Annotated in this window: 67 protein-coding genes; 24 read left to right on the forward strand and 43 right to left on the reverse strand. The window is 35.8% G+C overall.

The features are described from left to right. The 10 genes from B1K71_RS00510 to B1K71_RS00560 all read right to left on the reverse strand — a co-directional run. The coding region (locus tag B1K71_RS00510) for a hypothetical protein (protein ID WP_217697229.1) at window positions 1–968 on the reverse strand (968 nt) is incomplete at its 3' end. A 614-nt stretch (window positions 969–1,582) separates the two neighbouring features. Further along, window positions 1,583–1,825 (reverse strand): hypothetical protein, encoded by a 243-nt coding sequence (locus tag B1K71_RS00515; protein WP_077324078.1) that lies wholly within the window; start codon window positions 1,823–1,825, stop codon window positions 1,583–1,585. After that, complete coding sequence (locus B1K71_RS00520) at window positions 1,815–2,300, reverse strand: hypothetical protein (protein ID WP_077324079.1); 486 nt, start codon at window positions 2,298–2,300, stop codon at window positions 1,815–1,817. The genes B1K71_RS00515 and B1K71_RS00520 overlap by 11 nt, the downstream gene beginning before the upstream one ends. Before the next feature lie 3 nt (window positions 2,301–2,303). Beyond that, window positions 2,304–2,582, reverse strand: a complete 279-nt coding sequence (locus B1K71_RS00525) for a hypothetical protein (RefSeq protein ID WP_077324080.1) — start codon at window positions 2,580–2,582, stop codon at window positions 2,304–2,306. Between the two features lie 28 nt (window positions 2,583–2,610). Further along, window positions 2,611–2,925: a hypothetical protein gene (locus B1K71_RS00530; RefSeq protein ID WP_077324081.1), complete on the reverse strand. Its 315-nt coding sequence runs from the start codon at window positions 2,923–2,925 to the stop codon at window positions 2,611–2,613. A gap of 249 nt (window positions 2,926–3,174) precedes the next feature. Continuing rightward, window positions 3,175–3,366, reverse strand: a complete 192-nt coding sequence (locus B1K71_RS00535) for a hypothetical protein (RefSeq protein WP_077324082.1) — start codon at window positions 3,364–3,366, stop codon at window positions 3,175–3,177. 901 nt (window positions 3,367–4,267) lie between these two features. Beyond that, window positions 4,268–4,600 (reverse strand): single-stranded DNA-binding protein, encoded by a 333-nt coding sequence (locus B1K71_RS00545; RefSeq protein WP_077324084.1) that lies wholly within the window; start codon window positions 4,598–4,600, stop codon window positions 4,268–4,270. Window positions 4,601–4,790: 190 nt separating this feature from the next. Further along, window positions 4,791–5,012: a hypothetical protein gene (locus B1K71_RS00550; RefSeq protein ID WP_077324085.1), complete on the reverse strand. Its 222-nt coding sequence runs from the start codon at window positions 5,010–5,012 to the stop codon at window positions 4,791–4,793. Between the two features lie 114 nt (window positions 5,013–5,126). Further along, window positions 5,127–5,951: an ArdC family protein gene (locus tag B1K71_RS00555; RefSeq protein ID WP_077324086.1), complete on the reverse strand. Its 825-nt coding sequence runs from the start codon at window positions 5,949–5,951 to the stop codon at window positions 5,127–5,129. 542 nt (window positions 5,952–6,493) lie between these two features. Beyond that, the gene (locus B1K71_RS00560; protein ID WP_077324087.1) at window positions 6,494–7,003 is read right to left on the reverse strand and encodes a hypothetical protein; all 510 of its coding nucleotides are present in this window, start codon (window positions 7,001–7,003) and stop codon (window positions 6,494–6,496) included. 277 nt (window positions 7,004–7,280) lie between these two features. On the opposite strand from B1K71_RS00560, the gene B1K71_RS00565 reads away from it, so the two are divergent. Beyond that, window positions 7,281–7,598: a hypothetical protein gene (locus tag B1K71_RS00565; RefSeq protein WP_077324088.1), complete on the forward strand. Its 318-nt coding sequence runs from the start codon at window positions 7,281–7,283 to the stop codon at window positions 7,596–7,598. Between the two features lie 78 nt (window positions 7,599–7,676). On the opposite strand, the gene B1K71_RS00570 is transcribed toward B1K71_RS00565, so the two are convergent. From B1K71_RS00570 to B1K71_RS19725, 4 genes are all read right to left on the reverse strand, one after another. Further along, entirely contained in the window at window positions 7,677–8,123 is a 447-nt protein-coding gene (locus B1K71_RS00570) for a JAB domain-containing protein (protein WP_077324089.1), read from the reverse strand. A gap of 73 nt (window positions 8,124–8,196) precedes the next feature. Next, window positions 8,197–8,583 carry a DUF3846 domain-containing protein gene (locus B1K71_RS00575; RefSeq protein ID WP_077324090.1) on the reverse strand — a complete coding sequence of 129 codons (387 nt, stop codon included), beginning with the start codon at window positions 8,581–8,583 and terminating at the stop codon, window positions 8,197–8,199. Between the two features lie 69 nt (window positions 8,584–8,652). Continuing rightward, entirely contained in the window at window positions 8,653–8,835 is a 183-nt protein-coding gene (locus tag B1K71_RS00580; RefSeq protein ID WP_077324091.1) for a hypothetical protein, read from the reverse strand. A gap of 841 nt (window positions 8,836–9,676) precedes the next feature. After that, window positions 9,677–9,817, reverse strand: coding sequence for a hypothetical protein (locus B1K71_RS19725; protein ID WP_175631785.1), 141 nt, complete (start codon window positions 9,815–9,817; stop codon window positions 9,677–9,679). A 700-nt stretch (window positions 9,818–10,517) separates the two neighbouring features. On the opposite strand from B1K71_RS19725, the gene B1K71_RS00585 reads away from it, so the two are divergent. The 7 genes from B1K71_RS00585 (at window position 10,518) to B1K71_RS00610 (ending at window position 15,885) form a co-directional block, all read left to right on the forward strand. Then, entirely contained in the window at window positions 10,518–10,844 is a 327-nt protein-coding gene (locus B1K71_RS00585; RefSeq protein ID WP_077324092.1) for a YolD-like family protein, read from the forward strand. Window positions 10,845–11,143: 299 nt separating this feature from the next. Next, entirely contained in the window at window positions 11,144–11,770 is a 627-nt protein-coding gene (locus tag B1K71_RS00590) for a hypothetical protein (RefSeq protein ID WP_077324093.1), read from the forward strand. 434 nt (window positions 11,771–12,204) lie between these two features. Further along, window positions 12,205–12,561: a response regulator gene (locus B1K71_RS00595; RefSeq protein WP_077324094.1), complete on the forward strand. Its 357-nt coding sequence runs from the start codon at window positions 12,205–12,207 to the stop codon at window positions 12,559–12,561. Between the two features lie 1,211 nt (window positions 12,562–13,772). Next, complete coding sequence (locus B1K71_RS00600; protein WP_077324095.1) at window positions 13,773–13,973, forward strand: hypothetical protein; 201 nt, start codon at window positions 13,773–13,775, stop codon at window positions 13,971–13,973. 231 nt (window positions 13,974–14,204) lie between these two features. Next, window positions 14,205–14,363 (forward strand): hypothetical protein, encoded by a 159-nt coding sequence (locus tag B1K71_RS19730; protein WP_175631786.1) that lies wholly within the window; start codon window positions 14,205–14,207, stop codon window positions 14,361–14,363. A 416-nt stretch (window positions 14,364–14,779) separates the two neighbouring features. Continuing rightward, complete coding sequence (locus B1K71_RS00605; protein WP_077324096.1) at window positions 14,780–15,538, forward strand: SDR family oxidoreductase; 759 nt, start codon at window positions 14,780–14,782, stop codon at window positions 15,536–15,538. Window positions 15,539–15,555: 17 nt separating this feature from the next. Beyond that, complete coding sequence (locus B1K71_RS00610; protein ID WP_077324097.1) at window positions 15,556–15,885, forward strand: hypothetical protein; 330 nt, start codon at window positions 15,556–15,558, stop codon at window positions 15,883–15,885. A gap of 17 nt (window positions 15,886–15,902) precedes the next feature. Here the strand turns inward: B1K71_RS00610 and B1K71_RS00615 are convergent, their stop codons facing one another. From B1K71_RS00615 to mobQ, 18 genes are all read right to left on the reverse strand, one after another. Continuing rightward, entirely contained in the window at window positions 15,903–16,289 is a 387-nt protein-coding gene (locus tag B1K71_RS00615; RefSeq protein WP_245799109.1) for a MerR family transcriptional regulator, read from the reverse strand. 3 nt (window positions 16,290–16,292) lie between these two features. Continuing rightward, entirely contained in the window at window positions 16,293–16,901 is a 609-nt protein-coding gene (locus tag B1K71_RS00620; protein ID WP_175631787.1) for a TMEM175 family protein, read from the reverse strand. Between the two features lie 758 nt (window positions 16,902–17,659). Beyond that, window positions 17,660–17,938, reverse strand: a complete 279-nt coding sequence (locus B1K71_RS00625; RefSeq protein ID WP_077324099.1) for a hypothetical protein — start codon at window positions 17,936–17,938, stop codon at window positions 17,660–17,662. Continuing rightward, entirely contained in the window at window positions 17,938–18,783 is an 846-nt protein-coding gene (locus tag B1K71_RS00630) for a conjugal transfer protein TrbL family protein (RefSeq protein WP_077324100.1), read from the reverse strand. Before B1K71_RS00630 ends, B1K71_RS00625 begins: the two co-directional genes overlap by 1 nt. A 17-nt stretch (window positions 18,784–18,800) precedes the next feature. Continuing rightward, window positions 18,801–19,283: a hypothetical protein gene (locus B1K71_RS00635; protein WP_077324101.1), complete on the reverse strand. Its 483-nt coding sequence runs from the start codon at window positions 19,281–19,283 to the stop codon at window positions 18,801–18,803. 56 nt (window positions 19,284–19,339) lie between these two features. After that, window positions 19,340–20,410, reverse strand: a complete 1,071-nt coding sequence (locus B1K71_RS00640) for a hypothetical protein (protein ID WP_139343266.1) — start codon at window positions 20,408–20,410, stop codon at window positions 19,340–19,342. 23 nt (window positions 20,411–20,433) lie between these two features. Next, window positions 20,434–21,921 carry a VirD4-like conjugal transfer protein, CD1115 family gene (locus B1K71_RS00645; RefSeq protein ID WP_077324103.1) on the reverse strand — a complete coding sequence of 496 codons (1,488 nt, stop codon included), beginning with the start codon at window positions 21,919–21,921 and terminating at the stop codon, window positions 20,434–20,436. After that, a complete protein-coding gene (locus B1K71_RS00650; protein ID WP_077324104.1) occupies window positions 21,911–22,345 on the reverse strand; it encodes a hypothetical protein in 435 nt (144 codons plus the stop codon). The genes B1K71_RS00645 and B1K71_RS00650 overlap by 11 nt, the downstream gene beginning before the upstream one ends. A gap of 12 nt (window positions 22,346–22,357) precedes the next feature. Beyond that, a complete protein-coding gene (locus tag B1K71_RS00655) occupies window positions 22,358–22,972 on the reverse strand; it encodes a hypothetical protein (RefSeq protein WP_077324105.1) in 615 nt (204 codons plus the stop codon). A 15-nt stretch (window positions 22,973–22,987) separates the two neighbouring features. After that, window positions 22,988–24,043 carry a bifunctional lytic transglycosylase/C40 family peptidase gene (locus tag B1K71_RS00660; protein ID WP_077324106.1) on the reverse strand — a complete coding sequence of 352 codons (1,056 nt, stop codon included), beginning with the start codon at window positions 24,041–24,043 and terminating at the stop codon, window positions 22,988–22,990. Between the two features lie 20 nt (window positions 24,044–24,063). Continuing rightward, complete coding sequence (locus B1K71_RS00665; protein WP_139343268.1) at window positions 24,064–25,272, reverse strand: hypothetical protein; 1,209 nt, start codon at window positions 25,270–25,272, stop codon at window positions 24,064–24,066. A gap of 195 nt (window positions 25,273–25,467) precedes the next feature. Further along, window positions 25,468–27,432, reverse strand: a complete 1,965-nt coding sequence (locus tag B1K71_RS00670; RefSeq protein WP_077324108.1) for a VirB4 family type IV secretion system protein — start codon at window positions 27,430–27,432, stop codon at window positions 25,468–25,470. A gap of 16 nt (window positions 27,433–27,448) precedes the next feature. Beyond that, a complete protein-coding gene (gene trsD, locus B1K71_RS00675; RefSeq protein ID WP_077324109.1) occupies window positions 27,449–28,096 on the reverse strand; it encodes a TrsD/TraD family conjugative transfer protein in 648 nt (215 codons plus the stop codon). Between the two features lie 14 nt (window positions 28,097–28,110). Continuing rightward, window positions 28,111–28,455, reverse strand: coding sequence for a hypothetical protein (locus B1K71_RS00680; RefSeq protein ID WP_077324110.1), 345 nt, complete (start codon window positions 28,453–28,455; stop codon window positions 28,111–28,113). Between the two features lie 15 nt (window positions 28,456–28,470). Continuing rightward, entirely contained in the window at window positions 28,471–28,728 is a 258-nt protein-coding gene (locus tag B1K71_RS00685; RefSeq protein WP_077324111.1) for a CagC family type IV secretion system protein, read from the reverse strand. After that, complete coding sequence (locus tag B1K71_RS00690; protein WP_077324112.1) at window positions 28,725–29,306, reverse strand: hypothetical protein; 582 nt, start codon at window positions 29,304–29,306, stop codon at window positions 28,725–28,727. The genes B1K71_RS00685 and B1K71_RS00690 overlap by 4 nt, the downstream gene beginning before the upstream one ends. 101 nt (window positions 29,307–29,407) lie before the next feature. Further along, the gene (locus B1K71_RS00695; protein WP_077324113.1) at window positions 29,408–30,064 is read right to left on the reverse strand and encodes a hypothetical protein; all 657 of its coding nucleotides are present in this window, start codon (window positions 30,062–30,064) and stop codon (window positions 29,408–29,410) included. A 62-nt stretch (window positions 30,065–30,126) separates the two neighbouring features. Continuing rightward, window positions 30,127–32,079 carry a MobQ family relaxase gene (gene mobQ, locus B1K71_RS00700; protein WP_077324114.1) on the reverse strand — a complete coding sequence of 651 codons (1,953 nt, stop codon included), beginning with the start codon at window positions 32,077–32,079 and terminating at the stop codon, window positions 30,127–30,129. 254 nt (window positions 32,080–32,333) lie between these two features. Here mobQ and B1K71_RS00705 point away from each other — a divergent pair, with 254 nt between their 5' ends. Next, complete coding sequence (locus tag B1K71_RS00705; RefSeq protein ID WP_077324115.1) at window positions 32,334–32,558, forward strand: hypothetical protein; 225 nt, start codon at window positions 32,334–32,336, stop codon at window positions 32,556–32,558. Window positions 32,559–32,568: 10 nt separating this feature from the next. Continuing rightward, the gene (locus B1K71_RS00710; RefSeq protein ID WP_139343269.1) at window positions 32,569–32,802 is read left to right on the forward strand and encodes a hypothetical protein; all 234 of its coding nucleotides are present in this window, start codon (window positions 32,569–32,571) and stop codon (window positions 32,800–32,802) included. A gap of 71 nt (window positions 32,803–32,873) precedes the next feature. On the opposite strand, the gene B1K71_RS00715 is transcribed toward B1K71_RS00710, so the two are convergent. Then, complete coding sequence (locus B1K71_RS00715) at window positions 32,874–33,986, reverse strand: replication initiation protein (RefSeq protein WP_077324117.1); 1,113 nt, start codon at window positions 33,984–33,986, stop codon at window positions 32,874–32,876. 1,477 nt (window positions 33,987–35,463) lie between these two features. Between B1K71_RS00715 and B1K71_RS00720 the strand changes: the two genes are divergently transcribed. The 5 genes from B1K71_RS00720 to B1K71_RS00740 all read left to right on the forward strand — a co-directional run bounded on the left by B1K71_RS00720 (window position 35,464) and on the right by B1K71_RS00740 (window position 39,636). Then, on the forward strand, window positions 35,464–36,273 hold the full coding sequence (locus tag B1K71_RS00720) for a ParA family protein (protein WP_077324118.1): 810 nt from the start codon (window positions 35,464–35,466) through the stop codon (window positions 36,271–36,273). Then, a complete protein-coding gene (locus B1K71_RS00725; protein ID WP_077324119.1) occupies window positions 36,266–36,709 on the forward strand; it encodes a hypothetical protein in 444 nt (147 codons plus the stop codon). Before B1K71_RS00720 ends, B1K71_RS00725 begins: the two co-directional genes overlap by 8 nt. Window positions 36,710–37,055: 346 nt before the next feature. Further along, complete coding sequence (locus B1K71_RS00730; RefSeq protein WP_077324120.1) at window positions 37,056–37,202, forward strand: FbpB family small basic protein; 147 nt, start codon at window positions 37,056–37,058, stop codon at window positions 37,200–37,202. A 211-nt stretch (window positions 37,203–37,413) separates the two neighbouring features. Continuing rightward, window positions 37,414–38,955 (forward strand): SpaA isopeptide-forming pilin-related protein, encoded by a 1,542-nt coding sequence (locus tag B1K71_RS00735; RefSeq protein WP_175631788.1) that lies wholly within the window; start codon window positions 37,414–37,416, stop codon window positions 38,953–38,955. Between the two features lie 18 nt (window positions 38,956–38,973). Then, a complete protein-coding gene (locus tag B1K71_RS00740; protein ID WP_077324122.1) occupies window positions 38,974–39,636 on the forward strand; it encodes a class D sortase in 663 nt (220 codons plus the stop codon). 120 nt (window positions 39,637–39,756) lie between these two features. Here B1K71_RS00740 and B1K71_RS00745 read toward each other — a convergent pair whose 3' ends face one another. Then, on the reverse strand, window positions 39,757–40,032 hold the full coding sequence (locus B1K71_RS00745) for a hypothetical protein (protein WP_077324123.1): 276 nt from the start codon (window positions 40,030–40,032) through the stop codon (window positions 39,757–39,759). Between the two features lie 117 nt (window positions 40,033–40,149). On the opposite strand from B1K71_RS00745, the gene B1K71_RS00750 reads away from it, so the two are divergent. Next, window positions 40,150–40,332, forward strand: coding sequence for a hypothetical protein (locus B1K71_RS00750; RefSeq protein WP_077324124.1), 183 nt, complete (start codon window positions 40,150–40,152; stop codon window positions 40,330–40,332). A gap of 712 nt (window positions 40,333–41,044) precedes the next feature. Here B1K71_RS00750 and B1K71_RS20335 read toward each other — a convergent pair. Continuing rightward, window positions 41,045–41,131: a putative holin-like toxin gene (locus B1K71_RS20335; protein WP_428848845.1), complete on the reverse strand. Its 87-nt coding sequence runs from the start codon at window positions 41,129–41,131 to the stop codon at window positions 41,045–41,047. Between the two features lie 507 nt (window positions 41,132–41,638). On the opposite strand from B1K71_RS20335, the gene B1K71_RS00755 reads away from it, so the two are divergent. Further along, complete coding sequence (locus B1K71_RS00755) at window positions 41,639–41,827, forward strand: hypothetical protein (RefSeq protein WP_245799111.1); 189 nt, start codon at window positions 41,639–41,641, stop codon at window positions 41,825–41,827. 157 nt (window positions 41,828–41,984) lie between these two features. On the opposite strand, the gene istB is transcribed toward B1K71_RS00755, so the two are convergent. The 5 genes from istB to B1K71_RS20065 form a co-directional block, all read right to left on the reverse strand. Further along, entirely contained in the window at window positions 41,985–42,707 is a 723-nt protein-coding gene (gene istB / locus B1K71_RS00760) for an IS21-like element helper ATPase IstB (protein WP_077324126.1), read from the reverse strand. Beyond that, window positions 42,704–44,149, reverse strand: coding sequence for an IS21 family transposase (gene istA, locus B1K71_RS00765; RefSeq protein ID WP_342742098.1), 1,446 nt, complete (start codon window positions 44,147–44,149; stop codon window positions 42,704–42,706). Before istA ends, istB begins: the two co-directional genes overlap by 4 nt. Before the next feature lie 350 nt (window positions 44,150–44,499). After that, entirely contained in the window at window positions 44,500–45,339 is an 840-nt protein-coding gene (locus B1K71_RS00770; RefSeq protein ID WP_077324128.1) for a hypothetical protein, read from the reverse strand. Between the two features lie 524 nt (window positions 45,340–45,863). Then, window positions 45,864–46,157 carry a hypothetical protein gene (locus tag B1K71_RS00775; RefSeq protein ID WP_077324129.1) on the reverse strand — a complete coding sequence of 98 codons (294 nt, stop codon included), beginning with the start codon at window positions 46,155–46,157 and terminating at the stop codon, window positions 45,864–45,866. A gap of 130 nt (window positions 46,158–46,287) precedes the next feature. Continuing rightward, window positions 46,288–46,950 carry a hypothetical protein gene (locus B1K71_RS20065; RefSeq protein ID WP_245799112.1) on the reverse strand — a complete coding sequence of 221 codons (663 nt, stop codon included), beginning with the start codon at window positions 46,948–46,950 and terminating at the stop codon, window positions 46,288–46,290. Between the two features lie 785 nt (window positions 46,951–47,735). Between B1K71_RS20065 and B1K71_RS20340 the strand changes: the two genes are divergently transcribed. The 4 genes from B1K71_RS20340 to B1K71_RS00800 all read left to right on the forward strand — a co-directional run bounded on the left by B1K71_RS20340 (window position 47,736) and on the right by B1K71_RS00800 (window position 51,154). Continuing rightward, window positions 47,736–48,266, forward strand: a complete 531-nt coding sequence (locus B1K71_RS20340; RefSeq protein WP_428848846.1) for a TetR/AcrR family transcriptional regulator — start codon at window positions 47,736–47,738, stop codon at window positions 48,264–48,266. A gap of 136 nt (window positions 48,267–48,402) precedes the next feature. Beyond that, on the forward strand, window positions 48,403–49,590 hold the full coding sequence (locus tag B1K71_RS00790; RefSeq protein WP_077324131.1) for an MFS transporter: 1,188 nt from the start codon (window positions 48,403–48,405) through the stop codon (window positions 49,588–49,590). Between the two features lie 305 nt (window positions 49,591–49,895). Then, window positions 49,896–50,117 (forward strand): hypothetical protein, encoded by a 222-nt coding sequence (locus tag B1K71_RS00795; protein WP_077324132.1) that lies wholly within the window; start codon window positions 49,896–49,898, stop codon window positions 50,115–50,117. 872 nt (window positions 50,118–50,989) lie between these two features. After that, on the forward strand, window positions 50,990–51,154 hold the full coding sequence (locus B1K71_RS00800; RefSeq protein ID WP_139343270.1) for a Spo0E family sporulation regulatory protein-aspartic acid phosphatase: 165 nt from the start codon (window positions 50,990–50,992) through the stop codon (window positions 51,152–51,154). A 311-nt stretch (window positions 51,155–51,465) separates the two neighbouring features. Here B1K71_RS00800 and B1K71_RS00805 read toward each other — a convergent pair whose 3' ends face one another. After that, window positions 51,466–52,668: an IS110 family transposase gene (locus tag B1K71_RS00805; protein ID WP_077324133.1), complete on the reverse strand. Its 1,203-nt coding sequence runs from the start codon at window positions 52,666–52,668 to the stop codon at window positions 51,466–51,468. A 521-nt stretch (window positions 52,669–53,189) separates the two neighbouring features. Between B1K71_RS00805 and B1K71_RS00810 the strand changes: the two genes are divergently transcribed. From B1K71_RS00810 to B1K71_RS00820, 3 genes are all read left to right on the forward strand, one after another. Continuing rightward, entirely contained in the window at window positions 53,190–53,465 is a 276-nt protein-coding gene (locus B1K71_RS00810) for a hypothetical protein (protein ID WP_077324134.1), read from the forward strand. Between the two features lie 257 nt (window positions 53,466–53,722). After that, on the forward strand, window positions 53,723–54,010 hold the full coding sequence (locus B1K71_RS00815) for a hypothetical protein (RefSeq protein WP_077324135.1): 288 nt from the start codon (window positions 53,723–53,725) through the stop codon (window positions 54,008–54,010). A gap of 133 nt (window positions 54,011–54,143) precedes the next feature. After that, window positions 54,144–55,397, forward strand: a complete 1,254-nt coding sequence (locus tag B1K71_RS00820) for an aminopeptidase (protein WP_077324136.1) — start codon at window positions 54,144–54,146, stop codon at window positions 55,395–55,397. Window positions 55,398–55,671: 274 nt separating this feature from the next. Here the strand turns inward: B1K71_RS00820 and B1K71_RS00825 are convergent, their stop codons facing one another. Together B1K71_RS00825 and B1K71_RS00830 are read right to left on the reverse strand one after the other, a co-directional pair. Then, window positions 55,672–56,265, reverse strand: a complete 594-nt coding sequence (locus tag B1K71_RS00825) for a dihydrofolate reductase family protein (RefSeq protein ID WP_077324137.1) — start codon at window positions 56,263–56,265, stop codon at window positions 55,672–55,674. A 747-nt stretch (window positions 56,266–57,012) separates the two neighbouring features. Beyond that, entirely contained in the window at window positions 57,013–57,345 is a 333-nt protein-coding gene (locus B1K71_RS00830) for a pyridoxamine 5'-phosphate oxidase family protein (RefSeq protein WP_245799113.1), read from the reverse strand. Between the last annotated feature and the right edge of the window lie 326 nt (window positions 57,346–57,671).

A 57,671-nucleotide genomic window follows, 5' to 3' on the forward strand; every position in this document is an offset into this window, starting at 1 on the left:
GACTTTTTAGAGGTTTTTTTGGAAGTAGAGCTCTTCTTGGCTTTCTTAGGGGTTTCCTTTCCAAGAATAGTCTTTTCTACACCACTAACGGTTTCCACTACCACGTTAGTTGCTTGACCTACTACTTTTTCAAGTCCTTGTGACTTTTTAGAAGTCTTTTTGAGAGTAGAACTCTTCTTGGCTTTCTTAGGAGTGTTCTGCCCAAGAACAGTCTTTTCTACACCACTAACGGTTTCCGCTACCACGTCAGTTGCTTGACCTTCTACTTCTTCAAGTCCTTGTGACTTTTTAGAGGTTTTTTTGGAAGTAGAGCTCTTCTTGGCTTTCTTAGGGGTTTCCTGCTCAAGAACAGTCTTTTCTACGCCGCTAACAGTTTCCGTCACCTTGTTAGTTGCTTGACCAACCACTTTTTCAAGTCCTTGTGACTTTTTAGAAGTCTTTTTGGGAGTAGAACTCTTCTTAGCTTTCTTGGGAGTTTCCTCCCCAAGAACAGTTTTTTTTAAGGTGAAGTTCTCCTCTACTTTTCTATGATTCGCAGTTGTTTTGTCGGTTATTTCTTTTGAAGGGTTTTTGTGGGATTTCTTTGCTGATGATACCTGCGGGGACCCCGAATTATGAACAAGATTATTTTTAGGATTGAATTGAATATTATTTTTTACAATATGACTATTACTTTGATCTGTTTCTATGTTCTTGTTCCCATTATTCGTAGTATTAATAGAAGTATTCTTTGCAGAAGTACCTTTATTTGCATTATTTTGGTCTTGTTTCTCTTTAGAGATTTTTTTCACAGCTTTTTTCCCAACTTTAACAAGCCCATTTGTCTGGTGTAGCGATTGTTTCACTGTATTGTTTAGAGAATCCACCAAATTACTACTGGCTTCACCAGTTATTGGTGAAACAAAGAAAAAGGAAAAGATGAATACCGAAAGGAACATACAACTACTACGTGTCCTACTCCATTTCATACCATTTCACCTCCTCAGAAACACATTTATTCTACCTTATCCGTCCCATTGGAATAATTTTCTAAAGAGTATCATAATCGCTATAACTCGTCAAAAATCGCTGCAACTCGTCAGGATAGAAACGCCCGCCTCGACAGGACTTATGTCCTGAACCTTTAAAATTGAGTGTTAATTTTTTCGTTTAAAATTGACAAAATAATAAATAAATCAAGTCATTTATGGTAAAAAAGTAGTGTTTTTTAAAAAATTCAATACTGTCATAAATTAGACGCCCGTTAGTACCCCACAATAGGCACTAATCCATGGCCAGGCTGTATAAACGTATTTAGAAATTACAAATGATGAGCCCTAAGGAAAAGCAGTTATTTTAATTATTTTTAATCGGCCTACCTGGAGTATCGGAAGTAAAGATTGTCTAATTAGAGGGAAATAAAACTTGGGACCTTTTTTGGCACTGTTAGTAGGCAATATTTTATATCCAGCCGGGATGATCATCGTAAATAGGTATTAATCAGCTCTGCAACAAACGTAATAAACATCTTCTCCCGCCTCTCTTGAACATTCATTGCAAAATGCCAATGGTACGCATTTTTTCGCCAATTATTGAATAGATTTTATTCCTTAATATAATCATTTAAGGCCTGTTGGATTTCCTTATAAAGATTACTTTCAGGTGAAATATTTCTATGTTTTTCTTCAGGTTTTACCAACTGATCAGCAAAATAAGTTGTATCTAACTTTGGTTTGCCAGCTATCATTTCAAAACGATAATACGTATTAGAAAAGTTATTAATTTGAATAATCCCCCAGTCATAACGAGTTTCAGGCATTTCAAGACTCAATATTTTAACTGCCATTTTTGACAACCACCTTTTTCATAGTCATTTTTTTAAATTTTGATTTTTCAATTCGATTTAAATACATAGTTAAAAAATTTTCAGTGACCTTTTGAGGATAATAACCAATTCGATCTTTAATTATGTTTTCCAAAACCCATACTTTACGGGTAGCAGCCTCATAATCGCTGTATGATTGTATCTGAATTTCTTCCATATTACCGCCTTCAGCTTCTGCTTTATGCCCTAGAATTCTCAGTTTATAAACTACGGAACGGTAATTCCTTGCATGTCGTAGTAAACATAAAAGTTCAATCGTTTCTAGCTGAAGCAATTCAGGAGTATTTTTAAAAATACCTTGCTGTTCAGGATAAAAATCAATGCTGTTTGATAACCGTTCCCCATCTCGTAATATATAGCGTTCTGAAAGCTCCATTTCGCAAAAATCGCAATAGGATGATGTTAATTGTGTTCCGCAGTAAGCACAAGTTTTCATGATTTAACCTCCTTGAATTACCCTCAGATTAGATTTTCCCTGCTTTTTCTTTTCCAAATATTTATTATTCGGCTGAATAATACCGGTAATGTAATACCGAAAAGGTACTTTAACCGTCATTCTTTCGGTCCAATATGGCGTTCCTAATTCTTTAATATATACAAGTACATTACCGTAATCTTTATTATACAGTTCCATACTTCGTTTAGCTTTGGGAAATGGATCTCCATATTTAACATTAATTGCGCTTTTATGGGTTTTACCATCATTACTAACTGACATTCCTATAACCCCTCCTTTTATGCATCACCTAATTAATGGACTTATTGCTAATAAAATCATATATATAAGAAGTTTTAACAGTTGAAAAATCAATGGCGTATGGGGAATGAAGTAAGCCACCAATTTCCCCAAGCCCTTGATTTCGGAAACAAATTATTTCTACACCTTTTTCCAATTCCTCCGCACCAATGTGTATATGAACATTTTCTTTTCCATCAACACCGAGACATTCCAATGAATAATGTTTTGTTTGCAAATCACTAGGGTTGATATTCAATTTTTTTAATACCGTTAAATCATCATTACTAAGCTTATCTAAAACAGTATTTAAACTAATTTTCATGTTCATTCTCCTTTTGTTCTTTGCATTTGTGATTAATCTTCCAATTAATCTTTAAGTGATGGATTATCTAAGCATTCTGGACAAAGATATTCTCCATTCTTTCTTTTTCCATCATCAACATACTGTCCGCATACACTACATTTATGATAATTATCATTCATTCTATCCGCCCTTTCTTAACTAATTATAATAGTTATGGGACTGTCAGTATAGACAACCCATTCCCTCTTTGTATCTTTATGGCAATCATTATTCGCTTGCTTTGAATCTATCCCATACAACCTTTTCATCGCCAGCAGTTGTGATTCTGCGATCAAGATGTTTCCATTGCTGATTTACAAACTCTTGAAAAATATGTTCATCTAATGAATCAACTGTACAAACCGTTTTCCATCCTTTTGGTAATTTAATTTGAATGTCTACTTTTTGAACCTTTTTCATGTTTTTCGCTCCTTTGAATTTTTATTTTTCCTTTTGGGAATCCGAGAAGTGAAGTTCCCCAAAAGGGGGATTATTTTTCCCTTTTGCTGTGTAGAATGTTAAACACCTGCTAAAAAACGTCATATCAAACGTGGAATACCGGAGCGAAGCGAGGATATGCCGTCGAAAGTTGATTGACTTTTTTTAGCAGCACTCTTGACTCAAAACAGGAAAGGTTCGGGTGTCCTGCCTGTTTTGAATCTAGAGTGCTGGGTGTTTATTATTCGGAGCGCAAAAGAAAAAATAATGTTAAATAAAAAAGAAGGCAAACGCCTTCTTATCTACTTGGAATCTTTTATTCTTTTGAATTTCGTCGTCATCCGTCCGTTAAGAAAGCTATAAGGAACTTACAAAGTGTTAGATCACTGGCTAACAACCGTTCTTTGTTGTTGGCCGGTGATTTACAGTTTGTAGTTATCCATGCGTTAGGACGGAGTGAGACGCCTTTTGCTGTGCGAAGCGTTCTTTGCTGAACTACACCAAAAGAGCGGACCTTTAGGCAACCAAGGGCCTGTTAGTAAATTATTATTCGTGTTTCACAAAAAACAAAGCTGGACCAGCACGAAAAAACAGGATAAAACCATTCATAATACGAACAAAAATAACTTAACAAAGACAGGCAAACATCAAAACATCTTCCTTAAGGGAAAATAATGTCTTAAGACTTACCCTATAACAAAAAGGGGCAGTACTTCATTGAAAATGTCCCAAACAAAGTTGGGTTTACCCTACTTTGTACCGATTAAGAGGTTGCTTTAGCAACGGTCTTTAAGCAGGCTCGATGCCTGCTACAGTCAAGAAAAAACAAAGGTTTTTTTACCATGCGTGGCGCCTTTCAATACCAGGGTGAAGCAAAGGGGGGTTAACCCCTTGCATTCACCCTTTTTTCTAAATAAGTTATGGACTGTGCTACAACATTCAGCATAAATACATTTTCCCCGTTATCATCTGAAAAACAATAAGAATTAAGTTTCCCCTCAAGAGAAATTAGGTTTCCTTTTCGCTGGTATTCTGCAAGATTTTGGGCTACCTTGTTAAATGCTCTGCAGTTAACAAAGTCTGCCTGTTGCCCTGTTTCTTCTTTCGCATAAGGTCGATTAACAGCAACCGTAAACGATGAAATATACGTTCCGTTGTCTGTCACCTTGATTTCAGGGTCTTTTGTCAACCTGCCTACTAAATTTACTGAGTTCATAATGAATACCTCCTAAGAATATTAAATTTATTTTAAGTTACTAACCTTTTAACTAAGGTTAGAACTTACCTTCAAACCATAAAAATCATTGTTTTTTAAGAGCTTTTGTATTCATCATTTAATGCCTTGACTGTATCAGGTAAATGTTTAGAACTAATTATTTTCATTTTGTCACTCTCCTGTACTAAATTTATTCTGTGAATCCAATGCCAAGGTACTTCGCATAATATCTAGTAAACAATTCAACATAATTATTACGTAACCGTGTATCTATCAGTATTTCTGTAAACTCTTTTTCATCTTTAATGAATAATTTATGTCTTTCTTCTTCACAAAACTTATTTTCAAAAACTAATATATAAATGCCTTCACCATAAAATTTATTCGATTTCATATCCTTAACATCAATCATTTATAAACCTCCTGACAAACTTTAAAAAATCTGGTAAACTATCTTATATTGCTCTTTAACATGAATTTAACATCTCTATTTTCCCCCTGCATGGTAATCCATGCAGGGACTTTTTTATTGAAATTCAATACCTCGTATATGGTCGCTTGCCTTCTGGGCTTGTTGTGAAGCCTTAACAATTAATGTTTTATCGTTCTTTAACTTTTGTAACCAACCGCTTATATAACTTGCTGAGTTATCTATTGTTTCGTTTTCAATACCAGTCACCCCGCATAGCATGGAAGCCCCGATCTCTGCAACAAGTTCTTCCTTGCTGTAATCTTTAGTACCGAAACGGTGTTGACCTGTCACACCTTCTCGGCTTAACCGCTCTTTATGCCCTGTGCTATGAATTATTTCATGGAAAAAGGTACTGTAATATTCGTGAATGCTTTCAAAATCCTCTTTAGGTGGTACATTTACATGGTCTTGAAAAGGTTTGTACCAAGCACCGCCTGAATGAAAGCTGTATGACGGAGGGTTGAAATATCCGTTTATAATTTCTTCCGCTTCTTTTATTGGGTCATGTTCAAATTTTTCAGGTTCCTGTTTTGGCTCTATGCCTTCGGTTTGTTCACCAACTTTAAAAACTTTATGATACCTCAAAAATGGTATGGTTTTTTTCTCGCCTGTTTCTTCATCTTCTATATCAAGCATTTTAAAAAATATAGCAATTTGTCCTTTTTCACCTTTTTTAACAGAACCACCTGCTTCTGTTATTTGCTTAAATGAAGCATATTCTCCGCCATCAAGTAAGAATAAATTAATTCCTCTGTATGGCTTTTGACTTTTCCACTTAATAGGAATACCGTTTTTAAAAGGTTGTTTCCAGGGAACAGTACCTTCTTCCAGTTTTTCAATGATTTGGTTTGTAATCATTTCATAGATTTTTTTACTCATTTGCATTTCCTCCTTATTTTTCGTTTGGGAATCCGAAAGTGGACTTCCCAAAGGGAATTATTTTTTCCGTTTGCTAAGGAGAAGGTTAATGGCATGCAAAAAACCGTCCATAAAACGTGGAATACCGTAGCGCAGCGAGGATATGCCGACAGCGTGAACGAAAGTTTATTGACGGTTTCTTTGCGTGAATCTTACAAGCCAACCGGGGAAGGCAAACGGTTCCTGCCCGGTTGGATGGTTAGATGAACATGTCATTATTCTTCGGATTGCAAACGAAAAAATAAGACAAAATAAAAAGCAGGCTGTTCAGCAGCCCGCTATCCGCTTTGTTCTTTATGCTTTTGGGATTTCGTTGTCGCTTACGCGTGAAGAAAAAATCAGGAACGTACAAAGTGTTAATTCGTGCTAACCGTTGGAGTGTACGGTTGGCCGGAAATTACAGTTTGTCGTTATCGAGTTTTTTAGGGGAAGGCGAGATGCCTTTTTATGTTGTGAAGCGTTCTTTGCTGAACTACATAGAAAGAGTAGACCTCTGGCAACCCCTAATTGTTTGTCTTGTACTTCCTTTCCTTTAACTGTTCATTCAAGAACTTCTCACATGTAGAACGTTCCCAATATTTTATGCCACTCACGGTGATATCAGCTTTTGGTGCTTTACCACGATTGATATACACATTTAATTTGGAACGGTCATATTTTAATCCGTTATCGTTTAGAAACTCCGCAAATCGACTCTGATTCATATAATAATCACCTTCGGTAATGATGGAATGTGTGGGATCTTGAATTAAATATGTATCTTTACGGAAAAAGTCACAAATAACTTCCAGACTAAATTCAAGCCAATCATCTTGTAAGTTTTGATATATGCCTCCAAGGTTAAAATTTGCTTTATCCGGATTTTCAAAAAACCAGGCTAATCGCAAAAATACTTGCTGCACTTCGTTTAAATTTGATAAAGCCTCATCTGACAGCAATATACTTTCGTTTACGGAAAGATATTGCTGAAGCATCGGGAACTTATCCATTATTTTTGCAGTTGGTTGTTTCAACTAACATTCCTCCTTTGTTGACTTTGTTAACAATAAATATAACAAATGTTAACATTGTTAACAATCATTGAATGGTCTTCTTTTTTAATTTTCGGCAACGCAAGTAGTCGAAAATTAACTTCCAAGGGGCTATGAGATGCATGTGAAACAGAAAATATACTATAGGGGGGACGCTAACAAGACGTTGGAAATATTTGTTCAAAGCAAGCATTCCTTGCATTCATGAATTCTTTGGAATTATAATGAGTACAAATGTTCCCTTTAGGAGGATTTATGAATGAAAATTAAAGACGTCACAAGAAGCCGCCAAAATGAAGTTAAAATGATGAAAATGTATTCACCCAAGAAATCGTCGGAAATAAAAATTTACGAAAGTGGTCCAACTCGTTTCATTCATGAAATAGGTGACGGTGAGCAATTACTTAGTATTTCTTGTTCCGGTCGATCAGTAATTGAAAAAGAATGGATTCCAGGTATCAAAGAAATAATGCAACTGGAAATAGAAGATGTTGAAATTAACATTAGACCAAGTGGGGTCGTAATCATTAGTGAGAAGGATGAGTCAATTCCCAAAACAGCAAACAATTATCACTAGGGTGTTTTTGCCAAACATAAGATAAATAACACCTCTTATAGGAAAAGGAATAGTAAAAGGGGGAGGATCCCCCTTTGATTAATTAAAATATCCTGCTGTACGAAGGCTGTTATAATTTGGATTATTAAACCCCACAATCACATGATCAATTACTGGAATATCCAAAATGTCACCTGCGGAGATAAGAGTTTTGGTAGCATTAATGTCTTGCTGCGATTCCTGAATTGTGCCACTGGGATGATTATGGCTGATAGCAATTGTTGAAGCACTATTTAAGATAGCTGCTTTAAAAATTTCTTTGCAACTAATAGGGCAAGAATCAACATCACCAATATGTGCTTTATGAATAGCAATAACATCCTTATGTGTATTCAAACAAATAACAAGCACTACTTCCCGGTCCTCGTCCCCAATAGTTTGTTTTGCAATTTCTGCAACATCGTATGGAGAGGAAATTACCTTTGTATTTGTTGTTGCTTCCAGTGCAACTTGTTTAATGCGTTGTATTTCAAAAACTGTTTTCATGATTTGTTCCTCCTTAAAATAGTTATTAAAAAAAGAAAGAACCACTCAAAAGAGTGATTCTTTCCTATTTGATTTATCTTGTTACGCCAATTACGCTTAATTTCAGGTTATGCAAAAGGTTAAGGCATTTACCTGTTTCTAGTGATGTTATTTCATCCCCTTCATCTGCTTGACGATTTCCTGCAAAAATGAGTGTACCCGCGAGCTGCAATTCATGGCCAGATTCTGTTTCGATATTTAGGACAGGATTACCGGACTTAAGCAACCCTTCATCATCAATGATGATACAAACATCCTCGCCAAGATTAACAATGTCTATCATGCTGCAGTCAATGATTTTCCGGTAATCAGCTAAATTGTATGCAAGATCATTTTTAAGTTCGATAACATCTGTTTCAAAATTCATGATATCCATATTAAATTTAATCATTAACACTCGAATGGTTTTTGACTTTTCCATGAGAAATTCCTCCTAAAATGATATAATTAAAGATATAAATAAGGGGAAGCGTCACCTTCCCCTGTTGGTTTAAATCAATGATTCTATGAAAAATTGAACAAACCAATGTGTAAGTAAAAACACTGTAAATAGTCCGTATGCTGCAATGATCAGCGTGCGGGCTATTTCACTTTCAAATAAATCGTACGTTTGAATAAGGGTTACCCCACCGCCTATAATCAACGATACGGAAACAAGTAATGTTGTTATCATGATTTCACCTCACTTTCTTTTTGTTGGCTCCGCAACACATTTTGTGAGGACGAAGTCAAGGGTCGGCTGGGTTGTAGCCGACTTGCCAGAAAAGCATAGTGATGAGCCGGATTTTGCGAATCACGTAGGAAATCGAGTGAAACCCAATGACTTATCAGGAATTACAAAGTGTATTGTGCTTTGTTAGTCCTGGTTAGCCTACTTGGTTTTACCGCTTTCCTTTGTCTTTTTGCCAGCCCTTGTTACTGCGTTACGAACAAAAAGTATAATAAGGAGACACAAAGAAGAAAGATGCAAAATCACAGCACATATAAACGCATAAGAGACAGCTTGTTCTTTTGCAAAGGTTCAATGCCTGTAGCAAAAGACATAAAAGCAAAAATAAAAAGCTGTAGCCAATCGAACTGTATTGGCCACAGCTTTAACTATTTTTGTGAACTATTTCAGTGTTCTTCTGAAATAGTCGGTTTGTAAAGGTTCAATGCCTGAACAAAGCGAGTAGATAACTTGTGAAATGGCAAGGAGTGAAACGGAGTAAGCGACATGATTTCTGACAGAAGGAAGAAATTTACCTTGTTAATCTCGAAAAGTAAGTTTTAAAGGATTTTGTGGGGCTCAAGCAAAGCATTCCCCTTAAGGTGAAAAGAGAATGCCTTGTTAAATAAACGATTTCAATTACGAATGCTTACAATTAATGCAACTATACTTAGAATAAGCGCAAGAATGGAAATGCCTAGGACGGCTGTTAGCATGATTTTCATCCTCCTTGAATGCTTTGTATAGATACGATATAATAAACATAGAATAGTGAAAAGAGGGGAGGGCTTTCGCCCTCATTCCCTCAGGTGTTTTTTTCTGAAGCTTTTTCCGCTGATCCCGGAGAAAGCTTCTTTCTGTTGCGGGATTTTAAGATAACAACAGTCAGGTTAATACCAGCTGTGGCTAAATTGATCAGCGCAACAAGTAGTAGAATCTTTTCCACTATTCTCACCTCCTTTCATAGGAGGATATTGTTATTATAGCATGTTCACCACCTTTCTTGTTTGATGGATCCGCAACACGTTTTGTGAGGACAAAGTCAAGGGTCGGCTTGATTTGTAGCCGACTTGCCAGAAACGCATAGTGATGAGCCGGATTTTGCGAATCACGTAGGAAATCGAGTGAAACCCAATGACTTATCAGGAGTTACAAAGTGTATTATGCTTTGTTAGTCCTGGTTAGCCTACTTGGTTTTACCGCTTTCCTTTGTCTTTTCGCCAGCCCTTGTTACTGAGTTACGAACAAAAAGTACTATTGGGAGACACAAAGATGAAAGATGCAAAATCATAGCACGCATAAACGCATAAGAGATAGCTTGTTCTTTTTCGAGGGCTCGATGCCCGAAGCAAAAAGAATGGAAAGTGAATGGATATAAAAAGGGGTAGTATCAGACGACATTTTGTGTTGGCTGATACTACCCCTTTCCATGAACGCGCTATTTCAGCGAATTTCTGAAATAGTCGGTTTGTGAAGGTTCGATACCTGAACAAAGCGCATAAAGAATGAATGAAATAACAAGGAGCAAAACGGAGTAAGCGACATGATTTCTGACAAAAGGAAGAAATTTTCCCTTTTTATTAAGTGGATAAACTCAATTTATCATGCTATAATAGAACGAACGTTCTTATAAAGAGGTGGCAGAATTGCAAGATCGTGGCACAATTAAGTGGACTGCTTCAACTATGATGATGCCTGAACAAACCGCTATGTTAAAAAAATACTTTGCGGAAACGGAACACAAAGAAAAGCCAATTCTTGATGAACAGCAGCTTGCGGATATTAATATGAAATTACAATGCGCATTGCATAATGATCTAACCGTTAAAGTAAAACACTTCAAAAATCATGATTATTATCATGTTAAAGGGAAACTAAAAATGATAAATTCTAAACGCTGCACGTTGCAATTAAATGATGCAGATCATACGGAAATTGCTTTTGAAAATCTCCTGGATGTTACGGTTTTATAATACCTTGTTATGAAACTACAACTATATGGTCATACTGGTCATAAGGAGGAGAATCTTATGCCAGTTAGAATGACGAAAAGTGAAGCTCGTAAACTAGCTAAAAAAACCATTACACACAGCAAAAAACATGGAATACCCCTAAAGCGAAAAAAGTGACTTTTTAAACCCTGTTCAATCACCCGTAAAACACCGATATTTTTTGTGTCCTAAACATACATAAAAGGGCAGCCCCTACTCATATGTTTAAGTATAAATCTAGGACACCAAGACAGTGTCCTAAACATAAGTGAGGGGTTAAAGTGAAAAATAAGGCAGGGGAGAGAAAAATTCGTTCTGATAAAAAACGGGATGTAAAACCGACAATTCCAATTCAATTGTATGAATGTGTTAGTCGGATATCATATGTTACCAGTACCCCCATGAAGGATGTTGGGGAATTAATCTGTAAAAAAGGGTTATATTCGACAGCTGTAGTTGAATATCTTTCCCAATACTTTAAGCGTGACTATTGGGCGAATAGTAATGTTTTATATACCGGTGATATGGAGCATGCTGGTTACGCAGCACCCCGGGGAATGTCCAAACGCAGAATGACAATGCGTTTTTTACAAAAGGATCATGATAAACTGGTTCGTTTAGCTTATTCCTTAGATATCACAACTTCAGCTGCAACTGGCTTGCTGCTGGAAGCATCCGTAAAAAACACTAATATCGTGAACGCTTTTATTTTAAATTATGTAAAAAAAGAACTGGATCCTAAACGGATGAAGCAATTACGGGAAGTGTTGAAATTTATCAATAAAAACAATCCTTACCAGGAAGAAATCACACTTGGGGCTTTTATAAGCATGTTGATGGATGAGGTTAAAGAAACAACCTTCACCCTGACGGAATCGCTTAAAAAATGGTTGGATGATAAAAGCTAAGGTAACTAATCGCTAATGTAAATACCGGCCGCATTTTAGATGCAACCGGTATTATTTGTATAGCGAATACGAGATACGTGTGAAATATACAGTCTATGATGGGTAAAAACTCCATAATCTTTATATCCGGGTAGTCATCGCCGCTAGTTCTAAAAACGAGGGGAATCCGGAATCGATAAGGAATGTTTTGGATTCCCCTTTCTTTATGATTGTAATGACTTAATATCCCCTTCATATAAACAGCTCTTTTAATATTTTGGTGAGGTGTTCTCACAGGTTTCCCTTTTATTGTATGCACCCATTTTTTTAACGCTTGTAGTAATTAATCAAAACAATGGCCCTTATCGTATTATATGGTTAACCAGTCATTTCTGGTTGACCTATTTTTAATAGGTTTTATGCTTAAGGTAGCCGGGATAGGGGTGGTGTCTGTTATGGGAAATGAAATATTGGTTGTTGATGATAAACCTGAAATCTGTTTATTGCTAACAGAACTGCTTGAGAATAAGGGATATGGAATAACTACTGCGGAGAACGGTAAAGTAGCGCTGGATAAAATATACAAAAAGTCATTTAATTTAATCATATTAGATTATTATTTACCAATTCTTAATGGTTATGAAGTAATTGAACGGTTGAAGTATGATAAATTTACAATTCCAATTATCCTAATGACTGGATTACCCGAAGGTATAAATGAAAGCAAAAAAAATAGCCTAATTATTGATACCGTTGCCAAGCCATTTAATATTCAATATATAAGTGATCTCGTTAAGTCTATTATAGCTTAGAATTCTTAAGTTATTGGAATGGAACTATACATACAAAAAAGGATTTGGTGATGGCAAGTAAATTAAAAGAATCCATAAGGTTCCCTAGTACTCCGAGAAATACTCATTTTTAAAACTTAAGGAGGAGAAACTGAACTTTATCTATTCAATAAAATGACCCTTATATGATATATTGGCGCGATTCTTATTAGATAAGTCGAGTAGAAGAGAACCTCTCTACCTTTTACGGTAGATTGATTTCTCCCCCTTCTCAGAACCGTGCGTGCGCTATTAACGCACACGGCTCCTCCTAGTTACCATTCACAAAAATTCTGCTATCCTTAGTAGTTTTGTTTCCATTTAGTGTAAGCTACCTCTGTGTGTAAGTAAATGTGTCCCTAATAAGGTTGATAACTGGTAGCTAGCCTTTCCTCCACCGGCATTACCCGATTTCATTGGTACTACGCTGCTATCCGACTCCCTGCACGGCATTTGGTTTCCTTGCTTTTTATCGCTTGTACACCATACTCTCCTGATAAAGAAAAGACCGGCAGGGTCTCCTGAGTTGCCGCATCATATCAATGTATGACGTGCCAAGGTCTATGACTCCAGAGAGGTTTTATCCTTCTTGCCTTTAACGAAAGATAAAATGTAGCTTTCTGCAGCGCTAAAAGCATCAGCCCTCTCGATTTGCAAACATTATGGAGCTCAATCCCTTCAACCAGTTGGCTTTCGGCCCGCCATCTAACTGTCTACGCTTAAAGACTAAAGTTACCTTTAGCCCTCCAAGACTCGCTACGAGTGAATGGCTAATTCTTACTCTACGGGAATCCCACCCGTTATATGATACGACCTATGCTCAGCCGCACTAGCACCCGTTTGCTTAGGATTAATGGTAACAATTTCATTGATTAATTTCTATTATCCTTGTTACTGCTCCATTTATTCGGAGCATTGGACAACATCTAAAATCAATTTCTAAAAATTATCACACGGGCTACAGCAACAATTATATATTTTATATATAAGCGTGCACCACTTTATCCACATAAAAAACCAGTCGCTTTATTAAACGAAATTTGTTGCAAACCTCAATTACTCCAAGAACTTTTCATATAAATTTATCACGTTTGAAAAGATGTTCAGATATACACTAAGATTGTCGAAAAAGGATTACATGTATTTGTATAGGGAAAAAGAAAGTAAACACAGAGATTGGAGGTATAGATAGGTTGTCCTATGATGCAGTATTTAGTTGTATGAACGAATTTGTTGAGATGGAAGATATAGTGATTTATCCCTACCCTGATCGTCCATACGGTATACAAATTATCGATCAGGAGGGTGATTTCATCATATTCTTTTTCGACGTCAAAATAAATCAAGTGGTTTGTATATTTAAAGATGCGGAGGAATTTTGGTTCCGAACATAATGAAAAATAAATCATAATATCCGTCAAACAAACTTTCAACATTAAAAAGGGTTTGCTACTACTATTCAAATAATGCAAAGAGTACTTTTCCCTCCCTCTCTTCATAAGTACAAATTACTTCTTAAACAGTTTCAATTTATCCCTAAAATGCTGGAGTGCCAAAACATGTGATTAAGTCTTTAGTCAAAAAAATTCTTAAAAATAAATCATTAATAAAGGGGGAGGAGGTAAATGGTTCGCAGCAGTGACCAAAAGATGGTACAAGAATTTGAAGAAAAATTAAAAAGACCATTAACGGAGAGGGAATTAGAATTTATATCGTGGTTGATTCAAAAACAAATGAAATCAAGTGCACACGGAATTTCAAAATCCAATAATAATCATGAATAATAATTCTAAAGGTGCATCCAAAAAATTCCTTAAAGGTAATGTGGAAGATACCTTTCTATCCCCCTACCAATAAACCTATTTCAAGATGTTTACTTCAAAACTAAATAATGACGCACAATCGCCAACCAGTCATTTCTGGTTGGCTTTATAATATGATTGATGAACCCAGCGTGCAATATTGGCGCTAATCTTTATTAGGGAAAAGCGCCCGATTATGGAATAGTCTTTTTTTCTCAGTACTCCATGTTTAAATTATACATACGCATACGACTTGATATCAAGAATGTGGAAATGGTAACTTCCTTTCTTCTTACCGCAATTCTTAGTTCAAATAATATTCTTATCTTTTACTATTGACTTAAAGCACACTTTAAGGTTTATTCTATAAATGAATTATTATCAAGGAGGTAGTGACCATGGCAAAATTTGATACACTGAAAGATAAAGTAGTGGTTGTTGCAGGTGGCGGTAAGAACCTTGGTGCTTTAGTCAGCAAAAAGTATGCTGAAGAGGGCGCAAAAATAATTGTGCATTATCACAGTAACTCTTCCAAAGAGGAAGCAGAACAAACCGTTAGTTCGATTAAGTCCAAGAATGGTGAGGCTGCATTGTTCAATGGAGACTTAACCAATACAACGAAAATGAAAGAATTATTTGATTACGCTGTTGATACCTACGGTAATGTTGATATTGCCATTAATACAGTAGGAAAAGTTCTTCGAAAACCAATTGAAGAAACGTCTGAAGAGGAATTTGACGGTATGCAGGATATTAATGCAAAGGCTGCTTACTTCTTCATCAAAGAAGCAGCTAAACACATGAACAATAATGGAAAAATCATTACGTTAGCTACATCATTGTTGGCAGCTTATACGGATGGTTATTCCACTTATGCAGGTGAAAAAGCTCCCGTTGAGCATTATACACGTGCGGCTTCAAAAGAACTGATGGATCGTGGTATTTCTGTAAATGCAGTTGCTCCTGGACCAATGGACACACCTTTCTTTTATCCTCAAGAAACAGATGAAAGGGTTGAATTCCATAAATCACAGGCTATGCATAACCAGTTGACAAAAATTGAAGATATTGCTCCTATTATTCATTTTCTAACTACTGATGGATGGTGGATTAATGGACAAACAATCTTTGCAAATGGAGGGTACGCAACCCGCTAATCAAGGGAGGTGATTACATGCATTATTTTTATGCTGAATATGGGCCAATAACAACGATATCCATTCTGACTCCCAATGGGGATAAAAAAGCAAGTAGACAAGTTTCCGTATCCAAGGAGTCTTTTGTTAATGATTTAACAGAAAAAATGATTGAACTATCGCATGAACAAAATCTTTACCACAATGATATATGTGCAATTGGAGTAGTAGTGGATGCTACAGAAATGCTTAATTGGGAATCAAAGAAACAACTCCAACAAGAATTAGAGGCTTCATTTAGTTTTACAGCTGTTGTTGACCCGGATAAAAAGGTTGTTCTGAAAAAGTTGCTTGAAAATGCAAAATGAATGGTATATTAAATCCCTCAGAACCCTGGTTCTGAGGGGTTTTTTTCCGCTGCTCCTTCTTTGTCCAGTATTTTCATTTTTTTTGTTAGTTTTTCCAACGCCACATCAATTTCCTGTTTTTGTTTTTGCAATTTCTTCTGATGATCCCGAAATATTCGTGTTCTTTCTCCTAATGTGCTGTCTCCCTTCATATGAAGTTGTGCCACACGTCGTAGTGTTTCAATAGGCATTCCTGTTGCACGCATACAACCTATTAATTCCAGCCAAAATAAATCTTCCTCTTTAAACATTCTGTAACCATTAACGTTGCGCTTTATAAATGGCAAAAGCCCTTCATTGTCGTAATATCGAATGGTTGATGCCGGAATTTCCACTTTTTCGGAAGCCTTTTTAATCGTCAACATTTTTTACACTCCCTGTTCTTCATTTTCTTCTGTGCGTAATTTCGGCGGTACGATAAAAAGTAACGGTGTGAGCAGGAATATGATAAAACCTGCGTAAATATTAATCCAGGCAACCCCGGCACCAAGTAAATAGGAAAACACTCCGATAAAAGACTTTTTGATTATATGAGGATCTTGAGCATTTTTAAATTCTGATTTTATTAAGTTACGGTTAATATACTCGTGCAATAAGATATACATCACTGTATTCCACGCCATCACAACACCAAACAAGCTCACCGCCAACGGATTTTGGTAGTATTCCCCCATTAAAGCTGTTGGAAACGGGATAAAAGACTGCGACATAAGAAAAAAACAATTGATCCAAACCAAAGCGAAATTGGCTTTACGAGCAAGTTTAAAGATATAATAGTGGTTAATCCAAAATTTGCAAATAATCACAATACTAATAAACCAACTTGCCAATTTGGGTAGTAATGAAATTAAGGCATTGGCCAATTCACTTATACTTTGGGGATGATGAAGCACTGGAACTGCGAATTGTAGCACCAAAATTGTAATAACAATACCGAAGATGGCATCACTAAAAGCTGCAATTCGATCAAGCTCCACATTCCCCCGTGAAAAACGTTTAAAAAAACGTATCAAATAAACACTTCCATTCTTCTTTAGGTACACTATTATTATATACATTCAAGTAAACTTGAAGGCAAGCTATAAATTATTCAATTAAATAAGTGTTATCTACAGTAGTTACGGCGGAAACATTAATAGAATGCATCCTCTATCATTGTAAACATGTATTCCTTGATAGGTCCGGAATAATCTACCGAAACCTTGGTGGTCCTTGTAGCATGGTCTTAATCTATGCCAAATCCACCACCCTTAACCTTGTTTGTGTCCATGGTAGTTATCCATTGCGGATGGGGAAAATAGCCCTTTATAGCACCCATCCGCGCAGAAAGCGTACCATGGACACTCACTTTCTAAGTTCCGCTGGTGGGGCCCCGACCCCTTCCAGCGATCACTAAGAAGTGGCACAGCGGTCAAGGGCAAGCAGCTACGCTGTGGTTATGCAGTCTTATGTTTGAATACGTTGAATACGATAAAAAATTACTGTAGATAATGTTTCCACAAAGTTAATATTTAGGCATTTTCAGTATCTTAAAATACTATGAAAACGGTGAAAAAACATACTGTAGATAATGGCCCGATTGCTTAATTGCATTGTATCATCGGAATTCATTTAGCTAAATTACTTCTTCATAATTAATTGGTTGATTATTTTCATTAAGTAAATAATAAGCTGAAGAACTAAAATCTATCATTACCAACAGGTTTATAAAATCCCCTCCCACGTAGTGGGGGAGTCATTTTTTATTATTGAAATAATCTTTAACCTTTTTTAAGTAATGTTTTTTTGCCATTCTTAAATTTTCCTTGGTAAACAGTTCTTGGTTCTTTTGTTTAAACTCCTTTAATACCTTATAATCATCCGTATTTTCTTTCACCTCCCTTATACGTTTTTTAACGGTACCAACAAGAAATATACACACAATTGCAATAAATAAATACGTACCAATATAAAAGTCACCAATTTGTATAGTTAAGAACTCTGCCAAACTATCAAGAAAAGTTTTGGAGCCCATTACCTTGTACGTCCTTTAAGCATAGCCATCCGCGTAGCCATTTTTCCTCCGTTTATTAATGCACCACTTGAGCCGGTTGCATACCACATATGCCTGGTAACGGATGGTCCACGAATAAGTAAAACACTAAATCCAATCAATAACATGAAATTCCACCAGGTCAAATCAGATGTTATTATTTGTACAATACTTACCATTAAAGCCATTTGAAGTAGAATTGTTGTTATTTGTGATAACACTTCACGCCACCATACCGACATGTAATTATTGTCATCCGCGCACAATGTTACAGCTGCTATTACAGATAACAATTCGAGTAGCACGATATCAGCATGATAAATGCACATTTTGATTGTAAAAGCGATAAATGCAACCAATAAGAAGCCAAGTAAAATAAGAAAAACAAATCCGTCACCAATCATGTCACCAATGCTACCCCTGTGGAGATAATCAATAATCACTCCTGTTGAATAATCACCAATCTTACCGAACATCCATGAACCTAAAGGAGCGACAATACCCAAAATAATAAAAGTTAGTGCTGCTGGCAATATGGCAACCATTGCGGAAGCTAAAACTGCACGTATAATAATCTCAGATAAGCCAACTTCTACACTTCCACCCCTTGCAGAAGTTTGAATCATATACTGAATTACTTTAAATAAACAAATACAAAGCATTAATGATCCGCCAATAGCTATAAATATAGGGAATAACTTTTCCATGAACCCAGTTAGACCTTCATGATTAAATACAATATTGCTTAGAGCATCGAAAATAAATCCCATTACTTCTTTTATCACTTCATAAAAGAAATCATAAATATTATCTGTTAAATCAAACACGGGACTCCCTCCTTAATTTAACCAACCCGATTTATTTTCCACTTTCCTTCTTCCAAAGCCATCTCTATTTTTAACATGCTCTCACCAACATTCATTTCATTTGCATCTAATCTCAATAAGACTGTTTCCTTTTCTTCATTTACTTGATAATCAGTAATTGAAAAATTACTGTTAAAAACCGCCTTATTATTAGTTGAACTATTTATAAGGAAAAAAAGATACTCTGAATCAATATCCTCTGTTTTTCGATTTTCCAATGCATATTCTATTTTTTGCATATAATTATCTGAAAAATATTCTTTCATATTTTCATTTATTAACTTTTTGATATCCTCACTTTTTAACGAAGAAACAGGTTCCTCATACTTATAAAGTGATAAAAACTCATTCATTCGTTCTTTACTATCTTTTGCTGCTGTATCAGCATTGAATCCTCCACTCTCACTACATGCTGCAAGTAATAAGCTCCCCAGCATTAACAAAAATAGATACTTTTTCATGTTCAACAACTCCTTTGGATGATATTAGAGAAAGACATAAAAGGGAAAATCCCCTTTTATGCCAATCCCATACCTTGAGATTGCTCTTCCTGTTGCTCTTGTTTCGGTGCATTATCTTTTGATAAGAAATTATTTAAACTCTTTCTTGCTTGTACATCTTCTTTAAAAAAATCCTGTACCTTATCAACTTTTTCTTGAAGCCCTTGATTATGTCGTGATAATTCTTTATTTTGATTAGAAAGGGATTGATTTTCAGTTTTTAACTTCTTAATTTCTTGTTTTAAGTCATTGACTTCAACATCTTTTGATTTTTCTTGTTTACTATTAGCATCCAATTTGTGTTCTTTTTCCGGTTGTATGGTTTTTTGCTGCTGTATTTGCTGTCCAATTTTTCCATTCTGATAATCCTTAAATGCGGTTAAGTGCCCAGGGGTGCTCATACCATGATTTTCACTTGCAATATAGGCTATATACCGATCATGGCGTTCATCATCTTGAAAGGCCCCAATTGTTATTTCATCTGTATTATTATGATTATACAAATCTTGTACTGTCACACTGTATTCTTCGCCATTTATTAATTCATTGGCTGTTATCCCTAAGTCATTAAGAACTTTTTTATCACCATCCTCAGTTTCCAAAAAACCCCTTAATGTAGGCTGGTATTTTTTACTGAATACCATTTGTTCTTGTCCTTTATCTTGTTGTGTAAAACGATCTTCCAATTGCTGTGCCATTTCTTTAGTTTGTTGCGTTAAATCCGTAACAGCATTTCTTATTTCATTACGAGCGCTATCTTTCACGTGTTCAACCTTATCCGTAATACCAGTAGTTAAATTGTTTTTTGACTCTTGGACTTTCTGAATAAGAGCGTCTTTAAAGTTCTCTAACATCTCTTTGAGTCGATGTCGCAAATCATCAAGGAAGTCTGGAAACGTTTGTCTATTTTCTTGATTGCTTTCCAATAGTTTTTCGACCTTTTGAAAGTGCTCCTGTAGCATGTTTTCCACTTGTTGCTGGGTCAATAATGACTGACCATTCTTATTGCCTTCTAAGCCTTGATTAATCACATTAATTAATTCTTCTCCATGCACTTCAATAGCTTCATCTAACACTTTCCTATTCACCATTTATTCCTCCTTTAAAATGATTATCCAAAAAAGTTAGCTGCAGCATCATCTTGTGATTCAAATTCCTGTTTTTCTCGCTTTTCTTGTTGTCTATCTTCAAACCGCCTAACCTTTTCTTGAAATGCATCCAACACGTCTTCATTTGGATTACTGGTATACGCAGTTTGGCTGACTTTGAATTTCCCTACCTGATTTGGACCGGATGTAATCCCCGGAAATACTTTAAATTGATAGGCTTTTTTAGCGACAATTGGATTTTTGCCTGCCATAATAATAATGCTTTCATCCGTATTCATAGTTAATATCTCATCTAGATTTTTTAATTTTCGTGTTGTATAAGAAAAGTTCTCGGAGGCTGAGTTACTCTCTGTCTTACCTTTACTTTTGGAGGTCGAACCCGTTTCAACCTTTACGGTTGCTTCCCCCAATTCTTTCATGAAATAACCGGCAGTTGTTGTATTCACATTTCCTAAGCAAATACGTACAGCACAATTCCCCATAATTGATTCAGCCTTTTCTCGCTTATATTTGGAGGTTAACTGTGTAATGTTTTGAATGATTGTCGCAACACCGATACCATACCCTCTGCATGTTGCGAGAAATATTTCGTAGTTATTGAATTTACCCAGATTCGGAAATTCATCTAATATGAAATAAACAGGTTGAGGTAATTTCGCATAATTTTCATCACCTATCCGGTATAATTCATTAAACATTTGCTGGAAAAACAAATTAATTAACCCTTCCCAAGTATCATCCATTACGGGAATCAACACATAAATAACCATCTTTTTTCTGCCAACATCCCCGACAAAAAAGTCAGAAAATGAAGTGAAGGACGCAACTTCATCATCAATGAAATCTGCAATGGTTGTTAGCAAAGACATGATGATGGAACCTTGCATATCCCCTCTTGATTTTTTATAACCAAGTTCATATGCTCGCCTAGCCGGATGCGATCGATCTAGTGACATGAATTGTTCATCCAATTCATTCTCACCATCTTTATTTTCCTCTGGATCAAATTCCTGTAAGAATTTTAATATACCCGGCATATTCTGGTCTTTGGGCTGCATCTCATAAACAGAATACAGTATTAAAGCCCTTAAAAATGCAGCTTGTGAGAGATACCAAATATCTTTTGCATCTGAATTATTTTTCGCACTGACAATGCTGTTTGCAACGGTTGCAGCATCTTTATTTTTTCGTACATAATCAAATGGATTGTATCGGTCACTATTTTCCATGTTTTTAAAATTTACAACCCGAACTTCATAGCCTTGTTTTTTCTTAATTTCAGCTGTTTCCTCATAGATCTCCCCCTTTGGATCAGTTACCACAACGGAGCATTCTCTTTCGTTCAATACGTTTGTCATAACATAGCTCTGTGTCTTATAAGAACCTGGTCCACCTACAACTAAGTGATTTCTGTTCGGAGCTTTGCTATCAGTAGGCTGCGTGATTAACTTATTATGAAACAACCCGGTAATAATGCCATTAGTTTTCATGTTTACCGCCCCCATCATCTAAAGATTGTAGAAACTCTTTAAAAGTTTCTTTAGTACTGCATCCATTAAACTCACCATTATTGAAAAGTTCTTTGGATGTAGCAAACCGGGCTGAACCATGACTTTGCTCTTTTGCATCTACTTCCCAGCCTTCCTTTGACTTCCCTAACCGGTATGAAACGAAGATAGCGTATAGGAAAGCCGCTGCTATGAGTGCCCAAAATAAAGGGTTATTGGCATTAACTAATATCTGCATTGTTTCAATTGGATGAAGTAATATCGTTAAACTTTGGTCTTTAATTAGTTCAACAGATAACGAATCTGTGTGATTCGCAATAAACGGAATCAAAGTTGAAATTTGTAAAACAATCAAAAATAAAAAAGTGAACACCAGGATAAACAGCCCTATATGTTTAAATTTCATATCTTTGACCTCCTAACTTTGACTGATTGGATTAATAAACCCGTAAGATTCAAGGTTTGTAATGAGGTAACTTCCTTCCTTCTGTTCAACATCAATTCGGAATAATTGATTCCGTTTGCTTCCATCGCTACCTTCCATTTTGTATGTACTTGTTAAGTACACTAAAGCGTCTGTTACCTTTTCAGTCGAGGTTGGTGTAATATAAACCTTTATACCTTTCACATCATTTTCGAATTTTATTTTCGGTACATCCGCACCCATCATCCCTTGAATATTTTGTAAGATATTTTCTTTCACCATGCCTTCTGCAACCTTAAATCTCGATTTATAATCTTCGTTGTTATAATCAAATAAAGTTGTAAAAGCTTCTTTAATGAATTTTATTTTCCCCTGTGCTGCATTTGTTGCTTTTGCATATTCCGTTGTTTCTTCCGCATTAGATGATTCCTGCTGTTTAACTTCTGATTTATTAACTTGAAAGTCTTGATCACTTGTTACTTCCTTAGCATCTGCGTTTGATGTGGTTTCCTCCTGATTATTATCCTGCATTGTTAATTCTCCAGCGTATAAGAAGATGAAAATAATGTTGGTTAAAATCAACGCGCCAATTAAGAAGTAATGCTTCATTGTTGGTCACTTCCTTTATTCAAAACTAGCAAGTCTGCCAAATCCTACAAAATGGGAAGCCCAATATTCATTATTAATATTGGAGAACCCAATACCGGAACCATTTGCATTAAACATGCGGTTCCCCCCGACATAAATTCCAACATGTGTGATTCGTTTATTTGTTTCATATGTTCCTTCAAAAAAGACTAAGTCCCCTGGCTCTGCTTCTGCCATAGATATCCTTTTACTAGCTTCATATTGTGCCTGAGCTGTACGGGGAATATTAATGCCTGCCTGACCAAACGCCCACATCATTAATCCGGAACAATCGAACCCAACACTGGGATGGGCCCCCGACCAAACATAAGGATCCCCCGTGAATTGTTTCATGCTATTTATAATAGATTGCAAAGTTTGATTATCTACCATGACAATTTCCATATTGCCTTGCTTACTTCCACCGCTTAAATTTGTCATGACGTTTTTCACATAATGAACATCACCGTAGCTATTCCAACCCAATTTATTTGCCTGCATGTTTGCGAATTGTTTTGCCAGTTCAACTGTATGCTTACCGCCATGTTCAGCAACATAATCAATGTAACCCATCCCAAAATTATAAGATTGAACGATAGTATGAAAATCAACGCCTGCTTTCTCCCCTTTTACCAACAGGGATTTAAAATATTGAACACCAATTTCTACACTTCGCACAGGGTCTTGAATTGCATTTGGCGGTAACCCTAATGATTCAGATGCCTGCATAATATCTAATGTGTCAGAATGGCCTAATTCTTGATACATTAATGCTAAGAGAAACTCTGTGTATTTTTCTATTCCTGCTGCTTCCGTATACCGGGAAATAAGTTCCCGATATTGTGCAATATGCTTTGGTACTTGTGCTTTTCCATCAATTGTTCCCATCGCACCTGGAAATGTACCGTATTCCTCTTGTTGAGAACTTTCCAATCCCAAAACTGCTGCAGCAAGCAATAGAATTAGGATTAAAAGCGCATATACGATTTTTTTCCAATGATTCTTTGCAACCATAACCCCTTTGGCAGTAGCAACAGTAGCCGTGGCTGACATGGTTTCACCTTCTTTTAAAGCTATTCTTTTAGGTTAGCCATTTTTTCTTTTGCCTTCCCTAATGACTTTTCCAGCTTCTCCTTTTTGTTCTTATCATCAGCGTCTTTAATATCCTTTTTTAAGGATTGAATTTCTTTTTCGAGTCTAGCAATTTCTTCCTTTTCCTGCTGCTCTTTTTCCACTTTTTCAATCATCTCTTTAAGTTCTTTATCCTCAAATTTTAAAGCAAGGTATTCAGCCGAATGTAAATCCCCATGCTCTACAAACGCTTTCCCCATGCGATTTGCGAGTTTAGGATCTGTAATAAAACTTTTTCTGCTGGCCAACTGTGATTTGTCATAAGAAACAATTGCTTTTTCATCAGAAAGTCGCAAATTATCTTCTAATGTTAAATCAAGTAATTTTTCTTTCTGGCCTTTTTCATATAAAATAGAAACAACCTTTTTCACACTTTTGATAGTAGGATTGTAAGACAATCCCAGTTGATATTGTTCATGCGAGTAAAGGAAATCGGTGATGGCTTCTTTGCTTTGCTCCATTTGTTCCATGATTGTTATTACATTTTTGAAATTACCATTTTCAACCGCATGAACTTTATCAATCTTTAACTCTTTCATTTCCATTTTTTCTTCGTATTTCTTCGCTAGGGCTTCTTGCTTCATATCGGTAAATAGATAACCGCTAATTGCACCAATCCCCAAAATAACAACAGTTGTCATAACTAGCCTTCGGTAACGTTTTTTAGCACGTTGTTTAATGGATACAATATCTTGGAAATATTGATACTGCGTATAATCATAACTGTCCTGAAGGTCTTCCTGTAAACCCTTAAGGGTTTCTGTTTCCTTAATGGTTGCCATCAATTTATTAATCTGCGCTTGTTCTTGCCTTGAAGTGAATAGCTTCTTCTTTTTATATGCATCTATCCCATGCCGTAAAAATGCCTCATAGGATTGACACGAAATTAAACTATAAGCCAATGCCTTATATTGTTCCAACGCTGTATATTCCTGCTGGTCCATTAGATGAAAGACATCCATATAAGCAAATTTGGTGGTGGTCATTGGACGAAAAAACACGGTACTCGGATGTAGTGAAATCCATTTATTTTTCGACAATGGTTCCATTTCTAATACACTTTTTACTGCTGCCATTCGAACGGGTAACGTTTCTTTTTTTAATGCTTCCAGATTAATGTGTTCTTCAGGAATTTCATAAACAACATTCACCCGGCCGTTCTCTCGTTCAATGCTTTGTAATGGAAGCAAGTCTTTATATTGATTATGTGCTGCCTTCAATTGCTGCAATTCTTTTTCTTCAATTGGTTGGGAATTCTTTTCGGTAAATTGCAACGATAGTGTTTCATTGATCTGCTTGATACTGCCAAATCCTAAATTATGAATTTTCATGGTAAACCTCCTTTTTTACGACATGGAGAACGCTTTGGCTTCTTCTCGTTCTGTCTTGGTTAAAATGATTTCATCTTCATAGTTTGGTTTTTCTTCGGCACTGACTTTATATTCTTTTTCATACCGCTGTTGATTCCATAAACGTAATTCTTCTTTTGTGAGTTCTACTTTCATAAATGCTCGGTTGGAACCATGAACATATAAAGCTTCGCCCTGACGTCTTGCTCGCAATAATTGTTTTTCTTCCTCCGAAAAGTTTTCTTTCAACCGTTCCATTAACTCATCTACACCACTGTTGTCTAATCCAAAGAAAACCTTTGTAAAGCTGTTACCAATAATGGATGGTCCTAAATTATCCGCAGCATCTAACACATCTTGGATTTGCTGTGTTCCAGCAATAGCACCCGCATTATATTTTCTAAATCGCTTATAGGCGTCATAAAAGAATCGCATGGAATCCGGATTTTTGGATAAAAAGTGGAACTCATCTATAAAGCAATAGACAGTTTCATCTTTGTTTTTGGTAATGGCATCCCATAGATATGAAAATGTATTCAGGTAAGCTGCTGCCTGTACATCAACTTCATTTTGTAATTGGAATAAGTTAAAACTAACGATTTGGCTTTCCAGGCTTACATTCGTATAACCATTAAAAATGGTGTTAGATCCTGTACAGTAACTTTCTAAAATGTAATAGAAGTCTTTCACTCGTTCGAATCGCTCTATATCATCCTGTTTTAATTTTCCCAATTCATGATATAAGTCGGATAAGATGGGAAAATCCTCAGCTGTCATATCATCAATAGACTGGAATGTATAAACGCCTTTATTAACGTAGGTATTATGAATAACCCGATCTAAAATAGCCTTTTCAACTTGGCTTAAATCCGGTTTGATAACTTGAAAAAACGTTTTTAAACGTTGAATTTTATTTTTTATAAGGTACTCCATTGACTCATGTTGCTGATTATTACCTGTGTCCGAACTAAATATTTCAAAGGGATTAATTTTGGTTAATGCATTAGAAGATAAATGAATAACCTGACCGCCTAACGCTTTAACAATTTCGGAGTATTCATTCTCAGGATCGATTATGAACGACCGGAATCCCATTGCAAACGTACGCATGATTTTCTGAACAATATACGTTGTTTTCCCTACGCCGGATGTGCCAATGATAACCATGTTTTGATTTAATACCTTTTCTTCATCCAAATAGTTAACGCCAATTAACGAACCTGTTTCACGGTTTACACCTTCAATTTGGCTTGTTGGTGATAAATCCAAAATTTCAGCATCATCAAATGGCATAAAAGAGGAAGCTGCTTCTGTGTTGCTTAATCGTGAGGTGTAATCTTTTAATAAATTCTGTTGAATTGGAAGTGCAGACCAAAAAGCATGATGCATGGCTTTGTTTGGTGTTAACTCTTTTAACCCTAGTTTTTGTAAGGTTTTTCGGATATTTTCATTTAAATTATCTAATTCGTCCATACTTTTAGCTTGCAGGAAGATGTACGTTGATTGTTCCAGGTATGTTGTTTGTGATTCTAGGTATTTATCCAGTTCATTATTAGCTGAATTTATGGCTTTCTTAAGTTGTTTCTTATGGTATGGATCAACGCTTTTTTCCATTTCAACTGTTTTATTTTTAATTAACTCGTTATAATGATGTACCATTTTAGAATCGTCCGCTGATTGTAGATGTTGCGAAATCGTGATATTTCCTTTTTTACGTTTTAATTCAGATAACCAATTTCCAAACTGTTCACTTGGATAACCAGTAATCGTTAAAATCCGAATATAGTTGCTTCCGGCTTCAATATGATCAGCCTTTTCTTCCCATGAAAATGGGTAAATATCGTCAAGTGATGCAGTGTCAATGACTTCCTGAATAGTTTCCTCTTGTTGCTGTTCATTTTTAACGGATCCTTCTGATTTGCTTTTAGAAAATGGTAACAAAAAAGAACGTAAAACAGACATTTACTCACCCCTTTCTTTATCTGCGATTAAAGTTCATAAACCAGTACAAAATATCCTTATACTCATTGGCATTTAACTTCCGCACGGCTACGTCGTAATCAAGAAAAGTGCTTTCTAATGATCGTTTTAGTTCTTCTACTTTTTCATCTAGGTTTTTAGCTGCCATGTCTAGTGCTTCGATTGTTCCCTCTCTCACCTTTTCGCTGATTACAATAAGATGTTTCTTCGTAGTCATTTTCGATTTATCTCGAATATCTTCGTAATGCTGTATATATGAACTGATTAAACTTTGTTTAATTGGATCGTTTTCTTTTTCAGCCTGCATCAATCGATTTCTCCATGATAGAAGATAAGGCTTCCAATCTACCGGAACTGTCATATCTAATGTTTGAATAGATGTATTTGTTGAGTTGCCGGAAAAATAACTGGTCAGAAATGAAGCATAATCTTCAAACACATTGGTTTGTTCAAATTCATTGAAGAGTTCCATATTAATACCTGTTGCATCCAAAGCAGCAACTAACGTATTATTATCCAACAATACATATTCAAGATACTGAGCCTTTAATAGTGACATGTCCTGTATAGAATGACTGTGTTCACGCTGTTGTTCATGTTCAGCCAATGACATTTCATATGGTTTTTCTTTTTTCGTTTTAAACACATTATCACCTTGCTTTAAAAATGATCTTTTCGCTGCTTCTTGATATAAAATAACTTCTTACGATTACGAAAATCCTGTTGTTGCCTTAACCAATTCAAAAGTGTTATATTTCGCCTTTCTGGGATTGGCTTTGCTATCACAATCGCAAGTCCTGTTAATGCAACCATAGCTCCAATAAATATCCGAATAATCAACAGTAAAGTTGTATACGGAGGTATTAGGATAATTCCAATACCAACCAGGGTAAACGGCAATATAATAAATACAAAGCTTTTCAGAGACACTCCGGCTACAATGTTGTAATCTGCCTGAACATCTTCGGGAAATGAAAAGTGTTTGCCTTTTTTATTTTCATCCATATTTAGCCTTCTTTCTTATTGGAAAAGCTGGAATACCCATGGAGTAATCCAAACAATTGCAGCACCTAAAGCTACAGCCCCCATCACACGTCCGATAGAACGAAAAACCTCATCTTTTTCATGTGGATTTTTTAATTTATGCATGCTCGTAATAAGGATAAAGAGCGAAATACAAATACCCACAATGACAACTAAACCTGTCAATATACCTTGGATTTGTGATAATGCAGAATTAATTCTTCCTCCAATACCTGCTAAAAGATATAAATTCATTGGTCATCCTCCCTCTTGATTGTTCGATTTAATTCGAAATGTTGCTTTTGACCTTGTTTCAGATCTTCCATTTCTTTTAATCTCTTTTCTGCATTTTGTTTGGTTAAATAGGTTGTAAGTTTGTTCATACTTCCATCGTGCTGAACTTTTCCTAAATAATACCCCTGCTCAGTTTTAAGACAATGAACCTGATTTTCATATCGTTGCAATGCTTTATGTGTTGTGAGTCCAAATAATTCAAAGAAACCTTCTAAGATAGCCGAGCCTGCAAATTGCACTTCTATTGCACCACGATTCATTTTGAGTGACTTTTCATGTAAAGCATCCATGGAAATATGTTCAAGTTGATCCATCTCTTGTAAAGAAGTTCCTTTTCGCAATAAATAATTTTCCAATTTCCCCTTACTGATGGAAGTTCCCCTCTCGGCTTTTTCCTGCATAATTTGTTTTCGTAATGTGGAAATTGGTTTAGTATGCGTAGTTTGCCAATGAAGTTTATCTTGTTCTGATAATGCTCGAAACGAATCGTATAACATGCCTTTGTCCTTTCCTGCGGTCAGGATAATGTTCTCATTCATAAAAACTTCATATGAGATAGAAACTTTCCGGGGCGCAGAAATAATACCACCTCCTTATATGTATAAAATTATAACAATTAATGTTATGTATTTATATAATATCATTGATTAGTATTGATTTCCAGTAACTTCTGGAAATTTTTAAGGTTATTTTCCAAAAATAAACTTGCGCTGATATCAAGTAGTTTGGCTTGTTGCTGTAAATATTCTTTTAAGAAGGGCGTAAGACGAACTCCTAATTGTAGATTTTTCATTTCTTGTGTTTGCATCGGCATTAAATCATGATCATCATGTGCTTTATGAACTAATAATGAAAAATTAATAAGAGCTGTTTTTGTAATATTTGTTTGTTTAAATAAATCTTCCAGTAATGTTTTAGTTGGTTGTGACACCCTAAAATTCGTTAAGGTCAATTTATTTTCTAAGTTCTGAACTGGTTGCCATAGCTTGTCCGTTTCCGAAATAGATTGTTCCAATACATATCCGAGTAAATTGGAGAAGTTATATTCATACTGCATATGTTGGATATATTTTTTATACAAATCTTTGGGCACTTGAATAGTGATTGATTCAGCTTTTTCTTGCTGCATAAAATACTGTACGTCTTTAATTTCATAAGAGTTTTCTTTATTCCCATGAATATGTAAATGGTAATACAGGTGTACGATGGCGATTCCCGGCAGTGTAGATCCAATAGCATTACTTCGTTTTTGCAATACTTGTTTCACTTCATCTCTTACAGGTATATTAGTTCTCATAAATTCCCCTCCTTTTTGTATAATATAAGTTTTAAGACGTTCATGCCAACACCTGTAAGAGATTACCTTCCCAAACCTTTGTTCCTTTGACGGTTTTGCAATCGTTTCATTTCCTGTACTTTCTCACGCTCTGCATAATCAGCTTGCTTCAATGATTTTTCCAATGTATTTTCTGCAGCTTGCACCATTGATGATAATGGTCGAATGGAACGGGTATCATTAAAGGAAATAAACGCTTGATTTTCTGGTTCATAAGATGATAAGACTTCATCCAGTTTTGCTTCACTTTCAACAGATAAATCCTTTGTATCTTTACATTCGGCTACGAAATATTGTTGAACAGCCGCATTACCTGATAATACCTCCGCAAAACGTGTTTCTACATCAGGTTTGGTTGGCTTATTATGCAAATAGTTATGAAGTACATCGATAATTTGTTCTTTTTCAACTGTAGTAAACCGGAAAAGATCAACCTCCGCATTATCCTTTTGCAAAGATACTGGTTTTTCGAAGTACTCACTAAATCCAACAATTAATTCCTTTTCATTAATGGTCATATCGCTTCCAATATCGTCACCGTAAAACCTTTTCAGCTGATTATTATAGTGCTCATTTAAAAATGTTAGTGCTTTATCAGTTGATTGTTTGCGTTTAAATGTACTTTCAACCTTTTGCTGAATACTGGAATCCAACCGATTAAATGTCTTCGGTTTATTGAAGTCAATTCGATATACCTTCACCAGATTATTGAACGTATCCGATAGTTGTTCATTCTCATTCTTTATTTTCGTGTAAGAGTAATGACGATTTTGAATCAGTGTCGATAATTCATGATTAACATGCTCTTGTTCCCCTTCTTGAAGGAGCTTTTTAGCTTCTTCATTTCCAAAAATATGGTTATCAGTTACAGCTGCATCCACCATATATTTTTTAGCAAAGTCACTATACACATCTTTATTGATGTCAGGATAATGTTTGTCTAAAAACCGATTCGCTTCCTTTGATAAGATAGCATCAACATTTTGCAATCGTGCTTTCACATCATGGATCGTATGCAGCGTTTTTGATCTATCTTCTGCTCTGGTGCTGTTCTTAAGCGTAGAATACTCCCACCGTTCCAGCATTTTTTCTTTCTCTTTAATATTACGAAATGACACAAACATCTTTAGTTGTTTGGCTTCTTGTGCAATGGTTTTCTTTTCCTCCGGAGAAAAGTTGCGAGCAATTTTTTGGGCTTCTTTTAATTTTTCCCTCTCCTGCTTTAACTCATGTAACTGAACAACTTTTTGATTATGTTTGCGGATCTCATTATTAAAGGAAACGCGCTCTGAATCATCACCCATTTTTTGGGCAAAATAACCTTCATGAATAGTTGGTTCTTCTTGTTTATTTAATTCCTTGTGTGATTTGTGAGAAACCCTTTGTTCGTACCCGTTTCTTTCTAATGAATCATTTGCATAGTCGGCCCACATTCCACGCCATTTTTGAAAAGTTTCTCGATCTCCCCAGTTGGTTTTATTGATACGTTTTTCTTTTCCATTTTCTTGCTTAATTTTTGATGCTTTAGCATCCCATTCACCATTTTCTTTAAAACCCCTTGTAGTCAACATGACATGAAAATGAGGATTTTTTATATCATCCCTATGAATGGAAATATCAGCTACCATGCCTTCATTCACAAAAGCATCTTGGCAAAAATCCTTTGCTAACTTGCGCTGCTGATCATTTGATAATTCAACAGGTAAAGCTACATTAAATTCTCTTGCCAGTTGTGCATTTTTTTGTTTTTCAATTTTTTCAACTTCATTCCAAAGTTGCTCACGATTATTAGTCCATTTAGGCGCATTATCTGGCGACAGAATAAAAGAATCGGGTTTCACTAAACGACTATAATCATTTATTTTGTCATAGCGTTCACTATATAATTTTTCACTGCTTCTATAGGCCGCTGCTGCAATAGACGATTGCCCCTTTCCTCTGGAAATCATCTGACCTGAGAAATGATAAATTGCCATGATTGAACTTCCTTTCTTTTAACATGAGCGAAAGCGAATTTTTCCGCAAATAATTTTGAAGGCGATAGCCTTCTTTGCTCAACAGAGCAAAAAGCACGGCATCTTGTTTTCGAAAGAAAACAAAGGTGCATAAGTGCGCCCTTCGTCCTTTTGAACTTGGGAAACATTATATCATAAAATGGAAAACTTTACAAAGGGAGGATGAATATGCCATAATGAGATAAATAATTTTCTCCCGAAAGGATGATTGAAATATGGTAAATAAAATTCAAACCAAACAAGAGCAAATCGAAGAACTAAAAAGACAAATAAAAGAAGAAAAAACTAAAGTTGAATCGCGAATTGGTAAACAATTCTTAAAAACATTTCAACTAGATTATGAGGATGAAAAACAAGCACTTGAATTAATAAATTTACTTGCTGATCAATATAATGAAAAAACAGTCCAAAACCAAAATGAACCATCTTATAGCAATTAGGATTGATACCATGAATAAAATTGAACGTATTCAAGCAAGAATTAATGATCTAGAGTTGGATATTAATAGGGATAAATATAAGGAGAGAAAAATACGTACTAGAAGGTTAATTCAAAAAGGTGCATTACTTGAAAAGTATTTTGAATGTGAACACTTGTCAGTTAAAGATACTGAGGATTTGCTTCAAATGTTTGCGGATTATGTAAATAGTAAAAAGCTAGATAAATTTAATAAGGCACCGTAACCTTATCGATTACAGTGCCTTTTATTTTTAATTTTTTGGTGTGCATAAACAATATTTGCCATTGTTTATCGTTATGTAAATTCAGCAAGTAGTTCATCAAATTCAATCTGTCGTTTTCTTTCCACTTCCTTTGTTTCTGCTATATTATCTTCTTTAGAGGATTTCTGTTGCTTACGATTTTTAAACCAATCAGGTAAGACCTCCCCAGATGGTTTTTCAAAACTTGGATCATAACCGTTTGCAGCAAGTTCCATCTTTTCTTTTATCAAGTGTATCATTAAACCAACCGGACTCGTTATTTCACCCTGGCGAAAACCTATATTAATTATTTTAACCATGTTTTCCAACTGGGTTTGTACATCATCCTGATATAATCCTATTGCAGCATTTTTTATTTTTTTAAAGGCAGACAAAGAAATACTATATCCCTCTGCCAAATGGTTCAAATCATCAAACAGTTCCTTGTCGTATCCATTAATAACAGAATTATTTAATGATGTAAGTTCTTTTTTATTCTTACGTTTTATAAAAAATGCTAGTTTCGCTACTTTCCTTCCTTGTTTAATTTCCTCAAAGGTAACATCAATATCTGTTTTATTGTTAACTTCATTAATTGATGTCTTTAACACCCTTTGCTTAAGATGATTATATTTGGCATAAGTGCCTGCCTTTATTCCCATTTTTTCTTTAAAATCTACAATGGAAATTTCAAATTTATCCAGCTTCTCCCACTTCTTTGTTAACTCGTACAGTCGTATAGCATACATGCTATTCAATGATAAAATATTGCTTAACTTATACGATGTAAAAGCCCTTTTTAATTCAAGCAGGTATGGTTTCAGGATTGGATCGAATTTTAATTTTATCATTCCTTCGCCACTTATGTATCGCCCTACAGAAACCCAATGCGTTAATGTCCATCCGCCATCTTCCTCTGGTATCTCAATCAGTTTTGTCATAAGGTTTTCTACAATCTTTTTAATCTCTGTATACTTTTCACGACCTTCAAGACCTAACATATCGTGAAATTCTTTAACAGATATACTATATGTATAAAAATCGTCATCTCCAGGTTGAATCATACTAACCATCGTTAAAATTATCTTTTGCTCTCTAGCAGTTAAAGGCTGTTTGTATCTTGCTTCTATTAGTCTATTAGATTGTGTAACGAGGTTATTTTTCATCAACTTTATCACCCACTTTGATAGATCTAATTTAGTAAATTATACCACAAAAAATTATTTATGTGGCTTTAACTTATCTAAAATAATCTTTTTATATGATTTATTCAAAAATGAACCGAAATTGTGGTTTTAAATATATGAATATACCCGAATCGAAATTGTGGCATTTAATAATGATATAACCATGAAGTCTAGATGTGTAATAAGCAGATCTAAGTATGGAAACCATATGAGCTAACTATTGAACCGATAATGTGGCCCTTCGAACCGAATGTGTGGCTATTGAATCGAAATTGTGGCTTTTTGAACCGAATTTGTGATCTTTTCCGAACCGATAATGTGGCCTTTCGAATCGAAATTGTGGCATTATAAACCGAAATTGTGGTCTTTCGAACCGATTAAGTGGCATTTAGACAATATAAATTCACTTATATCAATACCTTAACCTTCTCTAAAACATATAAATCATTATAACAATTACAATATATAATATATAAAACAACAACAATAACCGTTGTTGTTATAAGAAACTTATTAATAAGATCCAATAACATAATAAAGGAACCGAAAAAGTGGCTTTTTATATTTTAATATAAATTTCTTTTTTTAGACTGCAAATTTGCCGATTGTTATAAAATTCTAATGGCCTTTTTAAAATTCAACCAGCCGATTAATAGTCATTTTTCGACGTCAGCATTCATATTTGGTGTTTTTTCATATAACAAGCCTCACAAGCCCTAAAAATGAATTGTGGGGCATTATCCGTTTGATTTAAAGGTTTTACCTGGAGTTCAAATTGTTTTGCCCTATCTAGGTGTTTATAGTACTTCTAAATCAATAACAATGAATCTGTCAAAGATATCTATAAGGCACTGGCTAAAAAAAATTGAATAAATCTTTCTGAATCCACCTGTTTTTACTGCATTTTTTGGCTTATTCCTGCAAAAGGTAATGTCAAAAAGCCTGTCTCTCCTTCAGCTATTTTATGAAGTATATTGTTTACTCGTTTTTATTAAATAAAATATTTGAATCCTCTTTTGCAAAAAAGTAATATTCCTTTTCTTAAGAAATAATCTTCGATAAAAAAATTGACTATGCTTTTAATTAAATGGAGCAATCTTAATATTAATTGTATACATAAACTTAAACTTTTACAAAAACTGAATTGTTTTCGTAAAAGTTTAATGATTTCTGATCTCTTTATACTGAAGTTCCGTTCCTTCTATTGATTTTGTTACCTTTGCTCTTATTTTTGTTTCAACAAATTATATAAGATGCTTAATATTCAAGCATACTTAAAAATAAACAGATGTTTAATATTAAATGTACACATAAACGTAAATGTTTTTGCATGTATAAACATTTCATGAAAGGTAAATAAAAACATTTTTGTTTTCGTATGTTGTTATGATTGAATAATTGTTTATGTTTTTTTTATGATATAATTAATATAATACCCTTAAAGGAGAGATCATTTGTGGCGACTATTATTTCATTAGGACTTCAAAAGGGTGGTGTAGGCAAAAGCACTACAGCTGGTGTGTTGGCGCATTTACTAGTTAGAGATGGAAGTAAAGTATTGGCAATAGACATGGATTCGCAGGGGAACCTCAGTGAACTATTAACGGATCTACCTTCAAATGATTTTGTTGGAAAATCTGTATTTGAAGCGATTATAACAAAACAACCTAAAGATTACATATACGAAGTGAATGAAAATCTTCATCTTTTACCAGCTAATAATTATCTTGCTTTATTTGCGCGTTGGTTATACACAAAACGGATTGGAACTAATGACGAACGATTACCTTATGACGGGACTCCATATGAGCAGGTTCATATAATGTTAGAAGAAATAAAAGATGATTATGATTATGTAGTTATTGATACACCGCCGGCCTTATCTGAGCAAACAACAAATGCACTTGTAGCTAGTGATTACGTAATAACATTATTTGAGTGTTCAAAATTTTGTTATTCTGCTATTCCTAACTTTTTAGATTCCATTTATGCAGCCCAAGAAAGAAAACTAAACAAGGTGGAACCTATTGGAATTCTACGGACACTTACGGATAAAAGAAGGACTGACGCCAAGATGTTTAACGAAATAATTGCTGGTGATTATCCAGACCTAGTATTTGACACGATTATATCAAGAAAAGCTAGTACAGGCAGGTTATCGTTTTATGGATTTGAAGATAATCATGAGATAAACGATGCATTGTCACAATATGAGGATTTTTATAAGGAAGTTTTAAACCGAATGGGAGTGTCCAAGAATGAGTAAATCTAATGCTGAAAAAATGCGACAAAGATTTGAGAATATGAGAAAAAACAATCCAAGTCAATTAATGACTGAAGATGTAGAGAAAGAAAATGAGGAAATTGTATCAACTAAGGAGGGAGCAATATTAGAGGAAACTGAAGATATGGGGCAAAAAGAAGATTCTAAAGAGGGTAAGCTGGATAATAGTAAAGGTGGATCTAAAGAAAATGAATCAGAAGAAAAAAATGAAGATAGAAGTGAGAAGAAAAATCGCTTAAAATCAAAATTTAATGAAAAGAAAGTAGAGGACTCGCATAGTAGAAGAACATTTCTTGTAGAGAATGAATTATTAAAACGGTTGGATAAGTTGGCCAAAAATAAACATGGATTCAAAACGGAATTTATTAACTACGCAATTGAAAGTGCCTTAGATGATATTGAAAACGAGTTTAAATAAATTTTTAAGTATATGGTTATGTAATAAAATATGTAATATAAAATGTAAACATAAACGTAATATTATTTGAACGTAAAAAGTCATGCTCCTATTCAGAGGTATGGCTTTTTAGTGTAGAAAATAAGTTGTACCAAATAAGAAAAAATAAGCTTTTTTAATTAATTTGAGAGTAATACTAATGTGAATACTTATGGTGGAATAAGGCTAATTGACTTTAGGGAAGCGATAGATTTTACCAATTTGTATATAAGAGATCTGTTTTTAACAAAATGTTCAAAAGAGTTGAGTATTTTCTGATAAGTTTAGGTTATACTAAAAAGAAGTATACTGAAAAGGGGTGTGTAACATGCGACGTAAGAATTTGAATTTTGAACAACTTGTTAACCAAAATAGAAAAGAACTCTTAGAAGATAAAGAAAAAATTACCCGACTTGAAATTCGTTTAGAAAAGAAGCAAACAGACGTTACGTTTTCGAATAGTCAAGGTGATTAGTAAAAAAGGCAGTATATTGAAAGCATGCTGGGATTCCATAAATAGAAATGAATTTTTTACGAGGACAAGGGACTATTCCTTGTCCTTTCTCATTTGGCAATTATCTGTAATGTTTTAGTTACAAAATATTAATACTGTGGTAATAAATGGAATGGTCATGTATTATGAATATGGTGAGTTTTTACATTTTTTCGGGAAAAGGAGAGGTTACATGGGGAAGAAGGTATTTTCAGTATTGGGGTTAATTTTGCTATTGTTTAGTTTGTTTGCACAAACCAGTTTTGCAAAAGTTATTAACCCTGTATCCGAACCGCTTGGTGAAGGTTGGGTTTCACGCAGCGATAATGGTGGCTGGCTCTATACATATGTAAAGGAAGATGCGAACGGAAATCTGGTTTACTGTTTGTCGCCAAATTATGATACGCCTAGAGGAGAGAACCTTAAACCAATCGGACCAGTGAGTGAGCTTGAAGCAAATGTGTTGCGTGTTGGTTATCCCCAAAATAATTTGGGGTTGAATAACGACAAAGCGCTATATGCCACTCAGGTTGCTTTGTATATTGCAAGCGGGGCTTTTGCTTGGTCAGATCTGAAATTTCATAATGCCAGTATTGAAGAGGCAGCTAGAAATATTTTGAATGAGGCTAAGCAACTTAATTATTCAGATAAGGCTGTCTTGAAAGTGTCGAATGAGAAAGTTAAAGCAACACCAGCTGATGGAAAATATGTGACTCCAGTTATTCAGGTCGTTGGAGATCAGGGAACATATAGTGTTTCCTTACAAGGAGCTCCAAAGGAAGCAAAAGTCGTTAACGGAAATGGTGTGGCGAAAGAAAAGTTCAATGTTGGAGAAGGTTTCAGAGTAATTTTTAATGCTGCACAAAGTGGTAATTTTTCTATTACAATTGACGGCGCACTAGAAAAAACAAGGACGATGGCATATGAAGGCACACCTCACGATGTTCAAGATGTTGTTGAATTAATCCCAATTACTAAAAATAAATCAACGGAAGTTGCTGTATCATGGGAAGCAGCAGGAGACCTTGTTGTAAAGAAGGTGGATAAACAAGGTAATCCGCTTCAAGGTGTAACATTTGAGGTCAAAAACAGTCAAGGCGAGGTTATTGCGGAAGGTACATCAAATGAAGAAGGCTTGGTAGTTTTTGAAAATCTAAAACCTGGTGATTTCATGGTATATGAAACAAAAGTGCCAGAAGGTTATACATTAAACGAAACAGAATACGATGTTCACGTGAAAAACGGTAAAAAGACGGTTCTAACGGTAAAAAACGAACGCATTCAAGGTCTCTTGGAAATTATTAAAGTAGATGCTGAAACAAAGAAAGCATTACAAGGTGCTGAATTTACCATTTACAATGAAGCAGATGAAGAGGTATCCACAATTGTCACGAATGAAGATGGTATTGCTTCTATGAAATTACCTTATGGCAAATATACATTCAAAGAAATAAAAGCACCTGAAGGCTACAGTTTGAATGAAAACGAATTCCAATTTGAAATTAAATCAGACGGACAAGTGATTAAAAAGAAAGTTGCGGATCAGGCAATTGAAAAGGATGTGGAAACCCCGGTAGAAAATAATGACCAGAACAATGATAAAGGGGATAAGGAACAAATCGGTGGAAAGCTGCCGAAAACATCAAGTGACAGTCTGACAAATGCAGCAACCGGTCTTACTATCGCACTTGTTGGCACAATATTATTCTTTTTCCGGAAGAAACGATTTAACTAATTTTCCAAAGGAGGAATAATGGTGGGGTCAAAAATAAAACTTTTAGCGATTACACTTATAGCCTTTGGATTATTATTTAGTGCTTGGAACACCTATGAATGGTGGAAAAGCACCCAGTCCGTTAAAGCAATCGATGCAGGTACACTTACAAACAAAAAGAGTCAGTCGGAGCGTGAAAAAAAGGTGACTCCAAAACATCGAGCAAAGGATAAAGATAGTGGTACCAAAAAAAGTCCGCAAGCATCAAAAAGCTTTTCAACGCTTAACGGTGATTTTTCGGAAGGAAAGCATATGGCAGAATTGATTATTCCCGAAATTAATTCTGTGTTTGAGGTGTATTGGGGTACCGGTTCAGTAGCACTTCAAAAAGGTGTAGGCATGTATGTTAGTAAATGGACAACAGTTCCAAACTTAGAAGGTGGACATACCGTGTTAAGCGGGCATCGGGATACTGTTTTCACAGAGTTGGGAGAACTTGAAGTGGGTGACCAATTATCATTGGAATACAAGGGGAAAACTTATTCCTACCAAATTACAAAAATATGGATAACAGAACCAGACGATCGAACAGTAATCACAAAAAAGAAAAAACCAACTTTGACCCTAACAACGTGCTATCCATTCGATTATGTGGGCAGTGCACCCGAGCGGTATATCATCCAATCCAAACTAATTAAATAAGCTCATAGGCAGGGAGGGCAGGAGTACTGTCCTCTATTGTTGTTTTTTCGCTGACTTGCAAGGTCCTGCCATAGGGTTAGATAAAAACCTATATTTATTTACACAGTTGAGGTCTCCTTTTTATTTTGGTTCCTGGTCAAATATCTCAATCCTCACAGAATCATTATTGATTCCATAAATAACAACCCAGTGAAGAACATTATAATTTTCATCGTACAAATAAGCCTTCAATTTAGGTATTAACCCCATGCCATCTACGTGATAGACTTCATATTCACACCAATCATCTAATTTGTAGTGAATTACTTCCCAAATTTTTTTCTGGCGTTCATTATCTTTGTAAAATATTAAACCTCCTATTGTGCATTTCCGTTCACTATTATGTTGTACTATCATATTGTATCACCCCTTGTTGGTTTCCTGGAGTTAATATAACATACAGAAATAAAAAATTCAGATTGGGGGATAAAAGAAACCCCAATAGCGAAGGATTTAAAAAAGGGGCCGTTACTCATGCAAAATATGCCTGGTTATAAGGCAATGCAATCCAGAATGGTTCTGCCTCCTGAAGCGCTTCTCATGGAGTTGATGAACCCAATCACCAACTTGGTGCTTGTTATAGTGACGACATTCATGTTCACCAATATGACGGGTCAAACGAAATCGATTTATATCACGGTCATCAATGCTGAATGAATTTTTGATGTTACCAGAAATCGAATATAGGTAATATCAACGTCATCGTTCGCCATTCCCTCCTTTTATTGGTTATATGTATTCTTCTGGGACTTTAATAATTATTTTTATTAGTTTATAATTATTGGCGAAGATATTAGAGCATAACCAGTTAATCATGGGTGTAGTAAGATGTAAGGACTGGTTAGTTTTGATAGGCTTCTTTTTGACTTAAATCCTGTTACATTTTCGGGGCGGTTCTTTTGTAGAATCGTTCCGAAAAATGAGCAGATTTTTTTACTTCTGTCGGGCGAGAGACAGGGCGTTGATAACTAGATATTTCTCCATCCTTCTCTTTTGAAGAAGGCGTGGTTTTGGCTATCTTTATTGGTTTTCATATTATGCCTTCAAAAGCAAAAGATTGGTAAGTTTTATTAAAAAAATATAAGCCTTTTCCAAAATAGATGGAAAAGGCTTATATTTGGAAGTATAAAAAATTGACAAAGTGTCAGACCATTACTATAACGTATGTGATCTCCTTTAAGCACTCCAAAAGATAATGCTGTTTTCATTTTTAGAAAAATCGGGTATACTATATGTAGAAGATCATACAATAATAAAGACCGTTGACGCGGTAACGTCAACGGCTAGTACAATAGGACTTAACCTCGTTATAGAGGGTTAGGCAACTAGAGAAAGGTAATCCCTGAGCGCCGCAAACGCATATGAGGGATTACTTTTTTTCGTTTTTATTGGACATAATCAATACAACCAAAACCCCAAAAGAAATCATAAGGTTAAGCACATTTGATATATCCATCGGCAACACCTCCCCTCCTCAGGAAGTTTCCTGAAAGGGATTGCTGCCTGCCCTCTATGCGTTTATCCTATTGTATCTGCATTATAGCATGTAAAGTTCTAGCAAGAGAATATATTGTGCTAATTTTTTTGCGGATTTATTTATCTTTTACTTATTAGCCCCTATATTGATCTAAGCATTCATGAAAAATAAGTTTAAACTAATAAAAAAACATATATGGTTATTTAACTAAATATGTAATATTAAACGTAAACATAAATGTAATATATTACATTTATGTTTATCCAAAGTACAGCAATATAAAACTTTGTGTTGCTTTGAAATAAAGTTCGATAATTCATAAAAAAGTTTGATACAATTAAATGTGGTGAATTGTTCCAGAATCGGGCCATTATCTGGAAGACATGAATTCGAGATAACTCAATAAAATGACTACTCAATTAACTTGGAATTATTTGGTTTAATAATGGTATAGTTAAAATAAGAATAAAAATGGAGGGATGTTCTTTGGGTACCTTCGCAGCTTTATTGATTGTGATATTAGCAGTATTAGTCGATTTCTTTTGGTTGGATGTGGATCGAAAACGTTGGGGTTGGATGAAAAATTGGACAAAGTTTCAGAAAGGATTATTCTTTTCTGGCTTTGCGGTTGTTTCAGTTTTAATTTATGTAGGATTAAGTCTAGAATTTTTATGAGTCAATAGATGATCCATTATAGGGGGCAATAGTGGAAGATTACTATTATTGGCTTTTAAAATTATCTTTATTACAGTATTCAACAATATTGTGTTTTGCAATAGAAAAGTACATAATAATGCAATGAAAAATACATAAGCTTGCCAGCCGATTTTGTTCAGTTGTTTTGCCTTGATAAAGCATGGCTGACTCTGTAACTATCTCCCGCAAATGTAAGTACATGGGCATGATGTATAACCCGGTCAACCAAAGCTGCCGTAAGTCTCGAGTCCACAAAAATACGATTCCATTGACTAAATTCCAGGTTTGAAGTGATTATGATGCTCTTCTGTTCATACCAATCGGTGATGAGTTGAAAAAGCAGCTCGGCTCCTTCTTTACTAAATGGAATGTATCCCATCTCATCTAAAATGATTAGATCCACTTTTTTAAAGCGATTCCTAAACTGTTGGAGCTTTCCTTCTCTCCACATTCTTTCTAACATATCAACTAGATCAGACACTCGGTAGAATCGGACCTCATAGCCTTTCTTACACGCCTCCCGGCCTAACCCTGTCGCTAAATGAGTCTTCCCTGTACCTGGAGAACCTGTTAGAACTACATTCTCTTTCGGAGAAATAAAGTGTAGATCTATCAATTCAGTACGATCTAGCTGAGGAGGAAACCTTATTTGATCTCCCCATTGAAAATCCGCAAGGTTTTTATAATTAACGAACTTTGCTTTTTTAATCAGACGTTCAGCTTTTGCTTCTTCTCTTAATTCAAATTCCTTACGGAAGAGTGCTTCTAAGTATTGCGTTTCATTTTCAAATGGAATTTTTTCGTAAATGTCAGCTACATAAGCCAATCGTAAGCTTTTACACATATCCCTAATGTTCATATTCGCTGCTCACCATCCTCTTTCGCGCTTGGTTGTAATAGGTCGTATTTGGACCAATCAACGTCGTAAGGATGGGAAGTAGAATCAGAGATTCTTTCAGATTGGTGTTGGAGGAGATCATAAAACCTTTCATTAATTTCCTCCATATCATGATTGATTAATAGGCTGATCAACCAATGCAATCGTTCTTTTCGTAAAGTAAGTGATTCAATATTTAGATAAGCTGCTATGCGCCCTGGCAAATATGGGTTATATCTTGAATAAGGAACTGATCTTGGTTTGGACGCCCAGGCTCTCATAATGGAAAGCCAAGGAATATTTCGGCTTTTGTTCATATATGGACGAAAGTCCGAGTGAAGAATTTCTCCGTAAGGAGAGACCACTTTATAACGGTCCCAATAAAGTACTAGATGAAGATAACTAAAATTATATCCTTTAGGAATATGCTCCTTCTTGCTGTCTATAGTGATTTCTCCATACTTGTTAGCCGTCACCTTCGTTTCTTTAAATATTGGATAATCTTCCTCCGGCAGAGCTAGGGCATGGTTCATTTCTTCATCAAGCAATTCTTGAATACGGACTTCCTTTGAGTAGTGAATTCGCTGACGATCTTGTACTAGTTTTTCATTTAAGATATTGGTTAGATCCTCATAGCTTTCTATGATTGGAGAAGGAGTAACGAAGTTATATCTTACATATCCTACTTTATTTTCAACGTGCCCTTTCTCATTCCCCTTACGCACATTACACGCTTGGATTTCAAATCTATAGAAATTAGCGAACTGAAGAAATTCATCTGTAAAGATGGCTTCGCCATCCTTATCCCTTGCTTTAATAACGGCGGCTTTCAAATTATCGATTCTAAGCTTTCGCGGTACTCCACCCAGTCGCTCGAAGATCTTCTTTAACCCGTATAAAAAGCATTCCTGATTTTCCCCCGGGAGAGGAACAGTTAAAGCTGTATTACTATAAGGTAGGCTCATCACTAAACAATGAACATCGATAAATTTACCGTCTTTAACAGCTTCAGTTATTCCAAAGTCCACTTGGGCTTCAGCCGGGGGGTGATTTAACCTTTCACTATTTTTATCTTTAATTTCCTCTGAATTATTCTTTCCTTCTTTCCACTCAGCAATGAAATAACAGACGGTCCGGTAGGACCCTTCAAACCCATGACCTTGAAGTTGTTGAAATATGGTCTTATTTTTCCTTCTCAGTTTTGGCTTTAGTTTTCGATCTTCTATAAGCCAGTCCGTTACGATTTCTCCCCAATGTTCCTCATACATCATTCCTTTTCGAGCCATCTGTTTTTCTTTTGGGACTTGCTCTTCATCCGCATATTTCTTGGCGGTACGCCAATTCACTTGAGCTCGATTAGCGATTTCATTAATAGAAACGTCTTCATGATTTCGTAAAGTTTTGATATGATTGATTTTAGTCATTGCTAGCAATCCTCTCGACCTCCACTGTGTTTGATTCGACACCAATTACAGTAGAGTTATATTGGATGGCTGGCAAGGCTTTTTTTTATCTAAAAAAGAAGTGCAGAGTTATGTACGTTTTCATTGCACATCTCTGTACTTCTATATTGCACTACACAAATATGTAGCTTTTGTTGAAGAAATATAAAAGGATCATCCATTAGTTTTGCTTAAAATGTATGATCCTTTATTTGTTGTTCGTGCAAAATAAATATTAAAACTGCGCAATTTAAATGAAAAATTGATAGGTTTCATTTTGTATGTACAGGGTGTACTCTAAATGAACAAAGATGTAAAAATACAGAAGGGAATTATCCCTTCTGTTCAACATTAATAACTAATGGCTCTGCAGCATGATTAAATATATTTTCTTTAACCCACTCTAATTTAGGGCGAACTTTAGTATTAACAGTAACATCTAATACCTCTAAAATGTTCTGGATTTCAGGTTCTAACAATACATTTGACTTCTTTTCAAAGAGTGGGTTAAGCCACATTTGTTCATATTCATTTTCAATAATGAGTTGAAATATTTTATTATGATTTCTATATATATTCTTTTTATAATAACCCCTAGAAACCGCATCCTGCTTTGTTGGAAAAATACTTATTCTAGTAATGGTGGACAAAAAGAATTGTCTATATTTACTGATAAAATCAAACATACGATCTTGACTAGTGGTGTTCAATTTACGATTAAATGGATCGGCCTCCTGGATAAAAATAATTTTTTCACCATCGGAATATACATTGTTTAAAGAGAATGACTGGTTTCTAAACACGCTATTAGAAACGCCACTGAAGTTGAACAAATCATTGTGTCTTTTCAATTCAAAAACATCATGCGAAAAAACCTTATCAATAAACTCATTTGGGATATTGCACTTCTTTAAAAGACTTTCACTATTATGTGCTCCTGTACCTCCATAACCACATTTGTAGTTATTAAGCCATAATTCTTCATCCTGTTCATTTTTTAGAACCATATCTGGTGTTGTAATACTATAGAGATGTTTATCTACTAAGTCTTGTTCAAGCGAATAAAACCCTCTATAAAATAAATCGAATTCATCGAATGCAATAAGTACATAGTTTGGTTTATGAAATCTCCATTTTAATTCTGAAAAGGATTGGTTTTCATATCGTTTCATTGAACCCCCCCGATTAAATTGACATTGAATGTTTTAAAAGATGTCGTTGGTTATCTCCCATCTAGGAGTAAACCCGGGGAGAAGGACGAAACCTTCTCCCCGGTCTCGGTTACTTCCGGTGCTTTCCCTTTCGGGCGTGCTCCCGGTTGTACCCCTTAACGGTGTACACCGTCCCGATCACGAAGCAAATTGCTACGATCACAGACGAAACAGTGTTGATAACGTCGGTCATGTTCACCTCCTTCCTTCGTCGGAAGGAGGTTCGAGCATGCCTTGACAGTGACCGCGGCATGCTAGGATGAAAAGACGTAGGAAGACATCACAGCAACCCGAAGAAAAGCAAGATTTTTCAAGTTCGATACTTGAAAAATCTTTATATAATTTTGATGAGACCTTCTCAATTAATATCAGCAGAATAATTTCTATTTCTTATCGGGCTACCGCCAGCAAAACGCGGGAAACGTACGTTAAGAGTTATATTTGATTAGTTTCTTGACCTTGGGTCTACGCCCTCCACCAGTTCACTAAGTATCCTTTTCTATATCTTTAATGTTGTATGTTTTTACTGGGTATTCTTCCATGTCCTTGTCACGCCAACCTTTCCAAACTCTTTGATTATATCTATCTTTCCTTTTCTGTTCCCACTTCTTATTCTCAGCCTTACTGGTAGTCGCCTTTTGTCTCTTAGGTTTTTGTACATATTTAGCTTGTGCCTTCTCTAACCTCTCCTTAACTTCCTCAAATTCTTTTCTGATCTTCTTTTTCTCACTCTTACTTTTTCCCTCTAGTGCCCTCAAATGAGTAGATTTCTTTTTCATATTTTCCCTACCTTTTTCTAATGATTATACTTGACTTAGGCTTTACGGTTTTCCCACAATAGCAGACGAGTATCACAATTCATTGGAAGAGGATGGTGAATGTTATTACAAATCTCCTTTTTCAGTTCAATTATTTATATATATCCACAGCAATAACTGTATTGTCTATTGAGTCAACTACCAAAATTATTTCTTTTGAAAAGGAAGAAAAGGTTCTAATCGCGATTGAATTTCTTAACCCATCTTCTAGTACCCATCCAGAGGGTCTTAACGAGAATGATTCACCACTCGATAGAAAGGAACTATCGATAAAGTCCATCACCCTTTCAAAGTCGGTATGTGAGACAGGTTGTATGTATTTACTCTTTACTTTAAAATATTTAAGTTTTGTTTCATGCGATGGAATATATAGCTTATCGGTCCTATAAATATCATTTATTATGCTATCTTTTGTTTCTTTAAATAGGGCTTCCTTTAATAGCTTTTGTGAATGACTCTTCAGGAATTTAAGATTGATTTTTGTAACAATGTCATTCATCTTTATCATTTGTACCTTTTCATAATGGGGCGCAATTTCATTTAAAATTACACTCAACGAAAAACTTGTAGGAGTGCGTAGCATCGTAAGAAAGTTTATATTAAATATAATATCTGGTGAAGAAATAAATGAGAAAATATTGGAAATTTCATTTTTATTATTATTTTCCCTTAATCTTTCTATCTTAAGACCACTATGTGTATCCTTATTTTTACTAACAACAGGTTTATCGACCTCTGTAAGCCATTGGAACATACATTCACCTCACAGAATTCTTTTCATCATGTTTTTGACTCCCTATACATGAATAATTTTCTACTATGGTGAAGGTTCTTTTGTATATTCTATAGAGGATTCTATTGATGTTGGGGAGGAACTCTTATCTAAAATAAGTTTGTATTTAGTAACGACTACATTTTTAAGGGTTGAAGCATAAGCTGTAGTGGAAATCGCTATTAATACTAATGACAAGATTCCAATTCTTTTAAGTTTTAAATTATCCACTCCCTTATTTATTGAATATCCTGATGATTGATTTCTTCCTCCCCTTTAAAATATTAGACTATTCAACCTACTAAACTATTATCATGAAAAACAAAAATTGTAAATAGTCACCAAAAAAAGCAAGCTAAGAAGACTACATTTTTAGATTTTCTGCTTAAAGTACGTTTCCCGCGTTTTGCTGGCGATACCCCATGCCCATCAAGCTAACGAAAATAATCACCTACAAAACGAAAAAGACGATATCTAGGGCTTATCTTATCATGCCCTGAAAATTAGTAAGCTTAGTCATTTTGTGGGTCAATTTAGTCTGGAACAGATTTTGTGAATAAATTACTGAAAGGGTTATCCTGCTATGTAATATTTTTGACTATTCAGTACAAAAATATCTATAATAGTATTACAAATATCTTCTGTATGGTAGGAGAGTGTAGATATGTGACTTTCATTAAAATGAAAATTACTGGACCAAGAAAGGAATGAATTCCATGAGTGGAAGACCTCGAGAATTTAAAGATATGAAAGTGATTGAAGCTGCGATGGACGTATTCTGGGTTAAAGGTTTTAATGCGTGTTCAACGGAGGACCTATGTAAAAGTACAGGTCTTGGTAAGGGGAGTCTGTACAATGCTTTTGGGAGCAAGCAAAATCTCTACAAGCAAGCTCTGCTACAGTATGTCGAATTAGGTCTTCAAGCACAACTAGAAATACTGGAACATCCAGGTCCTATTAAAGACCGGTTACGCGCTTTAATGGAGTGGGTGATCGATACTGATTTGAATGATCCAGATCGAAGAGGTTGTCTGTCAATTAATGCTGCAATGGAGCGTGGAAGGAAAGATCACGAGGTTGCGCGTGCAGTTCGTCATCACTTCGCACGTCTGGAACAGGCATTATGCCACGTTATAGCAATTGGACAACGCTCAGGTGAAATCACTTCCAAGCGTCCTTCCTTGGAACTGGCCCGATTTTTCAGGAGCAGCTATTATGGACTACGTGTACTTACCAAAGTCGAGCAAGACCGTGATGCCTTGTTGGATGTTGTTGAGGGTACACTGGCAGCACTATGACACCGTGTTGCTATACCCTTGATCTTTCTTACAAGAGACCTTTTAATTTGTTTTTAATCACTTAGATAATTTATGTCTAATTTTGTACTGATCGTTACAATACATAGATTTTTTATAAAGAATAGGAGTTGTTTTTATGCCATTTGCTATCTACGTGTTAGGTCTTATGATCTTTTCCCAGACTACATCCGAGTTCATGGTGGCCGGAATGATGCCCTCGCTCTCGGAAGAATTCGAGGTTTCGATCGCAGCCATCGGATACCTTATTTCTGCCTACGCTGCTGGTATGATTGTAGGCGGTCCGATGTTGACGGTCGGACTATTGAAGATACCACGGAAACAAGCCTTTCTTGCACTTTCCTTAGTCTTCCTTGTCGGGCAGATCCTTGGTGCGGTAGCCCCCAACTATGAGGTAATGCTGATTGCACGGGTGATCACTGGTATTTCCTCATCTGCCTGCTTTGGTGTTTCACTTGCAATCTGCTTTAACCTTGTCGGTCCCCGGTTACGCGGACGGGCGGCTTCCATTGTCCTTGGAGGTCTAATGGTCGCCACCGCTATAGGGCTGCCAACAGCAACGATGTTTGACCAGTACTTCGGATGGCGTGCGAGTTTTTGGGCGGTTGTTGTCCTGGTTCTTCTGTCGGGATTGTTAGGGCAAGTGTCTATTCCTTCATCACCCAAGCCGGAATCGGTCCGTATTCGGAGTGAACTGGGAGCTTTCAGGAATCGGAATCTGTGGGCTGCCTACGCTACCAGCATGTTGATCATTGGTGCTACATTTGCTGCGTTCAGTTACTTTTCACCGATCCTGACAAATCTCACAGGCTTCTCCACCAAAATGGTTCCACTTCTCTTGGCGATCTATGGTGTGGCAACCGTTATCGGAAATATTATCACCGGCAGGCTCGCCGATCACTATATGATGCCTATTCTAACCATCGGACTTGTCACACTTGCCGTTGCATTGGTTATCTTCGGCCTCTTTGCCGAAAGCCCAACTACCACTATGATTGCCGTTATCATGGTCGGACTAGTGGGGGTGCCAATGAATCCCGCTATGGCAACCCGCGTGATGCGGGTTGCCGGCACTGGATCGCTGGTTAACACAATTCATACCTCTGTCATTAACCTAGGTATCGTTATCGGTTCCGCGATTGGTGGATTAACCATCGACGCTGGATACGGACTTGTGTCACCTTTGTGGGTTGGTGCGCTATTAGCGATTCTTGGTCTACTTTCCTTGCTGCCATTTTTACGAGGCAAGAGCAGAGCGCAACATACGTCTAACATTAGAGCAGATGAACAACATGGATCTTCGTAAAACAGTAAAAAAAGTATAAATTTAGTCGGCTCCTTATTGTGCAGGAGCCGACTAAATTGTTTACTAATATGTCTTACATACAAATTTCCTGAAATGCTCTACTCAAGCCATTCACCGGTGTTAGCTTGATGGGCATGTTGTTTCAAAAAAATAAAGTTGTTTAAAAACGTCAGTCATGCTATTCAACAATCGGGCGCAAAAATTGAACAACAATCGACTGCCTTGGCAGCCTATTTATGTCATGAATATTATTATCGTTATGTCAATCCCGAAGAATATTAAACGTTCAGTTGAGGTGAAGTAATATGGACAAACGAACGTTAGGTTTAGTCTTAATCGGATTTTCCCTTCTTACTTTTGTAATAGCAATTGGATTTGACCAGCTTTCTAATTCAATTCAGCGTTCAGCAGCTTATGTGAAAGGAGGAGCCAGTGTAAGCTACGGAGGGATGTCTGTTCCTATAATTTCAATTATTTTGGTGGTAATAACAATTTTTATAGGTTTATATATAATGAAAAGAAACTGACATCTTACTGGAATTGCTCCATAATCGGGCGCTGTTCTGGAAAAAAGGACAGCGTCCCAATTTCCATTGTAAGGCCATTTAACAGTTAATTTATTTAGTTTAAGAGTGATGTTTTAAGGATGCAAGTTTCTGAATCTTATCGAATGGCACTTGTGTATCAATCGAAACCTGTCTAATGGATGAATGTGGGTGTTTCATGATGTAGTGAATTACCTTGTTTCTGTCAGCAAGGCATTTACTACACAAATTGAATGGGTTGACCGATACTGGAATTCTGCATAGATGACAATATCTTTTACTTATTCCCATTAAACCACTCCTCTCTTAAATTTTATCTTTATAAAAGAAAATTGTCAATATACGTAGTATTCTGACTAAGATGTTGGGTTTTGCTAGTCGTGAATGTTTATATAACGAGTAGATGGGTATCAAGTACTAAGTTATCTCTTAATTAAATTTGAAATTGACTAATTAATAAAACGGCATCATCAGTGTTATTACGAAAATTCTTGGACCTGGGAACTACGAGACAAAATAATATATGAAGGTGGGGGCGGATAAATAATTTCTAAATATAAAGAATCAGGAATTTAGTATTGTTTTGGTGAGAGTCGGAATCAATTTTATTTAATGCGAGGGATAACGAAGAATTTTATCTAGGGTGGAAGAATAGCTGTAATTGAAACCGAATATGTGTATCACGAATGTGAAAAAATTACTTCACGAAAGTTACATGCTAGCAGTAAAGTTAGTCTTATGAAGTAGAATAATCTCAATTTATATTTCAAAAGGGTACAATGTAGTTTTGAATCAGTTTTAAATCTCCACTCCACGGATTAGATTCAACATTGGTGGAGAGGAAGTAAGAAAGTTTGTGTAGCATCAAAGAATTAAAAAGGAAGATAGAAGAAACAAGGAAAAGAATGTATAAAACATATGAAAACGATCCAAATGATCCACAGGTTTTATCTATTTCGCAGAGCTTGGATATTTTATTAAATAAATATGACCGAGCGCTGAAAAAACGAGGGAACTAAATTTAGATAGAAATTCAGACAAATGTAACTAAATATTAAGAGTTTCTCCGAAATAGGTTTTATCTAGACAATGTCCAATATCTTGTTGAATGATGAGGTATTGGATGCTTTTTTACATAAGGTATTCATTATTCTGCAATACGATACCAGCTAATTAACGAGAAATGACTATTCCATAATACCAGCCAATAGCTGTCAACAATTAAAGGTAAAAAAGTTTAAAAAAACATGTTACACTAAAATCGGACATGCCAAATAGCCCTTATCGTTGAATTGATAAGGTTTCAAAAGATTGGCAATTTAAATGCATCTCATGATTGATCTACAAAGGCTTCTTGACGTTTTAACATGACATGGATCCAGTGAACAAGTTTATTAGCACAGGCAATCACAGCGACCTTGTGAGGCTTGCCTTCGCTTCTTTTGCGATTATAAAAGGCTATAAGTTTCTTGTTTCGGTTTTTGGCAATACCGCACTGCACAGCCGTATAAAGAGCCTGACGTAATCTTGATGACCCTCTTTTCGTGATACGGTTAATGGATGCTTTAAATTTGCCTGACTCAAAAACACTTGGATCTAGTCCCGCATAGGCGGCCAGTTGCTTAGGGCGTTCAAACAGATCGATTCCCCCGATTTCGGAGATAATTGTTGCTGCAATCTTTTCTCCGACCCCGGGAACGGATTGGACCAACGCATAATCGTCAAAAGTCTTGGCCAAGGCATTGATTTCCTTCCGTAATTTGGATAGATGTTCCTGGTATTGAAAAATCATCTGGATGTACATCTGCAGGCTAAGGACATGGCCACGGCAGATTGGCTCTTGAAAGGGATTACGGGCAGCCGCATCCTGTAATTGAGCCGCTTTATCGAGAAACCATGCATCGGAACGTCTTGCTCCGAGTTGACGCATCTCCGTGGCCAATGCCTGTTGAGAGACCCCTTCAATATCCGCAGAAGTCGGATAATGCAGTAAAGTGTTCAGGGACAACTTGCCACAAAGATTACTAAAAACGCTATGAAACTCCGGGAAAATCTGATCCAAAGCAGCCTGAAACTGAAGTTTGATTTCAACATAGCTGTCCGTTAAAGCGCTGTGCTGTCTGGTTAATTGCCGCAGATTCAGGTATTGTTCGGTTTTCCTTTGAAACACTTCCAGATCTTCTTTGTAATACAACTCCCCCAGATGGAAGGCATCGATTTTGTCTGTTTTCACCTTACGGAGGCTTGTTTTTCGAGCCTCATAGGAAATGACCGGATTGATGACATAATAGGTTATAGCCTGATCCTCAAGAAATTGAAGCACAGGTTCATGATAGTGCCCGGTGGATTCAAAAATGACAGCCGGAGGTTGTCCGGAAACCTGTTCCACTTCTTGATAAAACTGATAAAAAGCGTGAAGTCCTTGTAGATGATGTTCAAATTTAAAGCTTTTCTTATATGGTTTTTTCCTTTGTAAAAAGGCTTGAACCTGGCTTTCTCCTTTTGCGACATCCAGGCCGATGACAGGATTCATAGGTAATCACAACTCCTTTGATTAGATTCGTCGGTGCGCCCCTCACATCCCTTGTAGTTTCATAGCTTCGCTTGTTATACGGGATCATGTCCCAACCAGCCTCAAACATGTTTCTACAAGGAAGGGGTGGACAGTATTGCGGACGGGATCTAGTCCCACGGGCGCTAGCGTCCTCCCCCGACTTCCTCAAGCATATGAAACCTATAAAAAATAGGTCAACCAGTTCAATGACCGGCTGACCATATAATACGATCGGGCGCTAATCTCTAATAAGATTGGCGCCGATATTGAATCATTGGGCCAGTTAGCGAAAATTTTGTAGTGGCAATCCATAATGATCTGAGAAGGGATAATATAGGGCGCGCTAATCTAATTTGAAAAGCTATTTATTATTCGTTATTTTGACGCGGTATAGGGGCACAAGGTGCAACAAAATATAATACATAGTTTTAAAAAATGTAAAAATAAATAATGAACGATTCAAGGATTTTTTACTACCACTATTGAAAGAAGGTGATGCTATGTCTGAAAAGACTTGGAATAGGCTAAGTATAGTGGGGATAATAATAGGAGTTTTGGACATTTTACTTTTATTGATTGTGTTTGATAATCCATATGATGCATTTAGGACACCATTGGGTAAAATTATATTTGGTGTTTTGATGGTGGTTTTTGTCTTTGGAGTATTTGATAGGGTAAGAGATCAAATAACAAAAGGAGTCACTGGAAAAACATTTCTGTATACTGCAGTTATTATTGGGGCAATGTATCTTTTTGCTACGTATGTTGTTATTTGATAAAAGATATAACCTTAAATGTATAGGCGTTATGCAAACTGTTTGGATATAAATAAAATTCTTCAATTATCGGGCGCCTATCTGGAATAAGAAACGGCGCCCGTATTGCGCAAATGAGGCATTTATGTAGAATGAATTATTGTGCAAGTGACAGAAATATGAAATAATTCATATTAAAACAGCAAGTTAGAATGTATACAAAAGTTAATTCGTCTTGTTGAATAGAAGTACCAATAGGTAAGGGGGGAAGTAAATCTGTGAATAAAAAGACGATACATCGTGTTAACGTTATCCTGGGTGTTTTGTTTTTTGGATTTTCTTTATTTTTGGCTTGGTTTGGATTAGTTTTAGTACCTGTAATGGATACAACATCGGGTATCATTATTCCAGTTACTATTCTTTCAATATGGTTAATTGCATATTACCTACAAATTAAGTTTCGTACTTCTGTAGCCTTTTTATTTTCCGTAACTATTGAACTCGTTGTGCTTGCAATCATAATAATGCAGGTAAGCCAACAATTTGGTATAACAATAACAGTATGATGGTGCAGTCTTAAGCAAAAGGGCGCAGTTATCGAATAAGAGCTGTGCTCTTCTTGGCTCATGAGAGCCAGATTGGATGAATTCATTCTTTTAAGTAGTAAAATTATATAAGAACATCACGGGGGGATATTAAGTGATTAAAGGAATATATGAATTTATAAGTGAAGCACAGTTAAAAAATTATGCAGAACTTGCTGTACGAGTTGGTGTAAATCTGCAAAAAAATCAATTATTGATTATTCATAGTGATATACAACATGCTACGTTTGCACGTCTAATCCAAACGGTAGCCTACGAGGTAGGAGCTTCAAATGTATTTATAGATTGGACAGATGAACAGTCTACCAAAGAATTTTACTTAAATGCAGCAGATAGTGTCATTGATCACTTTCCTGATTGGCAGGCTGCCCGCTTTAAGGAGTGGGACGATGCGGGTGCTGCTTACATCCATATTATTTCTGAGAACTTAGATGTCTTTAAGAATGTTTCCACAGAACGGATGAGCCGCTTCCAAAAGGCCTCTCGCACCAAATTGAAGGCTCATTACGCAAAGATTAGATCCCACGAGATTCGCTGGTGTCTTCTAGCTGTCCCGTACTTCGCATGGGCAACTAAAGTATTTCCTCACTTAAGTAAAGAAGAAGCCCTGCAATCATTATGGCAATTAATCTTACGTGGAGCTCGGGCAGATGGAAAAAATCCTATAAAAGACTGGGAAAATCATAACAGAGCCTTCGAGTCCCGGAAAAAGTTTCTAAACGACAGCCAGTTCGAAGCCCTGCATTTTACAAATAGCCGTGGAACTGATTTATTAGTTGGTCTACCTAAAAATCATCTCTATATCGGTGGGGGTGTCATAGATAAAAATGGAATACCTTTCTTTCCGAACATTCCTACGGAAGAAATATTTACTGCTCCCCATAAAAATAAGGTGAAAGGCAAATTGGCAGGTGCTAAACCTCTTATCTATGAGGGAAGTGTCATCGATGAATTTTATCTAATTTTTAAAGATGGACGGATTACCCACTATTATGCCACAAAGGGACAAGAAGTGTTACAAAATCTCATCGAAACAGACGAAGGTTCACATTATCTAGGTGAAATTGCCTTGGTTTCTAACAATTCCCCCCTTTCTCAGGCAGATACTCTTTTTTACAATACCTTGTTTGATGAAAATACGGCCTGTCATATTGGAATCGGAAATGCATCTCCCTCCAATATTCAAAATGGCATTGACCAATCTGAGGAAGGGTTGAAGGCAACGGGTATGAATACTTCACTTTTGTTAGTCAATGTGACCTTTGGTACAGAAGATATGAAAGTAGTGGGCATTAAAGAAGGTGGAATTGAAGTCCTGCTAATGAAAGATGGTGATTTCCAATTCTAATTTAGCTACTCCTTAACAGGTAAGCCAACAATTTGGTATAACGATAGTGGGGTGATGGTTATTTGCCAGTTTTGGGGTCTTTAGCAAATATAGACAGAAAATGATTGTTCCAGAATCGGGCGCGATTAATTAATAAAAATCGTCCCAATATCGCGAATAAGGGACATTTAATTGAATAAGGAAATTTAGTAAAGAAGTGATAAACATGAAAAATATAAACTACCTGTGCGTGAATGGGTGTTTTGTATTTGAAGGTCGTTCTCCAAGACGTTAGTTACTGCTCTGGAGCTGTCCGATACGTAGCAATGATGACACCTGTATTCGTGGTTACTGAATCGACTAGATTGAGGTGTGCTGTCGAGCTATCACTGGGAAACAAACGGCGTCCTTTACCAAGAACCAGCGGATGAATCATCAGTACGTACTCGTCAATTAAATCATGTTGCATTAATGACCGGACCAGCTTTCCGCTGCCGAAGATCACTATAGTCTTATTATGTTCCTTCTTAAGCTGGGCAACTGTTTCAGGAATTTCCCCTTTTAGGAGTATGGAGTTTTCCCAGGGCAACGGTTCAACCATGATGGTAGAGGTAACGAATTTCTCTACGTTGCTAAGTGCTTCGGAAATAGAACGATCCTTTGACGAATTGGCCCAGGCCTTTTCCAAACCTTCATAGGTGGTGCGCCCAACCAGCAAAGACCATGAACTGCTCATATATTTGCTCTGTACCTTCATCATGAAAGGATCATTCCCAGCCACCGCCCAACCACCGTACTCGAAACCCTCCCGTGTGTCCTCGTCGGGTAGGCCGGGGCTTTGCATTACTCCGTCGAGGGTTAAATGTTCGATCACTACTATTTTTGCCATTTCTATCCCCTTTCTTAAGTGAATATGTGTCACTTTGTTTCCTTTTCTTGACGCCTCTTATTTTACTTTATTATTATAACACTTTTATAAACTTTGATTTCTTATAGGTTGCTATCGTGGACAACTAATACTATTACTTTACTATTTCGATTGGGCGCAAGAATTGAAAAAGACTTGCGCCCGCTTTTTCTTTAAAGAGCCATTTTGAGGACAGGGGGGTTACAATTGCTAGAAATGTCGTGGAGTTCTTTTCATATTGGATATGAACCCTACTTATTGTTGGTGATTCGGATATTGATCTAAACATTCGTGAAAAATGATTTTTAATAAAAATAAACATATATGGTTATGAAACTAATTATGTAATGTAAACAAATATGTAATATAAAACGTAAACATAAACTTAATATTTTAGAATAGCCACCATTAATGTTCAACCAAAGTACTGCAATATAAAACTTTGGATATTAAAAATCCGGATAAAAACCCCGCAGTTGCGGGGGCAGTTACAAGAGAGGGAGTAGGTAATTTCTTCCTTTTTTATTTTTTTCAATGTAAGGTTGAATATACAAACAAATGAATTTATAATTCGGAGATTATTTTTCCGCGTATAAGGCTAAAATGCATGCAAAGAATAAATAATTGGCGAGAAACTATATTTGCATTCAAGTTAATTTCGCAAAATAAAGGAAACGTTGGTTGAGAGAGTTCAACGGTAGTAATATCTATCCCTCTCCTCGAGTATTACTATCCATCATTGATTATATATGATTGGTCTCTAACTACGATAGTATCAGGCTTAAAACGAATGAACACATTTTGCGGATCTTGATATTTGAATCTGGAATCCCAATTCATTTCATTTAAACCCAAATATTTGGTTAACAATAGTTTCGCTAAGTCATAATTGAATGGTTCTACAGTTGCTTTTCCTCTGAAGCCCGCGTGTAATACTTTACCGGTAGTATGATCAAAATCCACAATACCAATAGCACAAATTGGATGTTTATCTACCCTTAATGGAAATGTACCTTCAGGTGTTCCAATAATCCAAAGACATTCATCCTTCCAAAAAACCACACTGGTGATTCCCTTGGTCCTTCGAGTGACAAAGTTGAAAGATGCGCAAATAATGGCTTTTCTAAAAACTTATCGAGATCAAAACTTCTTTTCCCTTTTATGATCTTCATCCGTTTTCGCCCCCAATAATATAAGGTTATATTATATATGAATCATATCGTGGATTAGCGTTACTGTTAATGTTTGATAAAATAAACGTGAATATTGTTAATCATCCTTCAATAAAATTAATTAATTTTATTTTAATAGTAGCATTGTTTTAGGAAAATTCCTATTCAAATATACATTCTTTTTTCCGCATATATCAAATCGCTTGTTTTTAAACA

The organism is Virgibacillus siamensis, assembly GCF_900162695.1.
In the GTDB taxonomy this organism is placed as follows: Bacteria; Bacillota; Bacilli; order Bacillales; family Amphibacillaceae; genus Lentibacillus; species Lentibacillus siamensis_A.

Bases quoted from the DNA above. Each gene is read 5' to 3' on its own strand.
- B1K71_RS00515 (WP_077324078.1), bottom strand. From the start codon at position 1,825: ATGGCAGTTAAAATATTGAGTCTTGAAATGCCTGAAACTCGTTATGAC.
- B1K71_RS00520 (WP_077324079.1), bottom strand. From the start codon at position 2,300: ATGAAAACTTGTGCTTACTGCGGAACACAATTAACATCATCCTATTGC.
- B1K71_RS00525 (WP_077324080.1), bottom strand. From the start codon at position 2,582: ATGTCAGTTAGTAATGATGGTAAAACCCATAAAAGCGCAATTAATGTT.
- B1K71_RS00530 (WP_077324081.1), bottom strand. From the start codon at position 2,925: ATGAAAATTAGTTTAAATACTGTTTTAGATAAGCTTAGTAATGATGAT.
- B1K71_RS00535 (WP_077324082.1), bottom strand. From the start codon at position 3,366: ATGAAAAAGGTTCAAAAAGTAGACATTCAAATTAAATTACCAAAAGGA.
- B1K71_RS00545 (WP_077324084.1), bottom strand. From the start codon at position 4,600: ATGAACTCAGTAAATTTAGTAGGCAGGTTGACAAAAGACCCTGAAATC.
- B1K71_RS00550 (WP_077324085.1), bottom strand. From the start codon at position 5,012: ATGATTGATGTTAAGGATATGAAATCGAATAAATTTTATGGTGAAGGC.
- B1K71_RS00555 (WP_077324086.1), bottom strand. From the start codon at position 5,951: ATGAGTAAAAAAATCTATGAAATGATTACAAACCAAATCATTGAAAAA.
- B1K71_RS00565 (WP_077324088.1), top strand. From the start codon at position 7,281: ATGAAAATTAAAGACGTCACAAGAAGCCGCCAAAATGAAGTTAAAATG.
- B1K71_RS00570 (WP_077324089.1), bottom strand. From the start codon at position 8,123: ATGAAAACAGTTTTTGAAATACAACGCATTAAACAAGTTGCACTGGAA.
- B1K71_RS00575 (WP_077324090.1), bottom strand. From the start codon at position 8,583: ATGGAAAAGTCAAAAACCATTCGAGTGTTAATGATTAAATTTAATATG.
- B1K71_RS00580 (WP_077324091.1), bottom strand. From the start codon at position 8,835: ATGATAACAACATTACTTGTTTCCGTATCGTTGATTATAGGCGGTGGG.
- B1K71_RS00595 (WP_077324094.1), top strand. From the start codon at position 12,205: ATGGGAAATGAAATATTGGTTGTTGATGATAAACCTGAAATCTGTTTA.
- B1K71_RS19730 (WP_175631786.1), top strand. From the start codon at position 14,205: ATGGTTCGCAGCAGTGACCAAAAGATGGTACAAGAATTTGAAGAAAAA.
- B1K71_RS00605 (WP_077324096.1), top strand. From the start codon at position 14,780: ATGGCAAAATTTGATACACTGAAAGATAAAGTAGTGGTTGTTGCAGGT.
- B1K71_RS00610 (WP_077324097.1), top strand. From the start codon at position 15,556: ATGCATTATTTTTATGCTGAATATGGGCCAATAACAACGATATCCATT.
- B1K71_RS00615 (WP_245799109.1), bottom strand. From the start codon at position 16,289: ATGTTGACGATTAAAAAGGCTTCCGAAAAAGTGGAAATTCCGGCATCA.
- B1K71_RS00625 (WP_077324099.1), bottom strand. From the start codon at position 17,938: ATGGGCTCCAAAACTTTTCTTGATAGTTTGGCAGAGTTCTTAACTATA.
- B1K71_RS00635 (WP_077324101.1), bottom strand. From the start codon at position 19,283: ATGAAAAAGTATCTATTTTTGTTAATGCTGGGGAGCTTATTACTTGCA.
- B1K71_RS00645 (WP_077324103.1), bottom strand. From the start codon at position 21,921: ATGAAAACTAATGGCATTATTACCGGGTTGTTTCATAATAAGTTAATC.
- B1K71_RS00650 (WP_077324104.1), bottom strand. From the start codon at position 22,345: ATGAAATTTAAACATATAGGGCTGTTTATCCTGGTGTTCACTTTTTTA.
- B1K71_RS00655 (WP_077324105.1), bottom strand. From the start codon at position 22,972: ATGAAGCATTACTTCTTAATTGGCGCGTTGATTTTAACCAACATTATT.
- B1K71_RS00660 (WP_077324106.1), bottom strand. From the start codon at position 24,043: ATGTCAGCCACGGCTACTGTTGCTACTGCCAAAGGGGTTATGGTTGCA.
- B1K71_RS00670 (WP_077324108.1), bottom strand. From the start codon at position 27,432: ATGTCTGTTTTACGTTCTTTTTTGTTACCATTTTCTAAAAGCAAATCA.
- B1K71_RS00680 (WP_077324110.1), bottom strand. From the start codon at position 28,455: ATGGATGAAAATAAAAAAGGCAAACACTTTTCATTTCCCGAAGATGTT.
- B1K71_RS00685 (WP_077324111.1), bottom strand. From the start codon at position 28,728: ATGAATTTATATCTTTTAGCAGGTATTGGAGGAAGAATTAATTCTGCA.
- B1K71_RS00690 (WP_077324112.1), bottom strand. From the start codon at position 29,306: ATGAATGAGAACATTATCCTGACCGCAGGAAAGGACAAAGGCATGTTA.
- B1K71_RS00695 (WP_077324113.1), bottom strand. From the start codon at position 30,064: ATGAGAACTAATATACCTGTAAGAGATGAAGTGAAACAAGTATTGCAA.
- mobQ (WP_077324114.1), bottom strand. From the start codon at position 32,079: ATGGCAATTTATCATTTCTCAGGTCAGATGATTTCCAGAGGAAAGGGG.
- B1K71_RS00705 (WP_077324115.1), top strand. From the start codon at position 32,334: ATGGTAAATAAAATTCAAACCAAACAAGAGCAAATCGAAGAACTAAAA.
- B1K71_RS00710 (WP_139343269.1), top strand. From the start codon at position 32,569: ATGAATAAAATTGAACGTATTCAAGCAAGAATTAATGATCTAGAGTTG.
- B1K71_RS00715 (WP_077324117.1), bottom strand. From the start codon at position 33,986: ATGAAAAATAACCTCGTTACACAATCTAATAGACTAATAGAAGCAAGA.
- B1K71_RS00725 (WP_077324119.1), top strand. From the start codon at position 36,266: ATGAGTAAATCTAATGCTGAAAAAATGCGACAAAGATTTGAGAATATG.
- B1K71_RS00730 (WP_077324120.1), top strand. From the start codon at position 37,056: ATGCGACGTAAGAATTTGAATTTTGAACAACTTGTTAACCAAAATAGA.
- B1K71_RS00735 (WP_175631788.1), top strand. From the start codon at position 37,414: ATGGGGAAGAAGGTATTTTCAGTATTGGGGTTAATTTTGCTATTGTTT.
- B1K71_RS00740 (WP_077324122.1), top strand. From the start codon at position 38,974: ATGGTGGGGTCAAAAATAAAACTTTTAGCGATTACACTTATAGCCTTT.
- B1K71_RS00745 (WP_077324123.1), bottom strand. From the start codon at position 40,032: ATGATAGTACAACATAATAGTGAACGGAAATGCACAATAGGAGGTTTA.
- B1K71_RS00750 (WP_077324124.1), top strand. From the start codon at position 40,150: ATGCAAAATATGCCTGGTTATAAGGCAATGCAATCCAGAATGGTTCTG.
- B1K71_RS20335 (WP_428848845.1), bottom strand. From the start codon at position 41,131: ATGGATATATCAAATGTGCTTAACCTTATGATTTCTTTTGGGGTTTTG.
- istB (WP_077324126.1), bottom strand. From the start codon at position 42,707: ATGAACATTAGGGATATGTGTAAAAGCTTACGATTGGCTTATGTAGCT.
- istA (WP_342742098.1), bottom strand. From the start codon at position 44,149: ATGACTAAAATCAATCATATCAAAACTTTACGAAATCATGAAGACGTT.
- B1K71_RS00770 (WP_077324128.1), bottom strand. From the start codon at position 45,339: ATGAAACGATATGAAAACCAATCCTTTTCAGAATTAAAATGGAGATTT.
- B1K71_RS00775 (WP_077324129.1), bottom strand. From the start codon at position 46,157: ATGAAAAAGAAATCTACTCATTTGAGGGCACTAGAGGGAAAAAGTAAG.
- B1K71_RS20065 (WP_245799112.1), bottom strand. From the start codon at position 46,950: ATGTTCCAATGGCTTACAGAGGTCGATAAACCTGTTGTTAGTAAAAAT.
- B1K71_RS20340 (WP_428848846.1), top strand. From the start codon at position 47,736: ATGGACGTATTCTGGGTTAAAGGTTTTAATGCGTGTTCAACGGAGGAC.
- B1K71_RS00790 (WP_077324131.1), top strand. From the start codon at position 48,403: ATGCCATTTGCTATCTACGTGTTAGGTCTTATGATCTTTTCCCAGACT.
- B1K71_RS00795 (WP_077324132.1), top strand. From the start codon at position 49,896: ATGGACAAACGAACGTTAGGTTTAGTCTTAATCGGATTTTCCCTTCTT.
- B1K71_RS00805 (WP_077324133.1), bottom strand. From the start codon at position 52,668: ATGAATCCTGTCATCGGCCTGGATGTCGCAAAAGGAGAAAGCCAGGTT.
- B1K71_RS00810 (WP_077324134.1), top strand. From the start codon at position 53,190: ATGTCTGAAAAGACTTGGAATAGGCTAAGTATAGTGGGGATAATAATA.
- B1K71_RS00825 (WP_077324137.1), bottom strand. From the start codon at position 56,265: ATGGCAAAAATAGTAGTGATCGAACATTTAACCCTCGACGGAGTAATG.